Here is a 56,958-nt window from a genome sequence, read left to right on the forward strand (position 1 = left end):
CCCTCATCGAGTGGCAGGCCGACTGGCTGCGCCGCGGGCTGCCACTGTCCGGCAAGCCCACCAAGTTCCAGGTCCGCGACGGAAGGTTCTGATCCACTCCATGTCCACTCCCTCCCTCGCGCCGACCCCCGCCCTGGACGCGCTCGCCCACGGTGCGGTGATCCCCGCGCACCCGCTCGCCCTGCACGACGACGGATCCTTCGACGAGCGCCGCCAGCGTGCGCTGACCCGCTACTACCTCGCCTCGGGGGCGGGCGGCGTCGCCGTCGCCGTCCACACCACCCAGTTCGAGATCCGCGAACCGGAGGTCGGTCTGTTCCGGCCGGTCCTGGAGCTCGCCGCCGAGACGATCGACGCCGAGGCCGGCCGGCCGTTCATCAAGGTCGCCGGTGCCTGCGGCTACACGGCGCAGGCCGTCGCCGAGGCCGAGACCGCCGCCGAGCTCGGTTACGACGCGGTGCTGCTCAGCCCGGCCGTGCCCGGCGCGGACGAGAAGGGCCTGCTGGACCGGGCGCGGGCGGTCGGTGAGGTGCTGCCGGTGATCGGCTTCTACCTCCAGGAGGCCGTCGGCGGGCGGTACCTGTCGCCGGGCTTCTGGTCCGCCTTCACCGACCTGCCAAACACGGTCGCGGTGAAGATCGCCCCGTTCGACCGCTACCGCACGGCCGACGTCATACGGGCGGTGGCCGCCGCGGACCGGGCCGGCGAGGTGGCGCTGTACACCGGCAACGACGACGACATCATCGGTGATCTGCTCACCCCGTACGAGACGGCGGGCGGCAGTCCGCGCTGGTTCGCGGGCGGTCTGCTCGGCCAGTGGGCCGTGTGGACGAGCTCCGCGGTCGCACTCCTCGACGACGTCCGCAGGGCGCGCGGCGGTGACCACGAGGCGATGGTGCGCTGCCTGGCCCGGCGCCCCGAACTGACCGACGCCAACAGCGCGGTCTTCGATGTGCGCGGCGCGTTCCGCGGCTGCATCGCCGGGGTCCACGAAGTGCTGCACCGCCAGGGCCTGCTGGCGAACATCCGGTGCCTGGATCCGGCCGAGACGCTCTCCCCCGGGCAGGCGGAGGAGATCAGCCGGGTGGCCGCGGCCTACCCTTGGCTGACCGATGACGCCTTCGTTGCGGAGCACCTCGATGCCTGGCTCTCCTGATCCTGCCGACCGTACCCGGGTGGTCGTCGCCGTTCCGCCGGGTCTGCGGGCCCAGTTCTTCACCCCCGAGGTGTGGCGGGAGCTGGAGCGGGCGGCGGAGCTGACGGTCCTGGACGACCACGCGGACCGGGCGGCGGTGGCCGCGGCGCTGCCCGGTGCCCGCGCGCTCATCACCTCGTGGCGGGCGCCCAGGGTGGACGCCGGACTCCTTGCCTCGGCCGACCGGCTGGAGCTGGTGGCGCACACCGGTTCGGCGGTCGCGCCCTATGTCACGGAGGAGGTGTTCCGGCGGGGCATCCTGGTCACCCAGGCGGGAGACGAGATGGCCCGCCCGGTCGCCGAGGTGGCTCTCGCGTTCACGCTCTCGCTGCTCCACCGCATCCCGCGTTTCGACCACGCCCTGCGCGGCGGGCTGGACTGGGCGGCGGCGAGCGAGGCCCCGCCGCGCCACGAGATCCACGGCAGCGACATCGGCGTGATCGGCGCCTCCCGCACCGGGCGCGCCTACATCGCCCTGGTCCGGGCGATGGGGGCACGAGTGAGCGTCACCGACCCGTACCTCTCCGACACGGACGCCGAGGAGCTCGGTGTGCGGTCCGTACCACTGGAGACGCTGCTGTCGCACAGCAGGATCGTTGCCGTGCACGCACCGGTCACCGAGGAGACCCGCAGGATGATCGGCGCCGAACAGCTGGCGCTCATGCCGGACGGCGCGGGCCTGGTGAACACCGCCAGATCATGGCTGGTCGACGAGGACGCGCTCCTCGCCGAGGTGTCATCGGGCCGTCTGGACGCGGCGGTCGACGTCTTCGACGCCGAACCGCTGCCCGTCGGCCACCCCTTCCGCTCCCTGCCGAACATGCTGCTCACCCCGCATCAGGCGGCGGGCAGCGTCGAATGCCGGCAGCGGCTCGGCACGAGCGCCGTCGACGAAGTACTCCGGCTGATCGCCGGACGCCCCCCGGTCCACGCCGTCACCGCCGACGCCCTCAGCCGTCTGCACTAGGGCCTTTCGTTTGCGTGATCCAAACGAGAGGCCCCAGGGCCTCGTGGCCGGAACGTCCGCGACCGGCCGCGGCCCCTCCCCAACCCCCGTACCCATCAGGAGATTTCACCGTCATGCGATTCATGCGCATCGGCGAGCCGGGCCATGAGCGCCCGGTTGCCGTCTGCCCCGAGGGCCGTCACCACGACCTGTCCGGCATCACCGACGACATCGACGGCGCGTTCCTCGCCGCGCTCGCCGACAACCCGAATCTGATCCCCGCCCAGTCGGCGCTCCCCGGGATCGACATCACGGGTCAGCGGACCGGCGCCCCGGTGGCCCGTCCCTCCGCGCTGCTCTGCATCGGCCAGAACTACGCGGCCCACGCCGCGGAGTCGGGCAGCGAGCCGCCCGAGCAGCCGATCCTCTTCTACAAGTCGCCCAACACCGTCGTCGGCCCGTACGACGACGTGCTGATCCCGCGCGGCTCGAAGAAGACCGACTGGGAGGTGGAACTGGCCGTCGTCATCGGTCGCCGCGCCTCCTACCTGGACTCCCCCGCCGACGCCGCCGCGCACATCGCGGGCTATGCCGTCAGCAACGACGTCTCGGAGCGCGCCTTCCAGCTGGAGGAGTCGGGCGGCCAGTGGTCCAAGGGCAAGAGCTGCGCCACGTTCAACCCGCTGGGTCCGGTACTGGTGACGGCCGACGAGGTCGGTGACCCGCAGCGGCTGCGGCTGCGCAGCTACGTCAACGGGGAGCCGCGGCAGGACTCCAGCACCGCGGACATGATCTTCAGCGTGGCGCACCTGGTGCACCATCTGTCGCAGTACCTGGTGCTGGAGCCCGGCGACATCATCAACACCGGCACCCCGCAGGGCGTGGCACTGTCCGGCCGCTTCCCCTACCTGGGGCCGGACGACGTGATGGAGGTCGAGATCTCGGGCCTGGGTCGGCAGCGCAGCGTCTGCCGACCCGCGTAACCCGGAACGGGTCCCGGGCCGGCCGGTCTCAGTCCTCCGGGAGTTCGACCGGGGCGATGTCGTCGAAGACATCGCCCGGGCCGGGGTTCGCCGCATCGGTCGCGCCGCCGAACTGGGTCATCACGCCCCAGACGGCGTTGAGCGCGGTCTGTACGGCGCCCTCGGCCCATCCTGCCGTCCAGGAGATGTCGTCGCCCGCGAGGAACAGGCCCCGCCGGTCGGCGGGCAGCCGGTCCTGCATGAAGTGGGTGAACAGCCGCCGCTGGTATCGGTAGTGGCCCGGCAGATTGGCCTTGAAGGCACCCATGAAATAGGGCTCGTTCTCCCACGACACCGTCACCGGGTTGCCGATGATGTGCTTCCTGATGTCGACGTTCGGGTAGATCTCCCCGAGCGACTTGAGCATGACGTCCATGCGCTCGTTCGGGGAGAGCGGCAGCCACTTCAGACTGTCGTCGCACCAGGTGTACGAGAGGCAGATGACGGCGGGCCGGTCGGGGCCGTCGTCCAGGAGGTAGGTCCCCCGGGTCATCCGGTCGGTGAGCGTCATCGACATGGTGTCCCGCCCGGTCGGCACCCCCCTGCTGTCGACGGCCTGGTCCAGCCAGAACGGACGGTCGACGGGGACGAACAGCTTGGACGACTCCATGTAGTGGGTGCGCTCCATCGCCGTCCAGTGGTCGATCGGGAAGAGCGCGTCGTCGCAGTCGATCTTCGAGAGCAGCAGCCAGGACTGTCCGGTGAAGATCGCGGCGGGGTAGGTGCGGATGTCGCCGCCGGCGTCGGTGACGGTGATCCGGTTTCCGGCGGTGCGGTGCAGCCGGGTCACGGCGGGGCGCGGTTCGCCCCCGTGCAGCGAGGACAGCGACGTGCCGAGCGGCCAGTGGACGATCTTCCGCGGTTCGCGGTCCCAGAGCCGCAGCGGGAGCTGCTGGCTGCCGCCGACGATTCCCCGGTGGTGGTCGTCCGCCTCGGTGTAGACGACGCGCAGGATCTCCAGGATGGAGTTGGGGAAGTCGGTGTCCCAGCCTCCGGTACCGAAGCCGACCTGGCCGAAGATCTCACGGTGCCGGAACGACGTGAACGCGTCGGAGTCGCAGAGGAATCCGTAGAAGGTCTGGTTGTCGAGCTTCCGGACGAGCTCCGCCCAGATCTCCCGGATGCGCGGCACGTCGCGTTCCCGCATCGCGCGGTTCATGTCGGAGAAGTCCGCGCCCTCCTCCAGACAACGGTTCCAGGCGTCCATCACCTCGCGGTAGACCTGCGGCAGATCGTCGATGGTGCGGGCGTAGTGCGAGGTGCCCTTGAGGTCGACGACGGTCGACGGGGTGGCCGGGGAGAGCGGGTTGGGGAACGGCTTCGTCTCCAGGCCGACCAGATCGATGTAGTGCTGGAGCGCGGTGGAGGACGGCGGGAAGCGCATCGCGCCCATCTCGGCGGTGAGTTCCCCCGCCTCGCCCGCGGAACAGCCCTCGAAGCCGACGGTGCGCAACCGGCCGCCGATCCGGTCCGCCTCGTAGACGACGGGCTTGAGCCCCATCTTCATCAGCTCGTACGCGGCGACGATGCCGGAGAGCCCGCCCCCGATGACGGCGACCTCGGTGCCGTGCTCCGTCGCCGGTATCTGCCCGATCCCCGCGGGGTGCGCCAGGAAGTCGTCGTACGCGTAGGGGAAGTCCGGCCCGAACATGGTGATCGGCTCGGCGGCGTCGGTGTGCTGGACGGCGTTGGGCACCGTGGACGTCATGGGGTACGGACTCCTTGCGCGGAAAAGAGAGGGAACGTGGGCGGCGGGCTCAGAGCCTGTCGAGTGACCTTCGATCGGGTAGCGGACGCGGTCCGGTGCTCAGGCGAGGGAGCCGTACAGACCGGGGCGGCGGTCGCGCAGATACGGATTGGTGGCGCGCGACGTGTTCAGGAACTCCGGGTCGACCTCGCCGACGACCAGTTCCTCGCCGCGTCCGGCGCGGGTACGGACGGTGCCGTCGGGGCCTGCCAGGCAGCTCAGCCCGACGAACTCGAACTCGCCCTCCGGGCCGGTCCTGTTGACGTACGCCACGTACATCTGGCTCTCGAAGGCGCGGACCGGCACGACGGACTCGGCGACGAACTGGAAGGGGTGCATCTGCGCGGTGGGCACCAGCAGCAGGTCAGTTCCCGCGAGGGCGTGCGCCCGGACGTTCTCCGGGAACTCGACGTCGTAGCAGATCATGATCCCGATACGGACGCCGTCGAGTTCGGCCTGGACGACGGGCTGCTCGCCCGGGGTGAACCACTCCTGCTCGAAGGGGCCGAAGAGGTGGGTCTTGCGGTAGTTCGCGAGCGCCGCGCCGTCCGGCCCGATGAGCCGCGCGGCGTTGAAGATCTGCTCGCCCGCGCGCTCCGGGTAGCCGTAGAGGACCGCGAGCCCGTGCCGGGCGGCGATCTCGGCGACGGCTCGGGCGGAAGGACCGTCGGCCGGCTCGGCCAGCCGGGACACCTGGGCCCCGATCGCATACCCGGTCAGGAACAGCTCGGGACAGACCAGCAGCCGGGCCCCGGCCTCCGCCGCCCGCCGCGCCGCTGCGTCGAGCACCTTGATGTTCTCGTCCACGTGCCCGGGTCGTCCGGAACTCTGGAGCAGGGCGGTGCGCAACGGCGGCATGGCTGACCTCGGACGGTGCGGGCGGGGCGGGGACGTATCGACGGTACGGTCCACCGCGCGGGCCCGACAAGACGCGACCGTTGCGTGTGCACCGTCGATCCATTGCGCCCGGACAGTTCGTCCCGGCGATTCATTGCGCGCCCTGTCTTCGCAGGTCAGGCAGGTGACCCAGGTCTCACCCCCGGCGTGCCCCGCCCGGCACGGACAAGCCCGCCCGACACCCGCCGGGCCCGTCCGGCACCCCTATTCCGGCGACCCCGACGAGTACCGCCGCAACAGCGGCGACAGCACCAGCACGGACTTCGTCCGCTCCACGTACGGCTCGCCCGCGATCCGCTCCAGCACCTGCTCGAAGTGCCGCATGTCCGCGGCGAAGACCTGCACGATGGCGTCGGCCTCTCCCGTCACCGTGGAGGCCGACGCGATCTCCGGATACCGGGCGAGTCCCTGCTTGATCGCCTCCGGCGACGTGTTGCGGCTGCAGTAGATCTCGATGAACCCCTCGGTCTCCCACCCCAGCGCCGCCGGGTCCACCCGCACGGTGAAGCCGGTGATCGCGCCCTCGGCGCGCAGCCGGTCCACCCGGCGTTTCACGGCGGGCGCGGACAGGCCGATGATCGCGCCGATGTCCGCGTAGGAGCGCCGGGCGTCTTCGGCGAGGGCGTGGACGATGCGTTCGTCGAGGTCGTTCAGGCGCACTTCGGGCGGTTCACTTCTCTGCGATGGCCGGTCTCGGGGGCGGCAGGGCCGCCCCCGAAGTAGACCACGGCGCCGCCCCGCCGGGCGCGCTCAGCGCAGCGGGTGACCGGTCAGAACGGGAACCGCGAGCGGCCGTACTGCACCGAGATCCACTTCTGGGTGGTGAATGCCTCGACCATCGAGTCGCCGTTCAGCCGGCCGAGGCCGGAGCTCTTCTCGCCGCCGAACGGGACGATCGGCTCGTCGTGGACCGTGCCGTCGTTGATGTGGATCATGCCGGTGTGGACGCGCTGCCCTAGCCGTACGCCGCGCTCGATGTCCCCAGTGTGCACCGCGCCGCTCAGGCCGTACGGGGTGTCGTTGGCGATCCGTACCGCCTCGTCGTCGCCGTCGAACGGCACCAGGAGCGCGACCGGCCCGAAGATCTCCTGGGAGAGGACGGGGGAATCGGCGGCCAGCCCGGTCAGCACGGACGGGCTCACCACGTTGCCGTCGGCCCGGCCGTGCAGCAGGGCGGTGGCACCGGCCTCGACGGTCTGGTCGACGAGCGACGAAATGGCCTCGGCCTGGGAGGAGTTGATCAGCGGGCCGATCACCGTCTCCGGGTCCGCCGGGTCACCGACCGGCAGCGACGCGACCTTGGCGACGAACTTCTCGGTGAACTCTTTCTCCACCGCCCAGTCGACCAGGATGCGGTTCGCGGCCATGCAGACCTGGCCCTGGTGCACGTACCGGCTGAAGACGGCCGCGTCGACGGCGTAGTCCAGATCGGCGTCGTCGAGCACGATGAGGGCGCTGTTGCCGCCGAGTTCGAGCACGGCGCGCTTGAGGTTCGCCGCACACACCGTGGCAACGTGCCGCCCCACCTTGTCCGAACCGGTGAAGGAGATGACCTGCGGAATGGGGTGCTCCAGCAGTGCGTCACCGATCTCGGCGATGTCCGTGACCACGACGTTCAGGAGCCCGGCCGGCAGCCCCGCCTCCTCGAACACCTTCGCCACCAGCGTGCCGCCGCAGACCGGGGTGTTCTGGTGCGGCTTGAGCACGACGGCATTGCCGAGCGCCAGTGCGGGGGCGACCGACTTCAGCGACAGCAGGAACGGGAAGTTGAAGGGGCTGATGACACCCACGACACCGACGGGCACCCGGTAGACGCGGTTCTCCTTGCCCTCGGTCGGCGAGGGCAGTATCTGTCCGGAGGGCCGCAGCGCGAGCTGGACCGACTCCCGCAGGAACTCCTTGGCGAGATGCAGCTCGAAGGCCGCCTTCAGCCGGGTGCCGCCCAGCTCCGCGACGATCGCGTCGCTGATCTCGGGCTCGCGTTCCTCGACGATGCGCAGCGCCCGCTCCAGCACCAGCCGCCGGGCGTACGGGTTGGTGTCGCCCCACGCCCGCTGGGCGGCCTCGGCGGACTGGTACGCCTGGTCCACCTCGTCGGCCGTGGCGACCGTGATCGAGGCGAGCTGCTCCCCGTCGTACGGATTGAAGTCGACGATGTCCCAGGACCCCTTGCCCTGCCTCCACTCTCCGTCGATGTACTGATGGGCCAGGTCGGTGAAGAAGGACATGAGATCCCTTACCACAGAGGAACGGGCGACTGACTGGGGTTCATGTTACTTACGTGTCAACGTGGTTGAGGCGCATAGCCACCGTATCGGAGGGCCCGGAATCGGACATCCGTGCCGCCCGGCGAGGACCTGCGAGGACGCCGGTGCCCCTCCGGGCACGAACAGCCCGGAGGGGCACCGGCGTCGGGTGGCCGCGGGATCAACTCCAGCTGGCGTGCAGCGGCTTGCCCTCGGCGTAGCCTGCGGCGCTCTGCACCCCGACGACCGCCTTCTCCACGAACTCCTCCAGGGAGGCCGCACCGGCGTAGGTGCAGGAGGAGCGGACGCCCGCGATGATCGAGTCGATCAGGTCCTCGACGCCGGGACGGGTCGGGTCGAGGTACATCCGGGAGGTGGAGATGCCCTCCTCGAAGAGCGCCTTGCGGGCCCGGTCGTACGCCGACTCGTCCGACGTACGGTTCTTCACGGCGCGCGCGGACGCCATGCCGAAGGACTCCTTGTAGAAGCGGCCGTCGGCGGACTGCTGGAGGTCGCCGGGCGACTCGTACGTACCGGCGAACCAGGAACCGATCATCACGTTGGACGCGCCCGCGGCGAGCGCCATCGCGACATCGCGCGGGTGCCGGACACCGCCGTCGGCCCAGACGTGCTTGCCGTACTTCTTCGCCTCGGCAGCACATTCCAGGACGGCGGAGAACTGCGGCCGGCCCACGCCCGTCATCATCCGGGTGGTGCACATGGCGCCGGGGCCGACGCCGACCTTGATGATGTCCGCGCCGGCCTCGACGAGATCGCGCACGCCCTCGGCGGCGACGATGTTGCCCGCGACGATCGGCGCCTGCGGGTCGAGCGCCCGGACGGCCCGGACCGCGTTGATCATGGACTCCTGGTGGCCGTGGGCGGTGTCCACGACCAGCGTGTCGATGCCCGCGTCGAGCAGCTGCCCGGCCTTGCCCGCGACATCGCCGTTGATCCCGACCGCGGCGGCGATCCGCAGCCTGCCGCCGGTGTCGGTGGCGGGGGTGTACAGAGTGGCGCGCAGTGCGGCCTTGCGGGTGAGGATGCCGACGAGCCGGCCGTCCGGGTCGACCGCGGGGGCGAGCTTGCGGTGGGCGCCGTCGAGCTTGTTGAAGGCGTCGCGCGGGTCGATGTCCGCGTCGAGCAGCACCAGGTCCCTGGACATCACCTCGGACAGCTGGGTGAACCGGTCGACCCCGGTCAGGTCGTGGTCGGTCACGACACCGACGGGCCGCTGCTCCTCGTCGACGACGACGCCCGCGCCGTGCGCGCGCTTGGGCAGCAGGGACAGGGCGTCGGCGACCGTCTGGCCGGGGGCCAGCACGATCGGTGTGTCGAGCACCAGGTGGCGCGTTTTCACCCAGGAGACGACATCGGTGACGACCTCGATCGGGATGTCCTGGGGGATGACGACGAGCCCGCCCCGGCGGGCGACCGTTTCGGCCATCCGGCGGCCCGCGATGGCCGTCATGTTCGCGACGACGAGCGGGATGGTGGTGCCGGTGCCGTCGGGCGAGGAAAGATCGACACCCTGGCGGGATCCGACCGCCGAACGGCCTGGAACCATGAAGACATCGTCGTATGTGAGGTCGTACGGGACCGAGGGGGAGTCTGTGTAGCGACCGGTACCGGGCTCAAGAAAACGCATAACGCTCATTTTTTCATATGAAATCGAGCGGGTCGCTTCCACGAAGGCACAGCAAGCAACCCCCGCGTTCATGTGTTCCTCCAAGGGGAACGGGCGGGAGTCCCGGGCAAGTGGAACCCGTCTTGCCGACGGATCCTGCCCCGGCCGCATCCGAATCATTCGCGATCATCTTCCCTGGACCTGGTGACAAGGGGTCAGGTAGCTTCAAAACCCGCAGGTCCCGTGGGTCGCCGCGACGCCCCGAAGGAACAGGCGGAAGAGTCATAACTTCCGTCACACGTACGACCGGAGAGGATCAGGACCCACCCGTGGAGAGCGAACTGCCGGACATTTACTGCCCGTTCCCCCAGCGGACGAATCCGCACGTCGGGCACACCAGAGTCCACCTCGACGCCTGGATCCGCGACACCGGTCTGGTATACCGCGATTCAGCCAGGGAGCGCTTCGAGCAGGCGGACTTCGGGGCGTTCGTCGGCATGGTGTACCCGACCGCCGACGAGAGGAATCTCGACCTCGTCGCCGACTGGTTCGTATGGCTGTTTCTCGTCGACGACCAGCTCGACGACGGTCACCTCGGCCGCAGCCCGGAGCGGGTGCGGGACGTGGTCGCCGTGATGCGGTCCGTGATCGAGGGCCGCGGCACGGGTGATCTGCCGGACGAGGAGCTGCCCGCCGCCGTGGTCGCCCTGGTCGATCTGTGGGAGCGGACGACGCCGACCGCTGCGGCGCACTGGAGCACCCGGTTCGGCTGGCACCTGACCAGATATCTCACCACGACCACCACCTGGGAGGCCGGGAACCGGGCCACGGCCGTGGTGCCGTCCGAGGAGACGTACATCGTCAATCGCCGCCACACCGGGGCGATACATGTCTGCATGGACCTGATAGAGATCGTGGCCGGGATCGAGGCACCCGAGTCGATTCACAACGACTCCCGGTTCATCACCGCGCTGGAGGCCTCATGCAACATCGTGTGCTGGGCCAACGACGTGTACTCCTACGAGAAGGAACAGGTGCTCGGCGAGATCCACAACCTCGTCCACCTGGTCAGGCACCACCGCGGATACGGCAAGCGGCAGGCTCTCGAACATGTCTGCGCGGAGATCGCCAGGGAGACGGAACGGTTCCTCGCCGCCGAGGCCGAGCTGCTGGCGGCGTACCCGCAGCTGTCCTGGATGCTCGCGCCGTACCTGGACGGGATGCGGAGCTGGATGCGCGGCAACCTGGACTGGTCGCGGCAGACCCCCCGCTACAACCCGGCCGATGTGAGCCAGTACGAGGAGCCGGAGGAATACCTGGAGGCGACGGTCCTGGGCGTGGCCCGGAACTGAGCCTCCGAGCCGGACACCGCCCGGGCAGCGCATCCGCTGTCCGGGCCCGGCTCCGCGACGGCCCCGGGACGGCCCCGGGACCGATCACCGCCCGTGTCAGACCCCGTCCGGATCCGCCCGCTCCAGCGCCGGCCGCCGCGGCGCCGCCGACTCGGTCAGCAGATAGTCGGCCGCCGCGGTGTCCGTCACCAGGCTGGTGACCAGTCCGGACCGCAGCACCGCACCGATCGCCGCGGCCTTGCGCTGGCCGCCCGCGATCGCCACCACCTCGGGGATCCGGCGCAGCCGGTCGGCCTCGACCGTGATGCACCGCTCCCCCAGGTCCCGGCCGACCCGCCGCCCCTCCGTGTCGAAGAGGTGCGCGGACATCTCCGCGGCGACGCCGAGCGACGCGTAGTGCGCCCGCTCCTCGTCCGTGAGCATGTCGTGGACGGTCGAGATGCCCGGCTCCCAGGAGCCGATGGACACCGCGGCGACCGTCACCTTGTCGAAGTACTCGAAGGCGCGCGCGATACCGGTCTGGTGGCGCAGCGCGGCGGCCGTGGCCGGGTCGGGGAGCAGCATCGGCGCATAGATCGGGTGGGCCTCACCGCCGGCCACCTGGGCGGCCCGGCGGACCGCCTCGACCGAGCCGCGCTCGGCCGTCCCCGCGTCGTACACCCCGGTGAGCTGCACGACCGTGCACGGCGGCAGCCGGTCGAGAGCCGCGGCCATGTGAATCGTGGAGCGGCCCCAGGCCAGGCCGAGCACATCCCCCTCGTTCACCAGTTCGCCGAGGAGATCGGCCGCGACCTCCCCCAGGTTCTCCGGGTCGGGTGCGTCGTCCTGCTCCTCCGCGGGGGATTCGACGACGACCGCGTGACGCAGCCCGTAGCGGGCCCGGAGCGCGTCGGAGCGCTCGGCGTCCAGCTCCGCGGGGACGCGGATCTCGATTCTCACGAGGTCGCGCTCGAGCGCCGTCTCCAGGACCCGGGCCACCTTGAAGCGGCTGACGCCGAACTCCTCGGCGATCTGGATCTTCGACTTTCCTTCGAGGTAGAAGCGGCGGGCCATGGCCGCCGCCTGCACCAGCTCCGCGGGCCCCATCCGCAGGGCGGACCGGCCCGCCGACATTGCAGACACCGCGATCTCCTCACTGCTGTTCACACTCTCGATACGCCGTTCATCCTGTCAGATCCGGCGCCCCTTGATCGGTCCCGTCGGACCACGTTCATCTGCCCTTGACCGGGCCGCCCCGCAATCGGGGGCCGGAGTGGGTTCCGGCTCCCGTTCCGGTTTCAGTGACGGCACGCCCAGGCCGCCGAGGCGGTGGCCGCGTCGGCGCTGGCCCGCAGCGCGCGCACCGCTTCGGCCGGGTCCTCGGCCCCGTACACCGCCGAACCCGCGACGAACACATCCGCGCCGGCCTCGGCGCACCGCTCGATCGTCGACTCGGAGACTCCTCCGTCGACCTGGAGCCAGAGCTCGAGTCCGTGCTTCGAGATGAGCTCACGGGTGCGGCGGATCTTCGGCAGCATGATGTCCAGGAATGCCTGGCCGCCGAAGCCCGGTTCCACCGTCATGATCAGCAGCATGTCGAGTTCGGGGAGCAGGTCCTCGTACGGCTCGATGGGCGTCGCGGGCCGCAGCGCCATGGAGGCGCGGGCGCCCTTGGCCCGGATCTCCCGCGCCAGCCGTACGGGGGCTGCCGCCGCCTCCACGTGGAAGGTGACGGATCCGGCGCCCGCCTCGACGTACTGCGGCGCCCAGCGGTCCGCGTCCTCGATCATCAGATGGCAGTCCAGCGGCGTGTCCGTGGCCCGGCTGAGCGATTCCACGATGGGCACGCCGAGGGTCAGATTGGGCACGAAGTGGTTGTCCATCACATCGACGTGGAGCCAGTCGGCACCTTCGACCGCTTTCGCCTCCTCGGCGAGACGGGCGAAATCGGCGGACAGGATGCTGGGGTTGATCTGGGCCATGTGCCAAGCCTGCCATGTTCCGCGCCACTTCCCCGCCTCAGTGCGGGCCAAAGCCTCACGGGATCATTACAGTTCACGGAACCCGGGCCTCCCGCTCCGCGCGATCCGGGGCACAGGTGCCTGTCGGGTTACCCCACTCCACTCCGGTGACCTGGGGTTTTGCCGGTCGTCGCAGGCATGGGCCGGGCAATTCCGGCTCCGGCGGCTCGACCAGGAACGCCATCACCTCACCCGGTCCGGGCCCATCCAACCGACTGCTCTGCCCCGGCGGCCTCCGGCACACCGCGGCAGCAGGCCCACCGCGCGGAACGGTCGTCCCCTTTTCCGTGGCGGCAACTTTTCCGTGGCGGCAACGCTGTCGGCCCGCCGGGCCGCCGGGCCGCCGAAAACGCCCGGCGGACCACCTGAGGCCGGAGCGCCGCGTGGGCCGGCCAGTGGTCCAGCAGCGCGTGGTCGTCCGTCACCGTCACCCGGTCGTTCTCCGGCGGGCGGCCCGCGCTCGCACCGCAGCACCTCGGGCGTCCGGGTGCCACCTGCATCCAGCCGCATCAGCTCCCGCGGGTTCAACGACATCGGGGCTGGTCAGCAGCGGTTCCGGCAGCCACTCGCCCACGTATTCCTCACGGCTGCACGACAACGTCCGCAGGCGGTTGAGCGCTTGCCGCGTGACAATCCGGACGAGGTACGCCCGCAGATCACGCACCTGCGCGTGGTCGACGGCGGCCCACCGCAGCCAGGACTCCTGCAGCACGTCCTCCGCATCGGCCGCCGACCCGAGCATCTCGTGGGCGACCGTGAACAGCAGGCTGCGATGGGCGACGAACGGATCCTCGGTCATGCCGTCGACGCCACCGTGGGCTTCTCGGGACGCGCGGCCAGCGGAATCTCGCACGCGTCGGAGTACCCCTGGGACGTGATCCCGTGCGCCGTGTTGATCCTGGTCGAGAGGTTGGCAAAGCCGATGGACACGGTGAGCTCGACCATCGCAGCCGGGCCGAGCCGGCCGAGCAGACTCGCCGAGAGCTCGTCGGTGACGGTCGGCGGCGTGTTCGTCATCGCCTCGGCGTACTCCATCACCTCCCGCTCCAGCGGCGTGAACACCTCCGACTCCCGCCAGCGCGGCACCTGGCTCGCCTTCGCCACGTCCAGGCTCTGGTTCAGCGCCGCGAAGTAGTTGACGTCGAGGCACCAGCTGCAGCCGATCTGCGCCGCAACAGCCATGTGCGCGAACGTCTTGAGGCTCGCGTCGACCGTGTCCCACGCGCCCACCCTGGCCGAGAACTCCAGGTTGGACGTGGCGACGTCGGGGTTGTGGAACACCACCTCGACGGGCTCGGGCACGGCACCGAACTGCTTGATCAGGTTCTCCCTCATCCCGGTGGGAAGTTCCGCCTTCGGAATGCGCGGTGTCATGGTGTTCTCCTTGTCCGGTGGCCTGTTGACCTGTTGGCCTGTCCGACATGAAGACACCGCCGGGCCCGCGAATGTGACAACCACCGCCACCGCGCGTGGTTCGTCGGCGCGCACGGGCCCGTCAAGCCGCTCCGGGACGACGGCGGCCGGAAGGGCGTTCCTCGTCGCCGGACACATCCGGTCCGGTCTGCTCCCGAGAGCGGGGACGAACCGGCGCAACCGGCGGCGGCCCGGTCCGTCGATTCTGGTCGCGGGCGCCGATCGGCTGGACGCGGTCGGCAGCCGGCGGCGGCGCGTGCCGGCCGCCTTCCGTGACAGCGCGGGCCCGGGCGCCCCTGCACGAGGGACCGCTCGGGCCCGCGGGCCACCTGCCCGGCGTGATCTGTCAGGCGTAGTAGTGGATGGTTCCGTGGAGCGCTGCTGTCGTTCCTTCGCAACGCTGCAGGAAGGTGGCTGCGAGGGCCTTGACCTTGCCCTGCTCGTCGGTGGCGAGCCGAGTGATGGTGAGCTCCCCGGCACCGGGGCTGCAGCCACGGCTGCCGTGCGAGACGGAGAGGAACGCGGCGGTCTCATCGCCGATGTCGGCCGTCTGGTAGGTGCGCCCCGCTTGAAGCTGCTCGCCCTCCGGGGCCGCGAACCGCACACTCCACGATTCGCGCTTGCCCGACCCCGTGTAGTCGACGATGCCGTTCACGGAGCCGGTGAGCTGGAAGAGGCTGGTGGCTCCGGTGTAGCTGGTGCTGGTCCCACCCCCGATGTAGTCGCCGGCCTCGCTGGTATAGGCGTAGGAGAGAGGGAACGCCCGGTACTTGATGTTCCCGGTGAGCGCGGGCGCATCAGCGCTCTCGCACCGCTGTGTGAAGGTCAGGTCCACCAGGGTCGCCAGGCCCGATGCGTCGAACTCGATCTGGTTGACGGTGAATTGGCCGAATACCTCGTTGCACCCCCGGCTGAAGCCGGAGGCGTCCAAGCCCGGCGCCCGCCCGGAACGGGCGGAGACACGCTCCGCGTCCCGGTAGACCCCGGGCCGCAGCGGCTCCCCTCGGGGCGCGGCGAGTGCGATCGTCCAGAAGCTCGTGGAGAGCACGACCTTCTCAGGGCTGGGGTCGACGGCAATGTTGTTCACCGTCACGCCGTCGTACGTGCCCGACCCGCCGCCTCCGACCCAATCACCCTGTTCGCTGCTGTACGAGTACGACGAGACCGCCACCGGCTCCGCACCCGTCGCCCGATCCCGGGCCGGTGCCGCCCGGGCAGGTGTCGCCTGTGCCCCGACCCCCGTGAGGGCGAGCCCCACCGCCAGCGCCACACCGATCCGTCTCGCGCTCATCCAGAACCGCATGAGAATCCCCTCCCTGGAGCACCTGTTCGATACAGGTGATCGATCCCTACCCGCCCGCCCCGGGCGATGACACCTCGCGTCGGTGCCGTCGATCGATGCCCCGCGGCCGTAACGGGCTCAGCGGGCAGGTCCACCGCTCGCATCGGACTGCGCGAGGATGTGCCGAAGCCGGCGGAAACGGGCGTCGCGGGCGTCCTGGCTGATAGCTGATAGCGGCCCGTGGTGCGAAGGTGCCGAAGCCGTGGAAGGCCCCCGGCGATACACGCAGTTCGGCCTGGCCACCGGCCCGCCGGATCGCATGGACGCAGGCCACGTCCTCATCCCTCAAGGTCTCGGCCGCCCCTACCTCGATGCGGGCCGGGGGCGACTCGGACAGATCCGTGGCGCGGGCGCGAGCCGCGCAGGCTCGAAGCGGTCGGCGACTACGTGAAGTCCACCGAGCGACTCGCCCGCCCGGAGACCCGGAGCGTCGGCCTGGTCCGGGCCGCAGCATCCCGCTCCCGCCGGGCCGCAAGGTTCTCCAGCCGCCGACAGGGACGCGGCCGCGTCAGGCGGTCCGCCGCAGCAGCGCCAGGTACATCGCGTCCGTGCCATGCAGATGCGGCCACAGCTGGACGTCGGGACCGTCGCCGAGCGCGGGCACTCCCGGCATCAGCGGGCGGGCGTCGACCCACTCCGCCTCGACCGGTTCACCGCCTCGCCCCTTGAGCACGTCCTCGACGACGACCCGGGTCTCCGCGAGATGCGGCGAGCAGGTCGCGTAGCCGACGATGCCGCCGACCCGTACCGCCTTCAACGCCTCGCGCAGCAGCCCGCGTTGCAGTGGTGCGAAGCCCTCCAGGTCCTCCGGGCGTCGCCGCCAGCGCGCTTCCGGGCGGCGGCGCAGCGCGCCGAGGCCCGAGCACGGCACATCCATCAGGATCCGGTCGAAGGAGCCGGGCCGCCACGGCGGGCGGGTGCCGTCGGCGGTGATCACCTGGTACGGGCCGGGGTTGCCGGCGAGCGCGCGCTCGACGAGGCGGGCCCGGTGCGGCTGCTTCTCGGCGGCGAGCAGGGCGGCTCCGCGTTCGGCGGCGAGGGCTGCCAGCAGGGCGGCCTTGCCACCGGGCCCGGCACAGCCGTCGAGCCAGCGGGTGTCGCTGCCCTCCACCGGCGCGTCGGCGACGGCGACGGCCACCAGCTGACTGCCCTCGTCCTGGACTCCGGCGCGGCCCTCCTGCACGGCCGTGAGGGCGCCCGGCTCGCCGCCCTCGCCCATCCGTACGGCATGGGGCGACCAGCGGCCCGGCAGGCCGTTGTCGTCACCGAGGGCGGTGAGGAGCTCATCGGTGGTGGCGCGGCCGGGGCGGGCGACCAGGGTGACCTCCGGCCGTTCGTTGTCCGCTTCGAGGAGGTCCTCGATCCCGGCACGGCCACCGCCCAGCGCGTCCCAGAGGGCGGACACGACCCACCGCGGATGCGAGTGGACGACCGCGAGATGGTCCTCGGCGTCCTCGTCGTACGGCGGGGCGACACGCGCCACCCAGCCGTCGAGGTCGTCCGCGGAGACCTTCCGCAGGACGGCGTTGACGAACTTCGCACGCCCCTCGCCGAGGACCACCCGGGCCAGCTCCACGCTGGCGGAGACGGCGGCATGGGTGGGGATGCGGGTGCCGAGCAGCTGGTGCGCACCCATGGTGAGCACGTCGAGGACCGGCGGGTCGACCTCGCGCAGCGGCCGGTCGATGCAGGCCGCGACGATCGCGTCGTACGTCCCCTGGCGGCGCAGCGTCCCGTAGACCAGCTCGGTCGCCAGCGCCGCGTCCCGGCTGTCGAAGTCGCCCTTGGCCCGGGCCTTCTTCAGCAACGGGGGCAGAACGAGGTTGGCGTACGCATCGCGTTCGTCGACGGCTCTGAGCGCTTCGAAGGCGAGGAACCGGACGGGGTCCTTCTTGGGGCGGCGATGCGGCTTGGCGGGACGGCGACGCTGCTGGTCGTTCACGTGAAAGGTGCTCCGCTGATGGTGAGGGGGCGAACCCTCCCAGCGTACGTCGCCGCCCCGCTCCCCGATCCGGCCCGATCCAAACGAAAGACCCTAGCCGCCCAGCAGCTCGCCGTGGACGATCCGCACCCCGCGGGCCCAGTCCGCGGCCCGCATCGGCTTCTTGCCCTGCGGCTGCACCCAGAGCAGTTCGACGGCGTGCGATCCGGTGCCCACGTACACGTTGTTCTTGGCCGCCGACAGTTCGCCGGGGGCCAGGTCGGCGCGGTCCAGTACGGGCGCCGCCTGGATCAGCTTCAGCCGTTCCCCGCGGAACAACGTCCACGCCCCCGGAGCGGGTGTGCAGCCGCGCACCACCCGGTCGACCCGCAGGGCGGGGGCGGACCACTGCACCTGGGCGTCCTCGACGGTGATCTTCGGTGCGAGGGTGACGCCGTCGGCGGGCTGCGGCACGGCGTGCAGCGATCCGTCCTCGATGCCGTCCATGGTCGCGACCAGCAGCCCGGCACCGGCGAACGCCAGCCGGGTGAGCAGGTCGCCGCTGGTGTCGGTGGGCCGTACCTCTTCGGTGAGCACGCCGTACACCGGGCCGGAGTCGAGTCCCTCCTCGATCAGGAAGGTCGACGCACCGGTCACCTCGTCCCCCGCCATGATCGCGTGCTGCACGGGAGCCGCGCCGCGCCAGGCGGGCAGCAGCGAGAAGTGGAGGTTGACCCAGCCGCGGGCGGGTACGTCGAGCGTGGTCTTGGGCAGCAGTGCCCCGTAGGCGACGACCGGACAGCAGTCCGGGGCGATCTCCCGCAGCCGCGCCAGGAAGTCCTCGTCGCGCGGGCGGGCGGGCTTGAGCACCTCGATCCCGGCCTCCTCGGCACGCTCGGCGACGGGGCTGGCGACCAGGCGGCGGCCTCGCCCGGCGGGGGCGTCGGGCCGGGTGACGACGGCGGCCACCTCGTGCCGGCCGGAGGCGATCAGGGCGTCCAGGGCGGGTACGGCTACCTCGGGGGTGCCTGCGAAGACGAGCTTCATGGGTGGCTGACTGCCTCTCAGGCCGAAACGTACGGTGACGAGCAACGCACAAGTCTATGGGCCGGGCGCCCGGGGGGCGTACGCATCACTGCGCGCCCCTTGGATATGCGCACGCGCCCCTCCAGCGTGACCAGATCCACGGCTGACGCGTTGGTCAAGAGAGATTGACCGAAGCGAGCCGCCACGGTGCGGCCCGATCCCTTTCAACGCCGGTTCGAGAGGCTTCTTCATGGCCGACCACGCAACCCACGACGCCCAAGCGAGGGCCAGCCTGCATCTGTTGGTGCGGGACATCGAGCGGGTCCGGCGGCAGGTGGACGCGTTGCGCACGCTCACCGCCCAACTGGGCAACGTCTACCGTCCGCGCCGCTCCGGCCCGTCCACGGGCTTCGTCGTCTACGGCAGGGCCCCGGCCCCCACGGTCAGGCTGGCCCAGGAACTGCGCGACAGCGTCGAGACCCTGGTCACCGCAGCAGTGGACTTCGACCGCTCACTGGGCTTCTCCTGGGACGCGGTGGGCTCCGCGCTCGGGGTCACCAAACAGGCGGTGCACCGCCGCTACGGCGCCCGCCGCAACGCCCGGCAGCCAGGGCCGGCGGACACCACCGCGGAGACCTCGGTACCGCGTCCCCTGCCCATGGCGCCCGGCTCCACCGGCGCACCGGCGCTGCCCGCCGTACCCGCCGCGCGCTCCATGCCCCCGCAGCCGTCCGCGGACCGCCCGTTACTGCGCGAGGATCTGCGCCCCGGCGTCTTCCCCGGCCCACGCAACGGCTGACCACCTCACCCATCCTGCCCCGCCGCGCCCCGCCGCACGGCGGGGCAGCCGCATCGAGGGCGGTGCAATCACCGACCGCGCCGCGTCCGGCCCGCCCACTCGTCGTCACCCGATGTCCGGCGGGTCCACCCTGATCCGGACCTGCTCACCGCTCCCCCGGGACATCCGTGCCGCCTGCGCCGCCTTCAACGCGGCAGCGAGCGCCGCCCCGCTGCCCGGAGGCACCCTGAGCAGCACCCGCTCCCACGACTGCCCCGGCGGCGCGTCCCCGGGCCTGCGGGGTCTGCCGGGCTCGGCGCCCGGCACCGGGACCGGGCCGAGCACCTCGGCCCGGGGCGGCAGTTCGGCCGCCGCGAGAAACGCGGCGAGCGCCTCCGGCGTACCTGTCGCCGAGGCCATCCGGGAGACCGGCGGAAAGCCGAGTTCGGCCCGCTCCGCCAGCTCGCGACGGGCGTGTCCCACCGGGTCCCAGCGCACCAGGGCCTGCACCGGCCGCAGGGTCGGCTCGGCGACGATCACCACTGTGCCGCCTTCCGGCTGCCCCCGTACCAGCGAGGCCGCGGCCGTCCAGCGGCGCAGCGCTTCCTCACCGGCCCGCAGGTCGGGACGGCCGACCATCGCCCACCCGTCCAGCAGCAGCGCCGCCGCGTAGCCGCCCTCGGCGACGGGTTCGGCGCCCGGGGTACTGACGACCAGTGCCGGCACGTCCGGCACCGAGTCCAGGATGTGGTCGCGGCCCGACGTCCGTACCGGCACGGCGGGGAACGCCCGGCCCAGCTCCTCGGCGGTGCGGCGGGCGCCGACGATCTGGGCCCGCAGCCGGTTGGAACCACAGGCGACGCAGTGCCAGGCGGTCTCGGCCCGTCCGCACCAGGCGCAGTCGAGATCCCGTTGGTCCGGCGCCTGAAGCGGTCCGGCACAGTGCCGGCACCGAGCGGGTTCACGGCAGCGCTCGCAGGCCAGACGGGGCGCGTATCCGCGGCGCGGCACCTGGACGAGGACGGGGCCGCTGCGCAGCCCGTCCCGTACGGTCTGCCAGGCCAGACTGGGCAACCGGGCCGCCCGCGCGGCCCCGTCCCGCGCCAGCTCCCCGTCGCCGACGGTACGCACCAGGGGCGCCGCCGTCCGCAGCTGCTCCCGGTCCGCGCGCAGCGGCAGCGCCCAGCCGCTCTCCACCAGCTGAGCGGCCTCCACCGTGCAGTTCGTACCGCCGAGCAGGAACGCGCACCGGCCGTGCGCGGCCCGTAGTTCGAGCACCTCCCGCACGTGCGGGAAGGGGGCGTTGTCGTCGCTGTGGCTGGAGTCCCCGTCGTCCCAGACGGCGACCAGCCCGAGATCGGCGACGGGCGCGAACATCGCGGCCCTCGTTCCGACGACCGCCCGCACGGAGCCGCGCCGCACGGCGAGCCACTCCCGGTACCGCTTCTCCGGTCCGGAGTCGGCGGTCAGCAGCGCGTGGCGTCCCCGGCCGAGCAGTGCGGTGAGTGCGGCATCGACCCGCCCTGCGGCCCGGCCGTCGGGCACGACGACGAGTGCGCCGCGCCCGGAGGCGAGAGTCGCGGCCATGGCCCTGGCGATCTCCTCGGGCCAGTGCGGGCCGGGCAGCGCGGTCCAGACGGCACGGGGCTCACCGCCCTCGGCCAGTGCCCGCAGGAACGCGGGCCCCCGTGCGTATCTCTCCCAGCTGCCGGCCGACGGGGCGGGCGGCGGGGGCAGCGGCTCGGGCGAGGGCTTGGCCTCGGCCCGTCCGTTCCTGGGGGGTACGGCGAGTTGCAGCACATCGGCGAGGCTGCCCGCGTAGCGGTCCGCGACAGCCCGCGAGAGGGCGAGCAGCTCCGGTCCCAGCACCGGTTCCGGCGATACGACGTAGGCGAGCGCGGCGAGGGCACCCGTGTAGTCCGATTCGGCGCGCCGCTCGACGAGGAACCCGTCGATCAGCCCGCCGCCCTCGCGCCGGCCGCCGCGGACATTGCGGGCCCCGGCCCCGAATCGCACCCGCACCCGCACCCCGGGCTGCGCGTCGGCGTCGAGCTCCTCGGGGACGGCATAGTCGAAGTACTGGTCGAGATGGAGCACGCCCTTGTTGACCAGCACCCGGGCGACAGGCAGCTCCTTGGCGAGTGCCGCGCCACGCCACGTCCGCGGCTTCGCCCGCGGCACCTTCGCCTTCCGTACCGTCTCCCGAATCAGCGCAAGCTGCTCCGGGGTCCCGCTCCCGGGGTCCTCGGACCGCTCGTTTTCGCTGCTCACAGCCAAATTCCTACCAGACTCCACTGACAGCGGCCCGGGCGCGAGCGCACCGGTGACCGCATGCGCCGGGGCCCGGACACCGTGTGCGGCGTCCGGGCCCCGGCGTACAGACGGAGAGCGGCGGGCTTACGACACCCGGTCCGTCACAGTCCGGCCGCCGTACGCAGCGCGTCCACGCGGTCCGTGCGCTCCCAGGTGAAGTCGGGCAGCTCGCGGCCGAAGTGGCCGTACGCCGCGGTCTGGGCGTAGATCGGGCGCAGCAGGTCGAGGTCGCGGATGATCGCGGCCGGGCGGAGGTCGAAGACCTCACCGATGGCGTGCTCGATCTTGTCGGTCTCGATCGCGGCGGTGCCGAACGTCTCGACGAACAGACCGACGGGCTCGGCCTTGCCGATCGCGTACGCGACCTGCACCTCGCAACGGGCGGCGAGGCCCGCGGCGACGACGTTCTTGGCGACCCAGCGCATGGCGTACGCGGCGGAGCGATCGACCTTCGACGGGTCCTTGCCCGAGAATGCACCGCCGCCGTGACGGGCCATGCCGCCGTAGGTGTCGATGATGATCTTGCGACCGGTCAGACCGGCGTCGCCCATCGGGCCGCCGATCTCGAAGCGTCCGGTCGGGTTGACCAGCAGCCGGTAGCCGTCGGTGTCCAGCTTGATGCCGTCCTCGACCAGCTGCGCGAGCACGTGCTCGACGACGAACTCGCGGATGTCGGGTGCGAGCAGCGAGTCGAGGTCGATGTCACTGGCGTGCTGTGAGGAGACGACGACCGTGTCGAGACGGATGGCCTTGTCGCCGTCGTACTCGATGGTGACCTGCGTCTTGCCGTCCGGGCGCAGGTAAGGGATGGTTCCGTTCTTGCGGACCTCGGAGAGCCGGCGCGAGAGCCGGTGCGCGAGGTAGATCGGGAGCGGCATGAGCTCGGGCGTCTCGTCGCAGGCGTAGCCGAACATCAGGCCCTGGTCGCCGGCACCCTGCTTGTCGAGCTCGTCCTCATCGCCCTCGACCCGCTTCTCGTACGCGGTGTCGACGCCCTGCGCGATATCGGGCGACTGCGCACCGATGGACACCGAGACACCGCAGGAGGCGCCGTCGAAGCCCTTCTTGGAGGAGTCGTAGCCGATTTCGAGAACCTTGTTGCGTACGAGGGTCGGGATGTCGGCGTAGGCCTTGGTCGTGACCTCACCCGCAACATGCACCAGACCGGTGGTGATCAAGGTCTCGACGGCGACGCGGGACCGGGGGTCCTCACGGAGCAGTGCGTCGAGGATGGTGTCGCTGATCTGGTCAGCGATCTTGTCGGGGTGGCCCTCGGTGACGGATTCCGAGGTGAAGAGACGGCGGGACACATCGCTCCCTGGGGTTGCAGCGGCTGCTGGCTGATCATTTGGCGGACGGCCGGGAGCTGCGCCCGACACCGTCCGCGGGCCAGTTTATCGGGCGCTTTCGTTCAGCGGACAGCGTGTCTCGCCCTTTGGGAGTTATGTGACCTGTCGCACGGCTCCCGGCTGTACGGAAATCGCCTGTCGAGAAAGCCATTTACGCCCATATTTCAAGGGTTTCGGCCGCCGCGAAGACATGAAACGAGAATTTCACGCGAGTCGCGACGACACGAGATCCCAGACCGTGTCGGCGAGCGCCTCCTTGGGGCCGTGAGGCACCGGGGTCTCACCGCCGTCGGCCGCGAGCACCACCGCTTCGTTGTCCTCGGAGCCGAAGGTCCTGCGCTCCCCCACCTCGTTGACGACGAGGAGATCACAGCCCTTGCGGCGGAGCTTCTCACGGCCATGGGCAAGGACGTCGTCGGTCTCGGCGGCGAAACCGACGACGATCTGGCCCGGCCGGGCGCGTTCACCGGCGACCTCGGCGAGGATGTCGGGATTGCGGACGAGTGCGATGGGCGCGGGCTCCTGGCCATCCTTCTTCTTGATCTTCCCCGTCGCGTACTCGGCGGGCCGGAAGTCGGCGACCGCCGCCGCCATCACGATCACATCGGCGTCCGCAGCGGCCTTGACCACGGCCTCGCGCAGCTGTATGGCGGTCCCTGCGTGCAGGACGTCGGCGCCGGCCGGGTCGGGCAGGCCGGTGTTGGCCTCGATGAGGGTGACCCGGGCGCCGCGGGCGATCGCGGTGCGGGCCAGGGCGTAACCCTGCTTGCCCGAGGAACGGTTTCCGAGGAAACGCACCGGGTCGAGCGGCTCCCGCGTACCGCCCGCGCTGATCACGACGTGGCGGCCGGCCAGGTCTGCTTCGACCGGTCCGCGGGTCAGCACCCGGCGACAGACCTCGAAGATCTCCCCGGGGTCGGGCAGCCGGCCCTTGCCGGTGTCGACGCCGGTGAGCCGGCCGACGGCGGGCTCGATGACGACGGCGCCACGGCGGCGCAGCGTGGCGACGTTCTCCCGGGTGGCGGGGTGCTCCCACATCTCGGTGTGCATGGCGGGCGCGAAGACGACCGGACAGCGGGCGGTGAGGAGCGTGTTGGTGAGCAGGTCGTCGGCGAGGCCGTGGGCGGCCCTGGCGAGGATGTCGGCGGTGGCGGGAGCGACGACGACCAGGTCGGCGCCCTGTCCGATCCTGACGTGCGGCACCTCGTGGACGTCGTTGAAGACCTCCGCGGAGACCGGGTGGCCGGAGAGGGCCGACCAGGTGGCCGCCCCCACGAACTGCAGCGCCGACCCGGTCGGGACGACACGCACATCGTGACCGGACTCGGTCAGCCTGCGCAGCAGCTCGCACGCCTTGTACGCGGCGATGCCCCCGCTGACCCCCAGAACGACCTTCGGCTTGTCCACTGCGTCTCCCCGCACTCGGATACGAACACCCCCATGCTGCCTCACCGCGCCCGGTCCGATGCGCTCGCCCCGGACACACCACAGGCCCGGCTGCCGTGGCCGCCGGGCCTGTGGTGAAGGTACAACTCCTGCTTACTGCGCGGGGCCCTCGATGGCCTCGGAGGTGAGCAGGCCCGCGTTGATCTCGCGGAGCGCGATCGACAGCGGCTTCTCGTGCACGTGGGTGTCGACGAGCGGACCGACGTACTCCAGGAGACCCTCGCCGAGCTGCGAGTAGTACGCGTTGATCTGGCGCGCGCGCTTGGCGGCGTAGATCACGAGGCTGTACTTCGAGTCGGTGGCCTCGAGGAGCTCATCAATCGGCGGGTTGATGATGCCCTCGGGCGTGGTGATGGAAGAGGACACTCTCTGCCTTCCGAAGGGGGTAAAGATCAAAGAAATCTTTGACGGTGTGGAGTCCGGTACGGAGTCCGGTATGGATTTCCGTGGTGCGTGCGCGTCGGCCGCGTCACTCGCCGCCGGCGCGGTGGCCGGAAGACTCCAGCATCAAGGCTAGCAGCTCACGGGCCACGTCCTCGACGGAGGTGTTGACCAGAGTCGTGTCGAACTCGGACTCGGCGGCCAGCTCGATCCTGGCTGCGGCGAGCCGGCGCTCGATCACCTCGGCGGACTCGGTCCCGCGGCCGGTGAGCCGACGGACCAGTTCCTCCCAGCTCGGCGGGGCCAGGAAGACGAGCCGGGCGTCCGGCATCGACTGCCGGACCAGCCGGGCGCCCTGGAGGTCGATCTCCAGCAGCACCGGCTCGCCCGCCTCCAGGCGGTCGAGCACGGCGCGGCGCGGCGTGCCGTACCGGTTACCCGCGAACTCGGCCCACTCCAGCAGTTCGCCGTTGGCGATCAGCTTGTCGAACTCGTCGTTGTCCACGAAGAAGTAGTGGACACCGTTGCGCTCGCCGGGGCGCGGCCTGCGGGTCGTCGCCGACACCGAGAGCCATACCTCGGGGTGGACCTTGCGCATATGGGCGACGACCGTGCTCTTGCCGACCCCCGAGGGGCCGGAGAGCACGGTCAGCCGCGGACGTACGTCCGGGGGTACGGGGGACGTCCCCCGGGATGTTGCAGCCATGGAGCGATTATCCAGGTTCTCAGGAGTGCCTGAGAACGTCAGGCGGCCTTGTCGCCGAACTCGCGCTCCAGGGATGCGATCTGGTTGGAACCGAGGCCCCGGACCCGGCGGCTCTCGGAGATACCGAGCCGCTCCATGATCTGCTTGGCGCGGACCTTGCCCACGCCCGGCAGCGACTCCAGGAGGGCGGAGACCTTCATCTTCCCGATGACGTCGTTCTCCTGGCCCTGCTTGATGACCTCGTGGAGGGAGGCGCCGGAGTGCTTGAGTCGATTCTTGACCTCGGCCCGCTCCCGGCGAGCCGCGGCGGCCTTTTCGAGCGCGGCTGCGCGCTGTTCAGGGGTAAGGGGCGGAAGAGCCACGCCTACGTCACCTCGGATGTCGATCTGTCGGATACGGACCGGTGAGGAAGCTGGACGCTCCCCACCAGGTGAGCGACGGACAACTTGTGCACGTCGGCTCTCGACGGAGACTAGCGGCCAAGGCCGCCAGAGTCAGCGAGAACCAACGAAAAGTCCTGGTCAGCCTTAGCCGACCAGGACATTTCTGGCATATCAACCGAGATTTTTGGTCAGGATTCAGTCAACACCCTGTTACATGACATGGTCATGTAACTGCGACGGCCGCCCGGACCTCGTCCGTGAGCCGCTCGGCTGCCGCGCGCAGACCCGCCGCGTCCGGTCCCCGGCTGAGCACGCCGCGGCTCACACTGGGCAGCACATTGCCCACGGCCGGGCCGAAGACACCGGGCAGATCGGCGGGCGTCGCCCCCTGGGCCCCGATCCCGGGGGCGAGCAGCGGGCCGTTGATGGCGAGATTCACACCCGCGTCCCCGAGCGTGGCACCGACCACCGCGCCGACGGAGCCGAGCGGGGTCGCCCCCTCGTTCTCGGCGGCCATGTGGTCGAGCATCAGCTGGGCCAGCGAGCGGCCGTCGGCGGCGGTGGCCCGCTGCACCTGAGCCCCCTCCGGATTGGAGGTCAGGGCGAGCACGAAGACGCCCGCACCGGAGAGGACCGCCGCATCGAGCGCCGGGCGCAGCGAACCGAAGCCGAGGTACGGCGAGACGGTGACCGCGTCCGAGAACAGCGGCGAGCCCTTCTCCAGATAGGTCGCCGCGTAGGCGCCCATGGTGGAGCCGATGTCGCCGCGCTTGGCGTCCATCAGGACGAGTGCGCCGGCCGCCCGCGCCTCCTCGACGGCCTTCTCCAGCACGGCGATGCCGCGCGAGCCGAAGCGCTCGAAGAAGGCGGACTGCGGCTTGAGCACGGCGACCCGGTCCGCCAGGGCCTCGACGACGGTGCGCGTGAACCGCTCCAGACCCGCGACGTCGTCGTTCAGGCCCCAGGCGGCCAGGAGCGAGGCATGCGGGTCGATGCCGACACAGAGCGGCCCGCGGGTGTCCATGGCCCGGCGCAGACGTGCGCCGAACGGTTCCGGGATCATGCGGCTGCCTTCCTGGTCGCTGCGCCGACGGCTTCGGCGAGGGTGGTGTACGGGGATGCGGCCAGGCGTGCGGCCAGGCCCTTGTGGATCGCCCGGGCGTAGAACGGGCCCTCGTAGATGAAGGCGCTGTAGCCCTGGACGAGCGTGGCGCCGGCGAGAATGCGCTGCCAGGCGTCCTCGGCGTTCTCGATGCCCCCGACACCGACCAGGGTGATCCGGTCGCCCACCCGCGCGTACAGGCGGCCGAGGACCTCCAGGGAGCGTGCCTTGAGGGGCGCGCCGGACAGCCCGCCGGTCTCCTCGGCCAGGGACGGCGACGACTTCAGGCCGAGGCCGTCCCGGGCGATGGTGGTGTTGGTGGCGATGATGCCGTCCAGCCCCAGCTCGACCGCGAGGTCGGCGACCGCGTCGATGTCCTCGTCGGCGAGGTCCGGGGCGATCTTGACGAGCAGGGGGACCCGCCGGCCGGTGACGGTCCGGTCGGCCGCCTCGCGCACGGCGGCGAGCAGCGGGCGGAGCGCCTCGGTGGCCTGGAGGTTGCGCAGGCCGGGTGTATTGGGCGAGGAGACGTTCACCACGAGGTAGTCGGCGTGGCGGGCGAGCCGCTCGGTGGACTTCACGTAGTCGCCGGCCGCTTCGGCCTCCGGCACGGCCTTCGTCTTGCCGATGTTGACGCCGACCGTGGTCCTGAAGACCGGCCTGCGGGCGGCCAGCCGCGCGGCCACGGCGGCCGAGCCCTCGTTGTTGAAGCCCATGCGGTTGATCAGCGCGCGGTCCGGGACGAGACGGAAGAGGCGCTTCTTGGGGTTTCCGGGCTGCGGCTCGCCGGTGACCGTACCGATCTCGACATGGTCGAAGCCGAGCATCGACATGCCGTCGATCGCGACGGCGTTCTTGTCGAAGCCGGCGGCGAGGCCGAAGGGGCCGTGCATCCGCAGGCCGAGGGCCTCGGTGCGCAGCTCCTTGTGGCGGGGGGCGAGCACGGCGGCGACGAAGGTGCGCAGCACGGGGATGCGGGCCGCGCAGCGGATCCAGCCGAAGGCCAGGTGGTGTGCCTGCTCCGGGTCCATCCGCCGGAAGACCAGCTGGAAGAAGAATGCGTACATCGGGGGTGTCCTCACGGAGAGGGGGACACCGTTTCCGGTGTCCCCCTGCTGGTCTGCTAGTCGCGGGCCGCGGTCAGATGTTCCGCGTGTTCCTGGAGGGAGCTGACGCCGACGCCTCCGTGGGTGAGTGCGTCGATGCCCTGCACGGCGGCGGCGAGCGCCTGGACCGTCGTCAGGCACGGCACGGACCGGGCCACGGCGGCGGTGCGGATCTCGTAGCCGTCGAGGCGGCCGCCGGTGCCGTACGGCGTGTTGACGATCAGGTCGACCTCGCCGTCGTGGATCAGCTGGACGATGGTCTTCTCGCCCTGCGGCCCCACGCCCTCGGACTGCTTGCGCACGACCGTGGCGTTGATGCCGTTGCGCTTGAGGACCTCGGCGGTGCCGGAGGTGGCGAGCAGCTCGAAGCCGTGGGCGACGAGTTCGCGCGCCGGGAAGATCATCGAGCGCTTGTCGCGGTTGGCGACCGAGATGAAGGCGCGGCCCTTGGTGGGCAGCGGTCCGTAGGCGCCTGCCTGAGACTTGGCGTATGCCGTGCCGAAGACCGAGTCGATGCCCATGACCTCACCGGTGGAGCGCATCTCCGGGCCGAGAACGGTGTCGACGCCGCGGCCGTGGATGTCGCGGAAGCGCGACCACGGCATGACGGCCTCCTTGACGGAGATCGGCGCGTCGAGCGGCAGGGTGCCGCCGTCGCCGTTCGCCGGGAGCAGGCCCTCGGCGCGCAGCTCGGCGATGGTCGCGCCCAGCGAGATGCGGGCGGCGGCCTTGGCGAGCGGGACCGCGGTCGCCTTCGAGGTGAAGGGGACGGTCCGGGAGGCGCGCGGGTTGGCCTCCAGGACGTAGAGGATGTCGCCGGAGAGCGCGAACTGGATGTTGATCAGCCCACGGACGCCGACGCCCTTGGCGATGCCCTCGGTGGAGGCGCGCAGCCGCTTGATGTCGTAGCCGCCGAGCGTGATCGGGGGCAGTGCGCAGGCGGAGTCGCCGGAGTGGATGCCGGCCTCCTCGATGTGCTCCATGACACCGCCGAGGTAGAGCTCGCTGCCGTCGTAGAGCGCGTCGACGTCGATCTCGATCGCGTCGTCGAGGAAGCGGTCGACCAGGACCGGCCGGGTGGGGCTGATCTCGGTGGACTCGGCGATGTACGAGGAGAGCCGCACCTCGTCGTACACGATCTCCATGCCGCGGCCGCCGAGCACGTACGACGGGCGTACGAGGACGGGGTAGCCGATCTCGTCGGCGATGGCCTTGGCCTCGTCGAACGTGGTGGCGGTGCCGTGCTTCGGGGCCGGCAGACCGGCCTCGGCCAGGACGCGGCCGAAGGCGCCGCGGTCCTCGGCGGCGTGGATCGCCTCCGGGGACGTGCCGACGACCGGCACGCCGTTGTCCTTGAGCGCCTGCGACAGACCCAGCGGGGTCTGGCCGCCGAGCTGGACGATGACACCGGCGACCGGGCCCGCGAGGGTCTCCGCGTGCACGATCTCCAGCACGTCCTCCAGCGTCAGAGGCTCGAAGTACAGGCGGTCGGAGGTGTCGTAGTCGGTGGAGACGGTCTCCGGGTTGCAGTTGACCATCACGGTCTCGTAGCCCGCGTCGCTCAGTGCGAAGGAGGCGTGGACGCAGGAGTAGTCGAACTCGATGCCCTGGCCGATGCGGTTGGGGCCCGAGCCGAGGATGATCACCGCGGGCCTGGTGCGGGACGCGACCTCGCTCTCCTCGTCGTAACTGGAGTAGAAGTACGGCGTCTTCGCGGCGAACTCGGCGGCGCAGGTGTCGACGGTCTTGTAGACCGGGCGGATGCCCAGCGCGTGCCGCACCTCGCGTACGACGTCCTCGCGCAGGCCGCGGATGCCGGCGATCTGGGCGTCGGAGAAGCCGTGCCGCTTGGCGTCGGCGAGCAGCTCGGGGGTGAGCTTCTCGGCGGCGGCCAGCTCGTCGGCGATCTCCTTGATCAGGAAGAGCTGGTCGACGAACCAGGGGTCGATCTTCGTCGCGTCGAAGACCTCCTCCTGGGTGGCGCCGGCCCGGATCGCCTGCATGACGGTGTTGATCCGGCCGTCGGTCGGGCGGACCGCCTCGGCCAGCAGCTCGGCCTTGTCACCGGTCTCGCCGGTGAAGGAGAACTGCGAGCCCTTCTTCTCCAGGGAGCGCAGCGCCTTCTGGAGCGCCTCGGTGAAGTTCCGGCCGATCGCCATGGCCTCGCCCACCGACTTCATGGTGGTGGTGAGGGTGGAGTCGGCGGCGGGGAACTTCTCGAAGGCGAACCGGGGGGCCTTGACGACGACGTAGTCGAGGGTCGGCTCGAAGGAGGCCGGGGTCTTCTCGGTGATGTCGTTCGGGATCTCGTCGAGCGTGTAGCCGACGGCCAGCTTGGCGGCGATCTTGGCGATCGGGAAGCCGGTGGCCTTCGAGGCGAGCGCCGAGGAGCGGGAGACGCGCGGGTTCATCTCGATCACGATGACCCGGCCGTCGGCCGGATCGATGGCGAACTGGATGTTGCAGCCGCCGGTGTCGACGCCGACCTCGCGGATGATCGCGATGCCGATGTCGCGCAGCCGCTGGTATTCGCGGTCGGTGAGCGTCATCGCCGGGGCGACGGTGATCGAGTCACCCGTGTGGACGCCCATCGGGTCGAAGTTCTCGATGGAGCAGACGACCACGACGTTGTCGTGTCTGTCGCGCATCAGCTCCAGCTCGTACTCCTTCCAGCCGAGGATGGACTCCTCCAGGAGCACCTCGGTGGTCGGGGAGAGCGTCAGGCCCTGGCCGGCGATGCGGCGCAGCTCCGCCTCGTCGTGGGCGAAGCCGGAGCCGGCGCCGCCCATGGTGAAGGAGGGGCGGACGACCACGGGGTAGCCGCCGAGCGTCTCGACGCCCGCCAGGACGTCGTCCATGGAGTGGCAGATGACCGAGCGGGCGGACTCGCCGTGGCCGGTCTTGGCGTTGACGGCCTCGACGACGCCTTTGAAGAGGTCGCGGTCCTCGCCCTTGTTGATGGCTTCGACGTTGGCGCCGATGAGCTCGACACCGTACTTCTCCAGGACACCGTTCTCGTGCATGGAGATCGCGGTGTTGAGCGCGGTCTGGCCGCCCAGCGTGGGCAGGAGCGCGTCGGGGCGCTCCTTGGCGATGATCTTCTCGACGAACTCGGGGGTGATCGGCTCGACGTAGGTGGCGTCCGCGATCTCCGGGTCGGTCATGATCGTCGCGGGGTTGGAGTTGACCAGGATGACGCGCAGGCCCTCGGCCTTGAGGACGCGGCAGGCCTGGGTGCCGGAGTAGTCGAACTCGGCGGCCTGCCCGATGACGATCGGGCCGGAGCCGATGACCAGGACGGACTGGATATCGGAGCGCTTAGGCACGCTGGCCCTCCATCAGGGAAACGAAGCGGTCGAAGAGGTACGCGGCGTCGTGCGGGCCGGCGGCGGCTTCAGGGTGGTACTGGACGCTGAAGGCCGGCTGGTCGAGGAGCTGGAGCCCCTCGACGACCTGGTCGTTCAGGCAGACGTGGGAGACCTCGGCGCGGCCGAACTTCGTCTCGGACACCCTGTCGAGCGGGGCGTCGACGGCGAAGCCGTGGTTGTGCGCGGTGACCTCGACCTTGCCGGTCGTCCGGTCCTGCACGGGCTGGTTGATGCCGCGGTGGCCGTACTTCAGCTTGTACGTGCCGAAGCCGAGGGCGCGGCCCAGGATCTGGTTGCCGAAGCAGATACCGAAGAGCGGGGTCTTCCGCTCCAGGACGCCCTGCATGACGGAGACCGGGTGGTCGGCGGTGGCCGGGTCACCGGGGCCGTTGGAGAAGAACACGCCGTCGGGCCGGACCGCGTACACCTCCTCCAGGGTGGCGGTGGCGGGCAGCACGTGCACCTCGATGCCGCGTTCGGCCATCCGGTGCGGGGTCATGCCCTTGATGCCGAGGTCGATCGCGGCGACGGTGAACTTCTTCGTGCCGATCGCCGGGACGACGTACGTCTCCTTGGTGGCGACCTCGGCGGAGAGGTCGGCGCCCACCATCTCGGGAGCCTGCTGGACGCGGGCCAGCAGCGTGGCCTCGTCGGCGACGGTGTCACCGGAGAAGATGCCGACGCGCATGGCGCCGCGCTCGCGCAGGTGGCGGGTGAGCGCACGAGTGTCGATGCCGCTGATCCCGACGACGCCCTGGCGCTCCAGCTCCTCGTCGAGCGAGCGCTGCGAGCGCCAGTTGGACGGCACCCGGGCGGGGTCGCGGACGACGTAGCCGGAGACCCAGATCCGTCCGGACTCGGGGTCCTCGTCGTTCACACCGGTGTTGCCGACGTGCGGGGCGGTCATCACGACGACCTGACGGTGGTACGAGGGGTCGGTCAGCGTCTCCTGGTAGCCGGTCATACCGGTGGAGAACACCGCCTCGCCGAAGGTCTCCCCCACGGCCCCGTAGGCACGGCCGCGGAAGGCGCGGCCGTCCTCCAGGACGAGTACGGCGGGAGCTTTGGCGGCTCCCCGGGTGGAGATCGTCATCGTGCGGTGCCTTCCGTAGTGCTGGTGAGATGGTTGACGGCCTCGACCCAGGCCGGGTGCTCGGCCGAGCGGTCGGAGCGGAATCCGGAGTCGATCAGCTTGTCGCCGTGCGCCCAGGTGATGATCAGCAGGCCGCCCTCGGGGAGGACCTTTCCGGCGATGCCCTTGTCGAGCCTGGCCTCGCGCAGTGCGGCGGCCGGGACGAAGAAGTCGGCCGCCCCGGGTCGTACGACGTCGAGGCCCTGACCGGTCAGGGTGAGCTCGACGCGGCTGCGGGTGCCGAGGCCGTGGGCGACGATCCGGTCGAGCCACTGCCCGGCGGTCGTCGAGGCGTGGTACCGGCCGGTCAGCGTCAGCAGCTTCTCGCCGTCCTCGAACCCTTCGGGGGTCGTCGCGAGTTCCGGCAGATCGGACTGGAGACTCCCCCGCCACTTCCATCCCTGGCGCATCAGCCAGTAGACGAAGGCGATGAGGACGATCAGTCCGATGACCCAGCTGATGCGAGCGGACCAGTCGGTCACTTCGGCCGACTTCTGCTCGGCGGCGAGCTGGAGGTACAGGGGGGTGAGTGTTGTCACGCGAGCTTCCCGTCGACGACCGTGGCACGGCCCCGCAGGAAGGTGTGGGTGACTCGGCCCGGCAGCTCGCGACCCTCGTACGGAGTGTTGCGGCTGCGGGAGGCGAAGCCCGCGGGGTCCACGACACCACGGTAAGCCGGATCGACCAGGGTGAGGTTGGCGGGCTCACCGGCCGAGACGGGCCGGCCGTGTCCGTCGAGACGGCCGATGGCGGCCGGACGGAACGACATCCGGTCGGCGACGCCCGCCCAGTCGATCAGGCCGGTGTCGACCATCGTCTGCTGGACGACGGAGAGCGCGGTCTCCAGGCCCACCATGCCCATGGCGGCGGCGGCCCACTCGCAGTCCTTGTCCTCGTGCGGGTGCGGGGCGTGGTCGGTGGCGACGCAGTCGATGGTGCCGTCGGCGAGCGCCTCGCGCAGGGCCATGACGTCGGCTTCGGTGCGCAGCGGCGGGTTCACCTTGTAGACGGGGTTGTAGGACCGTACGAGCTCGTCGGTGAGGAGCAGGTGGTGCGGGGTGACCTCGGCGGTGACGTTCCAGCCCTTGGACTTGGCCCAGCGGACGATCTCGACGGAGCCGGCGGTCGACAGGTGGCAGATGTGCACCCGGGAGCCGACGTGGGCGGCGAGGAGGACGTCGCGGGCGATGATCGACTCCTCGGCGACGGCGGGCCAGCCGCCGAGGCCGAGTTCCGCGGAGACGACGCCCTCGTTCATCTGGGCGCCCTCGGTGAGGCGGGGCTCCTGGGCGTGCTGGGCGACGACACCGTCGAAGGCCTTCACGTACTCCAGTGCGCGGCGCATGATCACCGCGTCGTCGACGCACTTGCCGTCGTCGGAGAAGACCTTCACTCCGGCGGCCGAGTCGTGCATGGCACCGAGCTCGGCGAGCTTCTTGCCCTCCAGGCCGACGGTGACGGCTCCGATCGGCTGCACGTCGCAGTAGCCGGACTCCTTGCCGAGCCGCCAGACCTGCTCGACGACACCCGCGGTGTCGGCGACGGGGAAGGTGTTGGCCATGGCGTGCACGGCCGTGAAGCCTCCGACGGCCGCCGCCTTCGTCCCGGTGAGGACGGTCTCGGAGTCCTCGCGGCCGGGCTCGCGCAGGTGGGTGTGGAGGTCGACCAGGCCGGGCAGCAGGATCCGGCCCCCGGCCTCGACGACGCTCGCGTCCCCGGCCTCGATGCCGGTGCCGACCGCCGCGATGGTCTCGCCGTCGATCAGGACGTTCTGGGGTTCGCCGCCGAGGATCTTCGCGCCGCGGATAAGGATCTTGCTCATGGTTACTTGTTCTCCTCGGTACGGGAGGGGGTGGCGGGCGACGGGTGGGCCGGGGCGGCGGGTTCGGCGCCGCCCAGCAGCAGGTACAGGACGGCCATGCGGATCGACACGCCGTTGGCGACCTGCTCGACGGCCGTGCACCGGTCGGAGTCGGCGACCTCGGCGGTGATCTCCATGCCGCGGACCATCGGGCCGGGGTGCATGACGACGGCGTGCTCGGGCATCTTCGCCATGCGGTCGCCGTCCAGGCCGTAGCGGCGGGAGTACTCGCGCTCGGTCGGGAAGTACGCGGCGTTCATCCGTTCGCGCTGCACCCGGAGCATCATCACCGCGTCGGACTTCGGCAGCACCTCGTCGAGGCCGTAGCTGACGTCGCACGGCCACTGCTCGACACCGACCGGGACGAGGGTCGGCGGGGCCACCAGAGTGACGTGGGCGCCGAGCGTGTTCAGCAGGTGGACGTTGGAGCGGGCCACACGGCTGTGCAGGATGTCGCCGACGATGGTGATCCGGCGGCCTTCGAGATCGCGGCCGAGGCCGCTGTCGGCCCCGACGAGGCGGCGGCGCATGGTGAAGGCGTCCAGGAGGGCCTGCGTGGGGTGCTCGTGGGTGCCGTCACCGGCGTTGACGACGGCGCCGTCGATCCAGCCGGAGGTCGCGAGACGGTACGGGGCACCGGAGGCGCCGTGCCGGATGACGACGGCGTCGGCGCCCATCGCCTCCAGGGTCAGCGCGGTGTCCTTGAGCGACTCGCCCTTGGAGACGGACGAGCCCTTCGCGGAGAAGTTGATGACATCGGCGGAGAGGCGCTTGGCGGCGGCCTCGAAGGAGATGCGGGTACGCGTCGAGTCCTCGAAGAAGAGGTTGACGACGGTACGGCCGCGCAGGGTGGGGAGCTTCTTGATCGGCCGGTCCGCGACCCGTGCCATCTCCTCGGCGGTGTCGAGGATCAGGACGGCGTCGTCGCGGGTGAGATCGGCGGCCGAGATGAGGTGACGCTTCATCTGGGTGTTCTCCGGGGGCTGGAGGATTCAGGCATGCGGGCGCGCGGAGGCAGCCGTACGGGCTCGGGGTACGCCGTGGCAGGCTCGGGGTACGCCGTACGGGTGAAGTGCGGTTACTGTGCGCCCGCCGGGGCGGCCTGCTGGACACCGAGCAGCACGGCGTCGCGGCCGTCCTCCTCGGCGAGCTGGACCTTGACCGTCTCCCGCAACGACGTGGGGAGGTTCTTGCCGACGTAGTCGGCACGGATCGGGAGTTCACGGTGACCGCGGTCGACGAGGACGGCGAGCTGCACCGCGCGGGGCCTGCCGATGTCGCCCAGCGCGTCGAGCGCGGCGCGGATCGTACGGCCCGAGAAGAGGACATCGTCCACAAGGACGACCAGACGGCCCTCGATGCCCTCGCCGGGGATCTCGGTACGGGCCAGGGCGCGCGCCGGGCGCAGCCGCAGGTCGTCGCGGTACATGGTGATGTCGAGGGAGCCGACCGGCATCTTCCGGCCGGTGATCTCCTGGAGTTTTTCGGCGAGCCGACGGGCGAGGAAGACGCCTCGCGTCGGGATGCCGAGGAGCACCACGTCGTCGGCGCCCTTGGCGCGTTCGACGATCTCGTGGGCGATTCGGGTCACTACTCGGGCGATGTCGGGAGCCTCGAGAACGGGGCGTGCCGCGTTGCCGCTTGCTTCGTGCTGTGCGTCCATAAGAAACGGACCTCCTTCTCCGCCTCACTGGACGGACCTTAAAGGACGTCGAAATTGCGTCATCCACGTTACCAGGGCTTGTGCCGGGCCCCGGTCGCACCCCTGGGAGGTGCCGGTGCGAACCGTTCGGCTTGACGCATCCAAGTAACGCTGCGTAACCTCACAGTGAGTTACCAGCCACGCGGCGGAGCCGCAGAATGTTCCAGCGTCCGGGGAGCCTTATGTCCAGCGAATACGCAAAACAGCTCGGGGCCAAGCTCCGTGCCATCCGCACCCAGCAGGGCCTCTCCCTCCACGGCGTGGAGGAGAAGTCGCAGGGCCGCTGGAAGGCCGTCGTGGTCGGTTCGTACGAGCGCGGCGACCGTGCCGTGACCGTGCAGCGCCTCGCCGAACTCGCGGACTTCTACGGGGTCCCGGTGCAGGAGCTCCTGCCCGGTACGACGCCCGGCGGGGCCGCCGAGCCGCCGCCGAAGCTCGTCCTGGACCTGGAGCGCCTCGCCCACGTCCCGCCGGAGAAGGCCGGACCCCTGCAGCGCTACGCCGCGACGATCCAGAGCCAGCGCGGTGACTACAACGGCAAGGTGCTCTCGATCCGCCAGGACGACCTGCGCACACTGGCCGTGATCTACGACCAGTCGCCGTCCGTGCTCACGGAACAGCTGATCAGCTGGGGTGTGCTGGACGCGGACGCGCGCCGCGCCGTCGCCCACGACGAGGGCTGAGGTCCCTTCGCAGAAACGTGCCGCCGTGTCGACACGGGCCCCGCTCCGGGCGCCCGGTCGGCACGGCGTTCTCGTTGTGCGGCGGACAGGCGCCCGGCAACGGGGCACGGACAGGACGAAGGGCCCACGGTCGGGTGACCGTGGGCCCTTCGTCGGCCGAACGCCGCCGGAGGCTACTGCTCCCGGCGAAGGTTCGGCTTGAGGTCCTTGAAGCGGGCCAGCAGCCCGTTCACGAAGGACGGGGAGTCGTCGGTGGAGAACTCCTTGGCGAGCTGGACCGCCTCGTCGATCACCACCGCGTCCGGGGTGCCGTCCACCCAGATCAGCTCGTACGCACCGAGCCGCAGGATGTTCCGGTCGACGACCGGCATGCGGTCGATCTCCCAGTCCACGGCGTAGGTCACGATGAGGTCGTCGATCCGGTCCGCGTACTGCGCGTACCCCTCGACGAGCTCCATCGTGTACTCGGTGACCGGCGGCTGACGGTTGTCGGCCCGCGAGTGCCGCACCCAGTCCGCGAGGACCGTCTGCACGGACTCACCGCGCTGGTCGGCCTCGAAGAGGATCTGGAAGGCACGCTTGCGGGCCTTGTTCCGGGCAGCCACGGTTAGCTGTTCACCCGGCCGAGGTAGTCGCCCGTGCGGGTGTCGACCTTGATCTTCTCACCCGTGGTGATGAAGAGCGGGACACCGATCTCGTAGTCGGTCTCCAGCGTGGCGGGCTTGGTGCCGCCGGTGGAGCGGTCGCCCTGGACGCCCGGGTCGGTGTGCTTGACGGTCAGCTCGACGGCGGCGGGCAGCTCGACGTAGAGCACCTCGCCCTCGTGCTGGGCGACGGAGGCGGTGAAGCCCTCGATCAGGAAGTTGGCGGCGCTGCCGACAGCCTTGCGGTCGACCATGAGCTGGTCGTAGGTGTCCATGTCCATGAAGACGAAGTACTCGCCGTCCATGTACGAGAACTGCATGTCGCGACGGTCGATGGTGGCCGTTTCGACCTTCACGCCGGCGTTGAACGTCTTGTCGACGACCTTGCCGGACAGCACGTTCTTGAGCTTGGTGCGCACGAAGGCCGGGCCCTTGCCGGGCTTGACGTGCTGGAACTCGACGACGGACCAGAGCTGGCCCCCGTCGAGCTTGAGCACCAGGCCGTTCTTGAGGTCGTTCGTGGAAGCCACGGTTGCGGAATCTCCTGGACTGAAGCTGGTGGAACGACCGAGGATGCGCGCTAGAGCGCGAGCAGCTCCTTGGTCGTAATGGTGAGTAGCTCGGGTCCGCCGTCCGCCTCGGGGCGCACGACGAGCGTGTCATCGATCCGGACCCCGCCCCGGCCCGGGAGGTGGACCCCCGGTTCGACGGTGACCGGTACACAAGCGTCCAGTTTACCCATGGCCGCAGGTGCCAGCTGCGGGTCCTCGTCGATTTCGAGCCCCACCCCGTGCCCGGTCCACGGTGCGAGGCTCCCGCCGTGGCCCGCGGAGTCCAGGATGTGGCGGGCCGCACGGTCCACATCGCGGTAGGCGGCGCCCGGCACGAGGGCTTCGCGTCCGGCCCGCTGAGCGGCGAAAACCAGGTCGTAGAGCTCGATCTGCCAGTCGGCCGGCGTCGTCCCGATGACGAACGTGCGGCCGATCTCGCAGCGGTAGCCGCGATAGTTGGCGCCGAGGCAGACGGAGAGGAAATCCCCCTCCTCCACCCGGCGGTCCGACGGCCGGTGGCGGCCCTGGCCGGAGTTCGGCCCGGTGGCCACGGAGGTGGCGAAGGCGGGGCCGTCGGCACCGTGGTCCACCAGCCGGCGCTCCAGCTCCAGGGCGAGATGCCGTTCCGTGCGGCCCACCAGGATCGATTCGAGGAGTTCGCCCAGGGCCTGGTCGGTGATCTCGGCGGCGATCCGCAGACAGGCGATCTCCTCCTCGTCCTTGACGACCCGGAGCTGCTCGACGGTGGCACCGAGGTCGGCGAGCCGGAGCCGCGGGGCGACCGAGCCCATGGCCCGGTGGCGGGAGACCGTCAGATGGTGTTCCTCGACGGCCAGGGACTCCGCCCCCGAGGAGCCGGCCAGATCCGCGGCCGCGACCGCCGGATCGCCGTCGCCGGCCGGCAGCGGGGAAACCCGCAGCTGATCGTCCGTACGCCCGTCGAAGGGGTCGTCGGCCGGGTCGCGGGGGCAGAGCAGCACGTCCTCACCGGGGCCGAGCAGCAGCACGGCACCCGGAGGCGCTCCGCCCGCGAGATAGCGGACGTTGGCGGGGCGGGAGACCAGAGCGGCCGCGGATCCGACGGCGGCGCACCGGTCGCGGAGCAGCCCGCGGCGGACGGCGTACACGTCTGACATGTCACGAGCCTACGAGCGGTGGCGCGGGCCTGCTCGGTCAGCGCATCCGACCGGGGGCCGCGGCGCGCCGGCCGCCAAACCGGGAAGCACCGCTCGGGGGCGGTTCACCAGGCCGGTGGACTGGCTATGGAGCGGGCGAGTATGTCGTCCAGGACGCGGGCGGTGGTCGCCACGTCGTAGGCCGAGTTGTCGATGATCGGCAGTCCGGAGCCGTACCACCCGGCCATCCGGCCGTGGATCCGGGCGACCTCCTCGTCCGAGAGGCGGCGGTTCCCGCTGCGGGCGGCATTGCGCTCCAGCACGATCTCCAGGCCGGGCAGCAGGACGACGGGCAGCAGTCCGGGGCCGACATGGCGCTTCCAGCCGCCGAGGCCGACGACCGGCCGGTCCGGGAAGACGGCGTCGTCCAGGATGCAGGAGATGCCGTTGGCGAGGAAGTTGCGGGCGGCGAAGCCACAGGTGCGGCGGGCGAGGCGGTACTGGGCCTCGGAGTGGTCGTTCCATCCGGTCTGGGGGTCGGCGAAGCCGGAGCGGACCCATTCACGGACGTCGTCGAGGCTGACGTGGGCCGTGGGGACCCGGCGGCGGCCGGCCCAGAACTTGGCCACGGTGGTCTTGCCGGCGCCCGCGGGTCCGATCAGCAGAACGGCGAGGGTCGCGCTGCCGGTGCCGGACTCGGCGGGCGGCGACGGCAGCGGAACGGGTCCGCCGGGCGGCAGCTGGATGTGCCCGGTGGTCTCCCTGGCAGGCGGTGCCGGGGCGTGCTGCGGGGCGGGCGCGCTCCAGCCCGGGGGCGAGGGGGGCGTGGGAGGGGTGCTGGGCGGTGGCCCCGGCGGTCCGGGGTGCTGGGCCTGGTGCGTCCAGCCGGCAGGTCCGCTTCCGGGGCCTTGGGGCGGCGGCAGCGGGGCCCCCACTGCGTGCTGCATCCGGTGCCACTCCGTCTCGTACAGGCAACTGGGGCTGGTGGAACGGCAACCGTACCGTCCCCGGCCGCCACTGAGGGAACGGCCGGGGACGGACCACAGTGCCCGGTCCGCCGGGCCGGCCGTCCGGTGTGCCGGTCCGTCAGCCGGTCGGCTCGTCCGCGAGGGCACGCAGAGCGAGGCGGTAGGAACCGATACCGAACCCGGCGACGGTCCCGGTGGCGACCGGCGCGACCACGGAGTTGTGGCGGAATTCCTCCCGTGCGTACGGGTTCGAGATATGCACCTCGATCAGCGGGGCGGTGCGCTGGGCCGCCGCGTCCCGCATTCCGTACGAATAATGGGTGAAAGCACCCGGGTTGAGAACGACCGGAATTGAACCGTCAGCGGCCTCGTGGAGCCAGCGGATCAGCTCGCCCTCGTCGTTGGTCTCCCGGACCTCGACATCGAAGCCGAGCTCCTTGCCGAGGGCCTGACAGGTCTCGACGAGTCCGGCGTAGGACGTGGCACCGTACACATCCGGCTCGCGGGAGCCGAGCCGGCCGAGGTTCGGCCCGTTGAGGACGAGGACCCGACGGGTCACGCCGACACCTCCCCGTAGGCGGCGAGCAGCACGGCCGGGTCGGGGCCCTCCAGCACGGTGGGTTTGCCGAGACCGTCGAGGACGATGAAGCGCAGCAGGTCGCCGCGGGACTTCTTGTCGACCTTCATGTTCTCCAGCAGCTTGGGCCACTGGTCGCCGCGGTAGGTGAGCGGGAGTCCGACGGACTCGAGGACGGCGCGGTGCCGGTCGGCGGTGGCGTCGTCGAGGCGTCCGGCCAGCCGGCCCAGCTCGGCGGCGAAGACCATGCCGACCGAGACGGCCGCGCCGTGACGCCACTTGTAGCGCTCGTTCTTCTCGATCGCGTGGGCCAGGGTGTGGCCGTAGTTGAGGATCTCGCGCAGCCCGGATTCCTTGAGGTCGCTGGAGACGACCTCGGCCTTGACCCGGATGGCGCGCTCGATCAGTTCGGCCGTGTGCGCTCCGGTGGGCGTACGGGCACCTTCCGGGTCCGCCTCGATGAGGTCGAGGATCACCGGGTCCGCGATGAAGCCGGCCTTGATGATCTCGGCCATGCCGCTGACGTAGTCGTGCACGGGCAGCGAGTCGAGCGCGGCGAGGTCGCACAGGACACCGGCGGGCGGGTGGAAGGCGCCGACGAGGTTCTTCCCCTCGGCGGTGTTGATGCCGGTCTTGCCGCCGACGGCCGCGTCGACCATGGCGAGCACGGTCGTGGGTACGGCGATCCAGCGCACCCCGCGCAGCCAGGTCGCCGCGACGAATCCGGCCACATCGGTGGTGGCTCCGCCGCCGACGCCGACGACGACGTCGGTGCGGGTGAAGCCGGTCTGCCCGAGCGCCTTCCAGCAGTAGGCGGCGACCTCGGCAGTCTTGGCCTCCTCGGCGTTGGGCAGCTGGATCGCGATGGCCTCGTAGCCCTGCTCGGCGAGGTCCTGGCGGACCGCCTCACCGGTCTCGGCGAGCGCCTCGGGGTGCAGGACGGCGACCCGCTTGGCGCGGTCGCCGACGAGCCTGGGCAGCTCACCCAGGAGCTGCCGGCCGATCAGCACCTCGTACGGGTCGGTGCCCGCGCTGCCGGCGATCTGGATACGGGTGGGGCCCTGCTCGGTCATGTGTTCTCCCGGCCGGGGGTGACGGGTGCGTCCGTGCGTTCCGGCAGTTCCAGTGCGTCGAGGACCGCCTGGGCGACCTCGTCGGGGGTGCGCTCGTCGGTGGCGACGGTCACCCGGGCCACCTCGGTGTACAAGTGGCGGCGCGCGTCCATCAGCTCGCGCCACTGCCGGCGCGGGTTGACGGCGAGCAGGGGGCGGGCGGTGTTCAGGCCGACCCGCTTGACGGCCTCCTCGACGTCCATCGAGAGATAGACGACGGGGCGGTCGGCGAGCAGCGCGCGGGTCGTCGCGTCGAGCACGGCACCGCCGCCGAGGGAGAGCACACCCGTGTGCTCCGCCACGGCGGTGTGCACGGCCTGTCGCTCCAGCTCGCGGAAGTGCTCCTCGCCCTCGTCGTAGAAGATCTCCGGGATCGGCTTGCCGGCCGCGCCGACGACGTCCGCGTCGGTGTCCCGGTAGGTGGTGCCGAGCCGGTCGGCGAGCAGCTCACCGACCGTGGACTTGCCGACGCCCATCGGCCCGACGAGGACGATCAGCGGGCCGCTCATCGGATCTGCAGGTGGTCGAGGTACGACTGCACGTTGCGGCGGGTCTCCGTGACGCTGTCCCCGCCGAACTTCTCCGCGACGGCGTCGGCCAGGACCAGCGCGACCATCGCCTCGGCGACGATGCCCGCGGCCGGAACGGCACAGACATCGGAGCGCTGGTGGTGGGCCTTGGCGGACTCACCGGTGACGACATCGACGGTGGCGAGCGCGCGCGGGACGGTCGCGATGGGCTTCATCGCGGCACGGACCCGCAGCAGCTCGCCGGTGGTCAGACCGCCCTCCGTGCCGCCGGAGCGGCCGGACGCGCGCTTGATGCCGTCCTCGGTGACCAGGATCTCGTCGTGCGCCTTCGAGCCGGGCACCCGGGCCAGGTCGAAGCCGTCGCCGACCTCGACCCCCTTGATGGCCTGGATGCCCATCAGCGCCGCGGCGAGCCGGGCGTCGAGGCGGCGGTCCCAGTGGACGTGCGAACCGAGGCCGACGGGCACCCCGTAGGCCAGCACCTCGACGACGCCGCCGAGGGTGTCGCCGTCCTTGTGGGCCCGGTCGATCTCGGCGACCATCTCCTTGCTCGCGGCGGCGTCCAGGCAGCGCACCGGGTCGGCGTCCAGCCGCTCGACATCGGCGGGCGTCGGGTAGACGCCGTACGGCGCCTTGGCCGCGGCCAGCTCGACGACATGGCTGACGATCTCGATGCCCGCGGTCTCCTTGAGGTACGACCGGGCGACGGCACCGAGCGCGACCCGGGCCGCGGTCTCCCGGGCGCTGGCGCGTTCCAGGATCGGCCGTGCCTCGTCGAAGCCGTACTTCTGCATCCCGGCGAGGTCGGCATGACCGGGACGGGGGCGGGTCAGCGGGGCGTTGCGGGCCAGCGCGGCCAGTTCGTCGGGGTCGACCGGGTCGGCCGACATGACCTGCTCCCACTTGGGCCACTCGGTGTTGCCCACCATCACGGCGACCGGCGATCCCATGGTGAGACCGTGCCGCACCCCGCCGAGGAAGGTGACCTCGTCCTTCTCGAACTTCATCCGCGCACCGCGGCCGTAACCGAGCCGCCGCCGGGCGAGTGCGTCCGCCACCATCTCCGTGGTGATCGGGACACCGGCGGGAAGACCCTCCAGCGTCGCCACGAGTGCGGGGCCGTGCGATTCCCCCGCGGTCAGCCAGCGCAACCTGCTCAACGGTGCTCCTCATGCTCGCGCCTGGAACTGCGACGGCGCGACCGGGTGCGCGGCCCTGGCCCGCCGCTTTCGATCCTCCCACGACCGGGGGCGTGAACCGGCCGCCGGTCCAGCAGACGGACGCCTCCCGTTCACCGGGCGGGAGGGGTCAGCGGGCGGCGAGTGCCGCTCCCCCGGCCCGCCGCATGGCCGCGAGCGGCGCCGGCGAGCGGCCCGTCATCTGCTCGACCTGAAGAACGGCTTGATGCACCAGAAGGTCGAGACCTCCGATGACTGTGCCGTTGCGAGCCGTCCAGGCGGCGGCCAGTCCGGTCGGCCAGGGCTCGTACAGCACATCGAAGAGCGTGCCCGGCCGGTCGGGTACGGCGCCGGCCAGCGCGTCCGTGGCACCGGCCGGTGTGGTGGCGACGACCAGCGGGGCGCGCAGCGCCTGCTCGGCCTCCGCCCAGTCGGAGATCCGTACGTCGACGTCGAGGCGTTCGCCCCAGCCGCGCATCTCCTGGCCCCGTTCCCGGCTGCGGACGTACGCCGTGACCGGTCCCGTACAGATCTCGGACAGCGCGGCAAGCGCCGAGGAGGCGGTCGCTCCGGCACCGAGCACGGCGGCGGACTCGGTCTTCTCCACACCCCGTTCGCGCAGCGCGGCGATCATGCCGGGGATATCGGTGTTGTCGCCGATGCGTCGTCCGCCCTCCGTGAGGACGACCGTGTTGACGGCCTCCACGGAAGCCGCGGTCTCGCTGACGGAATCGAGCAGCGGGATGACCGCGCGCTTGAGCGGCATGGTCAGCGAGAGCCCGGCCCAGGTGGCGTCGAGCCCCGCCATGAAGGCGGCCAGGCCCGCCTCGTCGACCTCGAACCGGTCGTACGTCCAGTGGGTGAGGCCCAGTTCGGCGTACGCGGCCCGGTGCAAAACCGGGGAGAGCGAATGGGCGATGGGCGAGCCGAGGACGGCTGCCCGGTGGCGCCGGTCAGCCGAGGCCATGTTGTTCCTTGAATTTCTTGTTGAGCTTTTCGTGGTCGGCGGCCGTCTTGGTGAACTCGGTCTTCTTGCCGTCGAGCGAGATGAAGAACATCCACCCGTCACTGGTGGGATTGAGCGTCGCACGCAGGGCCTCGTCACCCGGATTACCGATCGGACCCGGCGGAAGGCCCGCATGATAATAGGTGTTGTAGGGATCCGGATTGGTCACGATCTCTTGGGAACCGATCTTGATCTTGCTCTGATTCTTGAGGTAATTGAACGCGGAGTCGAATTGAAGCTTACGGTTCGTGACCGTGTTGTCCTGCTTCAAGCGGTTGTACGCGACTTCAGCCATCTTGCGGAAGTCGTCGTGCGTGAGGCCCTCCGCCTGGACCAGGCTCGCGACAGTGACCACCTGCCATGGGCCGTCCAGATGGTACTTCTTGGCCGTTCCTTCGAGGTCGACCTTGCCGTACTCGTCGTTGGCCCGCGAGACCATCTTCTTGAGGACGGCCTCCGGCTCCATGCCCTTGGCCACCGGATACGCCGCCGGGTAGAGGAAGCCTTCCAGCGGGTCCTTGATGTCCTTGTTCTTGCTCGCCCAGTCGGGCAGACCGAGGTCGGAGGCATCGGACTTGGCGATGCCCTTGGTCGTTCCCTTCTTGAGGCCCAGTTTCTTGTCGACCATCTCGTAGATGTCGACATTGCGGTAACCCTCGGGAATCACCAGAAGATTCTGGCTGTTCGGGTCGACCATCATCTTCACGGCCTCGGCCGCGGACATCTTCTCGTGGAGCAGATAGACGCCTGCCTGGATCGCCTTGCCCTTGGGGTTCTCGTTCTGCGCGGCCACGAACGCGTCGACGCTCTTGACGACACCCTTCTGCTTCAGGATGTTGCCGATGTCGTAGCCGAGGGCGCCCTTCTGGATCTCGACCTCGACCTGACCCGTGCCCGTTCCGGTGTAGTCGGGCGCCGCGCCGAACTTGTCCTGCCAGTACGAGTATCCGAGGTAGCCCACTCCCCCGAGGCCCCCGACCAGGACCACCGCTACGACCAGGCAGGCAACGCCGCTGCGGCCCTTCTTCTTGCCCTTGCCCCGGCGCTCGTTGCCACCGCGACCACCACTGCGCGATTCACCCGGGTCGTCGTCGTACTCGTCGCCCTTGTCGCCCCCGTCGTCCGTGCCCGTGAAAAAGGGGTGGGTCTCCTCCGGCTGGACCTCCGGGTCCCAGTCGGGGCTCTGCGCGGGGGCCGGCTCGGGAGCGGCCTCCCGGCGGCCCGGGGGCTGCGGCGGCGGGTAGGCCTCCGGCGTGCCGTAGTAGTCGTGCGTCTCGCCGTAGCCGACCTGCCGGCCGCCGTACGGGTCGGCCTGCTGGGCGTCGTAGGGCATCGCGGCGGACTGCTGCCCGGTGTCCCAGCCGCCGTTGTTGTACTGGGGCTGCTGGGGCTGCTGGGGCTGCTGGGGCTGCTGGGGCTGCTGCTGCGCATACGGGTCCAGCGGGGGTCCGTACGGGGGCTGCTGCTGGTAGGAGTGCTGCTGCGCGTACGGATCCGGCGACTGCGGCTGCTGTGCGTACTGGGGCTGCGGCTGCTGCACGTACGGGGCCTGGGGCTGCGGCTGCTGAGCGTAGGGATCCTGGGCGTGGGGCTGCTGGCCGCCGCCGTACTGGTTCTGACCGTGGTTGGGCTGCTGCCCTTCCCATCCCTGGTCCCCGTACAGGGGGTCCCCGGGATGCCACGGTTCGGAGCCGGGGCCCCGGCCATACTCAGTCATCGATCCCCTAGAGCCGCGAGACGACATTCCGTCTCTTTGCTGTGCGGTGTTTGTTCGAACCCCGCCGCATCGCGCGGAACGTTACCGTATCGCGATCAGAGAGCCACTTCGACGCCTTCGCCCGGAGCTTTGCCCGACGCCCGTTCAGACTCCAGAGCGTTCTGAAGGATCACCACAGCGGCAGCCTGATCGATGACGGAACGGCCTTTCTTGGACTTCACGCCCGAAGCGCGCAGCCCTTGGCCGGCCGTTACTGTGGTCATCCTCTCGTCCACGAGCCGTACCGGGATGGGCGACACCGAACGGGCGAACTCCTGGGCGAAGCCCCGGACCTTGGCGGCCGCGGGGCCCTCGCCTCCGCCGAGGGAGCGCGGCAGACCGATGATGATCTCGATCGGCTCGTACTCCTCGACGATCTGTCCCAGCCGCCGGTGGGCTGCCGGGACATCGCGTCCCGGAACGGTCTCCACCGGCGTGGCGAGGATCCCGTCGGGGTCGCACGAGGCGACCCCGATCCGGGCGTCCCCGACGTCGATCGCGAGTCGACGGCCGCGGCGCATCCGCGTCATCCCCGCCGTCACGCCGTCTCGGTGACGAGACGTTCGACAGCGGCCACCGCGGCGCCGATGGCCTCGGGGTTCTGGCCGCCTCCCTGGGCGACGTCCGGCTTGCCGCCGCCACCGCCGCCGAGGGTCTTGGCGGCCGTACGGACCAGGTCGCCGGCCTTGAGTCCGCGCTCACGGGCGGACTCGTTGGTGGCGATCACGGTCAGCGGCCGGCCGTTGGCGGTGGTGAACAGGGCCACGACGGCCGGACGGCCGCCCTGGATGCGTCCGCGGACATCGAGGACGAGCTTGCGCAGGTCGTCGGCCGACGTGCCGTCGGGGACCTGGCCGGTGACCAGGGCGACGCCCCGTACGTCCTTGGCGGACTCGGCCAGTCCGGCGGCGGCCTGGAGGACCTTCTCCGCGCGGAACTTCTCGATCTCCTTCTCGGCGTCCTTCAGCTTGCCGAGCATTCCGGCGATCTTCTCCGGGAGCTCCTCGGGACGGCCCTTGACCAGTTCCTGGAGCTGGGCGACGACCGTGTGCTCCCGCGCGAGGAAGTTGTACGCGTCGACGCCGACGAGGGCCTCGATACGGCGCACGCCGGAACCGATGGACGATTCGCCGAGCAGCTTCACCAGGCCCAGCTGGGCGGTGTTGTGGACGTGCGTACCGCCGCAGAGCTCCTTGGAGAAGTCACCGATGGTGACGACCCGGACCCGCTCCCCGTACTTCTCGCCGAACTCGGCGATGGCACCCTGCTTCTTGGCCTCGGCGATCGGCATGACCTCCGCCTGCACGTCGAGTTCGCGGGCGAGAACCTCGTTGATCTTCTGCTCGACGTCGGTGAGGACCGTGCCGGGCACGGCCGCGGGCGAGCCGAAGTCGAAGCGGAAACGGCCCGGCGAGTTCTCCGAACCGGCCTGGGCGGCCGTCGGGCCCAGTGCGTCGCGCAGCGCCTGGTGCGTGAGGTGCGTGGCGCTGTGGGCACGGGCGATGGCGCGGCGGCGGGTGGTGTCGATGGCGGCGTAGCCGGAGGCGCCGACGGTCACCTCGCCGACCTGCACCGAACCCTTGTGGACGGAGACGCCGGGGACGGGCTGCTGGACGTCGCGGACCTGGATGACGGCTCCGCTGTCGAGCCGGATGCGGCCCTGGTCGGCGAGCTGGCCGCCGCCCTCGGCGTAGAACGGGGTGCGGTCCAGGACGACTTCGACCTCGTCGCCCTCGGTGGCGGCGGGCGAGGGGACGCCGTCGACGAGCAGGCCGACGATGGTCGACTCGCCCTCGGTGGCGGAGTAACCGGTGAACTCGGTGATGCCGGAGTGGTCGGCGACCTCGCGGTAGGCGGACAGGTCGGCGTGGCCGGTCTTCTTGGCCTTGGCGTCGGCCTTGGCCCGCTCCCGCTGCTCCTTCATCAGACGGCGGAAGCCGTCCTCGTCCACCGAGAGGCCCTGTTCGGCGGCCATCTCCAGGGTGAGGTCGATCGGGAAGCCCCAGGTGTCGTGGAGCAGGAATGCCTTGTCGCCGGCGAGGACCCTGCCGCCGGCGGCCTTGGTCTCGGTGACGGCGGTGTCGAGGATGTTGGTGCCGCCCTTGAGCGCCTTGAGGAAGGCGGCCTCTTCGGCGAGGGCGACGGTCTCGATGCGCTTGCGGTCGGTGATCAGCTCCGGGTACTGCTGTCCCATCGTGTCGATCACGACGTCGGCCAGGTCCTTGACGACCGGGCCCGTGGCGCCCAGCAGCCGCATGTTGCGGATGGCGCGGCGCATGATGCGGCGCAGCACGTAGCCGCGGCCCTCGTTGCCGGGGGTGACGCCGTCGCCGATGAGCATCACGGAGGTACGGATGTGGTCGGCGACCACGCGGAGCGAGACGTCCGAACCGTGCTCGGCGCCGTACCGGACGCCGGTCAGCTCGGTGGCCCTGTCCATGACGACGCGCAGGGTGTCCGTCTCGTACATGTTCTGTACGCCCTGAAGGATCATGGCGAGGCGTTCCAGGCCGAGACCCGTGTCGATGTTCTTCGACGGCAGGTCACCGAGGATCGGGAAGTCCTCCTTGCCGTCACCGGCGCCCCGCTCGTACTGCATGAAGACGAGGTTCCAGATCTCCACGTAGCGCTCGTCGTTGACGGCCGGGCCGCCCTCGACACCGAACTCGGGGCCGCGGTCGTAGTTGATCTCGGAGCAAGGACCGCAGGGGCCGGGGACGCCCATGGACCAGAAGTTGTCCTTCTTGCCCAGACGCTGGATGCGCTCGGCCGGTACGCCGATCTTGTCCCGCCAGATCTGCTCGGCCTCGTCGTCGTCCAGATAGACCGTGATCCAGAGCCGCTCGGGGTCGAGACCGAAGCCGCCGTCCGCCACGGAGCTCGTCAGAGCCTCCCAGGCGTAGCTGATGGCGCCTTCCTTGAAGTAGTCACCGAAGGAGAAGTTGCCGCACATCTGGAAGAACGTGCCGTGCCGGGTGGTCTTGCCGACCTCCTCGATGTCCGGCGTCCGGACGCACTTCTGCACGCTGGTGACGCGCGGGGCGGGCGGCTTGACCTCGCCGAGGAAGTACGGCTTGAAGGGAACCATGCCCGCCGGGACGAGCAGCAGAGTCGGGTCGTCCGCGATGAGCGACGCCGAAGGGACGACGGTGTGACCGCGCTCCTCGAAGAAGCTCAGCCAGCGGCGACGAATTTCAGCCGACTCCATCAGTGGTCCTCATTCCGGTTGTACGAGTTGTAGGGAAGCTTGCGGTAGCGGGGGGCTTCGAGGGACCGGTCGGGCCCGACGGGCTCGGCCGCCTCGACGGCGAAGTGGCGGCGCACGGGGAGCTCGGTGCCGACCGGCGCCTCCAGGCCCAGCGCCTCGCCCAGTTCGGCCTCGCGCCGGGCCATGGACTCACGGACGTCCAGAGCGAAGTCCTTGAGTTTGTGGCCGGTCTCGATCGCCTTGTCCGCGGCCTGCGCCGCGAGGCTTTCGGGGGTCAGCTCCTTGAGCTTGCGGTTGACCTTCGTGGTGGCCCAGACACCGGCGGCGGCGCCGGCGGTGAACCAGAACGTACGGCGGAACATCGCTGCGTCAGTCCTTCGATCCGCGGGAGTTTCTGCCGTTGCGCTTCCTGCCGCGCGCGGACGGCACGGTACGGCCGACGATCACCGTACGACCGGCTCGAGCAGGTTCCGGTTCCGGGCCGGCCTTGCGGCCGATGGCCTGGCGCACCCCGTAACCGAACGCGGCCACCTTGACGAGCGGCCCGCCGAAGGTCGAGGCGACGGTGGTGGAGAGCGCGGAGGCGTTGGAAGTGACTTCCTGGACGTCCGTGGCGATCGCGTCGACCTTGTCGAGCTGGGTCTGCGCGGAGCGCACGGTGGCGGAGGCGTCGGCAAGCAGCGGGACCGCCTGCTCGGTCACATCCGCCACGAGCTTGGTGGTCGCCCTGAGCGTCTGGGCCAGCCTCACCAGTACGACGGCGAGGAACGAAACCAGGATCGCCCAGAAGACGGCCACCAGGATCCCGGCCACCTCTCCACCGGACACAGTGCACCGCTCTCTAGCTTGTTGCTGTCTCTGTACTGTCTGTCTCTGCTCGGTCCGGCGACCGCTGCCACAACAGCCAGTCGTCGTCTCCCGAGCCTATCGCGCCGGTGGTCGCACCCCGTACCGCATTACCGGCGGGAAGGACCGGAGTTGCCATAAGGCGATTGTACGGAGAGCATCCATACCAGTACTCTGCGTGTTTCATGCGACGCCCCCAGCGCTTCTTCCCTTCCCCCCACGGTCCGGGAACCCCCACAGCCGCCCCCGGCAATCTCCCGGCGGAACTCAACAGATTCATCGGCCGGGAGAACGAACTGGCCGACCTCGGACGACAGCTGAGCGAGTCGAGACTCGTCACCGTGCTCGGGGTGGGCGGGGTGGGCAAAACCCGCTGCGTCACCAGGATCGCGGCGCTCCTGGAGAAACGGTACTGCGACGGTGTCCGCATGGTGGAGCTGTCCGCCGTGCACGATCCCGAGCTGCTGGAACACGCACTGGTCGACGCTCTCGGGCTGACCGATCACACCAGCAGACCGCCCCGCGCGACGCTCGTCGAACACCTTGCCGGGCGCCAACTCCTCCTGGTGATAGACGGCTTCGAGCATCTCGTGGACGCCTGCGCCGCGCTCGTGCGCGAACTGCTGTGCCGGGCCCCGCGGCTGCGGGTGCTGGCCGCCGGGCGGCTGCCCCTGGAGCTGGACGGCGAGCTCACCTTCCCGCTCGCGCCGATGACGGAGGAGGACGCGGTGCTGCTCTTCGCGGAGCGGGCCGCCGCGGTACGGCCGGGGTTCCGGCTGACCGACCGCAATCGCGTGACCGCGCGGGAGCTGTGCCGTCGGCTGGACGGGATCCCGCTCGCGCTCGAACTGGCCGCCGGACGGCTGCGCGCCCTCTCCACCGAGCAGGTGCTGCAACGCCTGGACGACCGCTTCCGGCTGCTGACCGGCTCCAGCCGCAGCGCCCTGGCACGCCACCAGACCCTCCGCACCGCCATCGGCTGGAGCCACGAACTCTGCGCTCCGGAGCAGCGGCTGCTCTGGGCGCGGCTGTCGGTGTTCGCCGGGCAGTTCGATCTGGAAGCCGTCGAGTACGTCTGCAGCAGCACCGATCTGCCGGCCGAGTCGCTCCTCGATGTGCTCTGCGGACTGCTGACGCAGTCCGTCGTCGTGCGCGAGGACTCGGCGGACGGCACCCGCTACCGGATGCTGGACACGGTGCGGGAGTACGGAGCCGAGTGGCTGGCTGCCACCGGCGACACGGACCGGCTGCGACGCCGCCACCGGGACTGGTTCCTGGGTCTGGCCACCTGGTGCGAGCTCGACTGGTTCAGCCCGCGGCAGGGCGAGGTGGCCGCCCGGGCCGGGAGCGAGCTGCCGAATCTGCGGCGGGCGATGGAATATTCGCTGGAGAGCCCGGACGAGGCCCATCTCGCGCAGTATCTCGCGGGCACCCTCTGGTTCCTCTGGGTGGGCTGCGGACGTCTCTCGGAGGGCCGGCACTGGTTGGACCACGTGCTGGAGGAGGAGACACCGTACGACTCCTCACGGCTCAAGGCGCTGTGGGTGCTGGGCCATGTCGCCGTACTGCAGGGCGACCCGGTCGGCGCGATCTCCGCGCTGCAGGAGTGCCGCGACGAGGCCGACCGGACCGACGACTCCACGGCGCTCGCATACGCGGTGCACCGGATGGGGTGTCTGGCGCTCGTCACGGACGACATGGTCAGGGCGCAGGAGTTGCTCGCCGACGCGCTCGGCCGCTACCGGGAGCTCGGCGAGCTGAACAGCAATGTGCTGATGGCCCAGATCGAGCTGGCGATGGCGGTCGGGTTCCACGGGGACCTGGAGAGCGCCGCCGCGATCTGCGAGGAGGTCAGGGAGATCTGCGAGGACCACGGGGAGCGGTGGGCCCTCTCGTACGCGCTGTACGTACTGGCCTTCGCGGCGCTGCAACAGGACCGGCCTGACCACGCCCGGGAGCTGCTCGTGGAGTCCCTGGCGATCGGCCACGCCTTCCACGACCTGCTCGGCTCGGTCCTCGCCCTGGAGCTGATGGCACTGGTCACGATGGTCGAGGGGGACGCGGTGGAGGCGGCGGTGCTGCAGGGGGCCGCCGACCGGATCTGGCCGTCGGTGGGGCTGCCGCTGTTCGGTTCGGCGTACTACGGGCAGCCCCGGGCCCGGTGCGAGCAGCTGGCCCGCCGGGAGCTGGGCGACGACCCCTACGAATCCGGGCTGCGTGCGGGCGGACAGCTGGATCTGGACGCGGCGGTGGCCAGGGCGCTGACGGGCGGACCCACGGGCCGACTGCAAGCGCCGGAACGTTTCTCCGGATCACTGCCGGACTCCGGGAAAACGCAGAGGCCCGCCACCTCCCGTACGACGGGGAGGGGCGGGCCGGAGCGCTGGTGAGAGCGGCTACGCCTGGATCAGCGGGCGTAGTACTCGACGACGAGCTGCTCGTCACAGATCACGGGGATTTCCTTGCGGTTCGGGTCCCGGTCAAGGCGGAAGGCCAGGGCCTTCAGGTTCACCTGCAGGTAGCGCGGGGTCTCGCCGTCGGGGGCGTAACCACCCTCGCGGGCCACCTGGAAGGGGTGCTTGTCGCGGCTGCGCTCGCGGACCATCACGACGTTGTCGGGACGGACGCGGAACGACGGCTTGTCGACCTTGCGGCCGTCGACCTCGATGTGACCGTGCACGACCATCTGGCGGGCCTGGTAGATGGTGCGGGCGATGCCCGAACGCAGAACCAGAGCGTCGAGACGGCGCTCGAGCTCGACGACCAGCGCCTCGCCCGTCTTGCCCTCGGCCTTCTTGGCGCGGTCGTAGGCACGCGCCATCTGACGCTCGCTGATGTCGTACTGGGCACGCAGACGCTGCTTCTCCAGCAGACGGACCTTGTAGTCCGAGTTCTGCTTGCGGCCACGGCCGTGCTCGCCCGGCGGGTAGGGGCGGGCCTCGAAGTACTTGACGGCCTTCGGCGTCAGCGCGATGCCGAGCGCGCGGCTCTTCTTGACCTTGGGACGCGACTGGTTAGGCACGTTCTCCAGACCTCCATCGTAGGTTAGGTTAGGCTTACCTTACTTGAGGAGATCGCATGTCTCGCCCGGGGAACACCACACACGTCACGGACAGCACTGACAGCGTCGACACCCCTCGGGGTGCCGATACGACGGAGGACCGATCAGATCGTGGTCAGCCGCGTCCCGGCGGGCTTGAAACCACTCGGATGCCGTCAGCAGCCGAGCGCACACGAACTCTCGTACAGAGTACCTGTTCGGCGGTACTGCTCGTGCCCGGGCTGAACGCGGCCGAACCGCATCAGCTGATGCCGTCGGCGAGGAACGTCGGGCCCGACGGGGATCTGTTCCTCGAACTCCCCGCGGATTCCCCGGCTGTACGGGCCGCGACGCACGCCGTGGGCGACGAGCTGACCGCTGTGCTGGAGATCACGGACGTCGCTCCGGTCTCCGTGCCGCACCGGGTACGCGGCCGCGCCCGGATCTCCGGCCGGCTCACCACCGTACCCGGCGTGTCGGGGCCCGGCCGGATGACGCTCCGGCTGGAGACGGGCGAGGCGTACGTGGACGATCTGTGGGGCGCCGAGGAGATCGAACCGGACGAGTTCCGGGACGCGCTGCCCGACCCGCTCGTCGGACACGAGGCGGAACTGCTCCAGCATCTGCACGCGGCGCACGGCGACCGGCTGGGCACGCTGTGCGGACTGCTGGGCGAGCTCTCGGCCCGCCGCTGCGCGGCCCACCGGCCCTCCGTCGTACCGCTCGCGCTGGACCGGTACGGGCTGCGCGTGCGCCTCTGCGAGGACCGGGGGCGCTGCTTCGACGCGCGCTTCGAGTTTCCCGAGCCGGTGCGCGACATCGGCGGACTCCGCCACGCCCTGCACACGCTCTTCGAGGCAGCGGCGGGCTGAGAGCCTGCCGGGTGACCTCTGGGACGGCGGGACCACCCCGGCGCGCTCCCTCAGGCCCTGCGCCCTGGGGCGCCGTACGTGATCCTCACTCCGCGGACGGGCTCGCGGCGCCATCGGAGCCCGCGCGGCCGAGGCGCTCGCGGACCCGCTCCACCACATCCGCGTAACGCGCCTCCGCGCCGTAGCGCGTGGGCTGGTAGTAGTGCTTGTCGCGGACCGCGTCCGGGGCGTACTGCTGGGCGGCGATGCCACCGGGGACGTCGTGCGGATACACATAGCCCTGTGCGTGGCCCAACTTGGCGGCGCCCTTGTAGTGGCCGTCCCGCAGATGGGCCGGGACGGGGCCCGCGAGCCCCTTCCGGACGTCCTCCTGGGCGGCGAAGATCGCCAGCGTCGCCGCGTTGGACTTGGGAGCGAGGGCCAGGGCGATCGTGGCGTGGCTCAGGGTGAGCGCCGCCTCCGGAAAACCGATCATGGCGACCGCCTGGGCGGCCGCGACGGCGGTGGGCAGCGCCGTGGGATCGGCGAGACCGATGTCCTCGCTGGCCGAGATCATCAGCCGCCGGGCGATGAACCGGGGGTCCTCCCCCGCCTCGATCATCCGGGCGAGGTAGTGCAGCGCGGCATCGACATCGGAGCCGCGGATCGACTTGATGAGTGCGCTCGCCACGTCGTAGTGCTGGTCGCCGTCGCGGTCGTACTTGACGGCCGCGCGGTCGACGGTTTCCTCCAGGGTCTGGAGGCTGATCTCCGTCTCCTGCTTGGACAGCGCCGCACCGGCCGCGGCCTCCAGTGCGGTCAGCGCCCGGCGGGCGTCCCCGCCCGCGATGCGCAGCAGATGCGCCTCGGCGTCCTCCGGCAGCGCCACCGCGCCGCCGAGCCCCCGCGCGTCGGCCAGCGCCCGACGGAGCAGACCGCGCAGATCGTCGTCGGTGAGCGACTCCAGCGTGAGCAGCAGCGAGCGCGACAGCAGCGGCGAGATGATCGAGAAGTACGGATTCTCGGTGGTCGCCGCGATCAGGGTCACCCATCGGTTCTCCACGGCCGGAAGCAGGGAGTCCTGCTGCGCCTTGGAGAAGCGGTGGATCTCGTCGAGGAAGAGGACGGTCTCCTTGCCGTACCCGCCGGTGGCGCGGCGGGCGCCCTCGATGACGGCCCGCACTTCCTTGACGCCCGCGGTGATCGCGGAGAGCTCGACGAAGCGCTTGTTGGTGGCCTTGCTGACCACGTACGCCAGAGTCGTCTTCCCGATACCGGGCGGGCCCCAGAGGATCACGGACGAGGGCCCCGCGGGCCCGCCGTTCCCCTCGCCGACGAGGCGACGCAGCGGCGAGCCCGGCTTGAGCAGATGCTGCTGGCCGACGACCTCGTCGAGAGTGCGAGGCCGCATCCGGACAGCCAGTGGGCTGCTGGACGGGTCCTTCTCCTGGCGGTCTTCGGCGGCTGCGGTAAAGAGGTCGGGCTCCACGTTTCGAAGCCTATGCCACGGCACCGACAGCCCTGCCGGGCCGGTCTCCCGGCAGCAGCGGCGCTCCGGTCAGCTGGTCCAGAAGTCCCACCAGCGGGTCAGGATCAGCATGCCGATGATGCCGACCCACAGGACCGGCGGCACCCAGTGGAACTCCGTCAGCCCGTTGCGCAGCCAGTTCGGCGCGGGCAGGATCCGGTGCTTGATGTTGTGTGTGGTGACGTAGCAGAACATGAAGATGGTGGCGACCCAGGCCAGACAGCACCACAGGCAGAGCGAGTTGATCTGGTAGAGCGACTGGTACTGGAGCCAGGTGCAGAACCCGACGCCGAACAACGTGCCGGCGTTCATGCCGAGCCAGTACCAGCTGCGGAAGCGGGCACCCGCGAGCAGCGCCAGGCCGATGCCGATGATCACCGAGTAGGTGGCGAGACCGAGCATCGGGTTCGGGAAACCGAAGGCGGCCGCCTGCTGGCTCGTCATGATGTTGCCGCACGCGACGACCGGGTTGAGGCTGCATCCCGGTGTGAAGTCGGGGTCTTCCAGCAGCTTGAACTTGTCGATCGTGATGGCCCAGGCGGCGAGGAGTCCGGCAGCGCCCGTGATCACCAGCAGCAGCGCCAACGCACGGCTGCCGCCGATGGTCCTCTTCCCGCCCTCCTCGTCCTGGTCGGAGGAGGGGTGGTCAACCGCTGCAGTCGTCATATCGCCGTTCCATCAGTGAGTGGCCTGCTGGGCACGGTCATTGTGCCGCACAGCATCACTGGTCTTCTGTTCGATGGACATAAAGACGTGCGTGACATTTCGCGAAGGGACGGCTGGGACGGCGGGGAACACGCGGGTCCGTGGGACCGTCCGGGCCAGGACCGAATGCGCGGTGGCGGTGGGCGGACCGCGCGGGCGCCGGGGCGAAGCAGCCGCGGTCGACGGCCCGGACCTGCGGGGATCCGGCGGGGCGAGGCGTTCGGGATGCTTGGGCCGAACGGGGCGGGGAAGAGCACGACCGCAAAATTCCCCGCAGGACCACCGGGGCCGCGACCAGG

The 56,958-nt window shown here is 70.7% G+C and carries 51 protein-coding genes and 1 pseudogene; 8 read left to right on the forward strand and 44 right to left on the reverse strand.

From position 1 onward, the window contains the following. Window positions 1-100: 100 nt before the first annotated feature. From ACF08M_RS25170 to ACF08M_RS25180, 3 genes are all read left to right on the forward strand, one after another. Complete coding sequence (locus tag ACF08M_RS25170) at window positions 101-1,156, forward strand: dihydrodipicolinate synthase family protein (RefSeq protein ID WP_392187543.1); 1,056 nt, start codon at window positions 101-103, stop codon at window positions 1,154-1,156. Continuing rightward, window positions 1,140-2,162: a hydroxyacid dehydrogenase gene (locus ACF08M_RS25175; RefSeq protein ID WP_392187544.1), complete on the forward strand. Its 1,023-nt coding sequence runs from the start codon at window positions 1,140-1,142 to the stop codon at window positions 2,160-2,162. The genes ACF08M_RS25170 and ACF08M_RS25175 overlap by 17 nt, the downstream gene beginning before the upstream one ends. A 113-nt stretch (window positions 2,163-2,275) precedes the next feature. Beyond that, window positions 2,276-3,124, forward strand: coding sequence for a fumarylacetoacetate hydrolase family protein (locus ACF08M_RS25180; RefSeq protein WP_392187545.1), 849 nt, complete (start codon window positions 2,276-2,278; stop codon window positions 3,122-3,124). A gap of 28 nt (window positions 3,125-3,152) precedes the next feature. Here the strand turns inward: ACF08M_RS25180 and ACF08M_RS25185 are convergent, their stop codons facing one another. The 5 genes from ACF08M_RS25185 to ACF08M_RS25205 all read right to left on the reverse strand — a co-directional run bounded on the left by ACF08M_RS25185 (window position 3,153) and on the right by ACF08M_RS25205 (window position 9,701). Next, window positions 3,153-4,871, reverse strand: coding sequence for a flavin monoamine oxidase family protein (locus ACF08M_RS25185; protein ID WP_392187546.1), 1,719 nt, complete (start codon window positions 4,869-4,871; stop codon window positions 3,153-3,155). Between the two features lie 99 nt (window positions 4,872-4,970). Further along, window positions 4,971-5,768 carry a carbon-nitrogen hydrolase family protein gene (locus ACF08M_RS25190; protein ID WP_392187547.1) on the reverse strand — a complete coding sequence of 266 codons (798 nt, stop codon included), beginning with the start codon at window positions 5,766-5,768 and terminating at the stop codon, window positions 4,971-4,973. Window positions 5,769-6,011: 243 nt separating this feature from the next. Continuing rightward, the gene (locus ACF08M_RS25195; RefSeq protein ID WP_351202323.1) at window positions 6,012-6,467 is read right to left on the reverse strand and encodes an Lrp/AsnC family transcriptional regulator; all 456 of its coding nucleotides are present in this window, start codon (window positions 6,465-6,467) and stop codon (window positions 6,012-6,014) included. Window positions 6,468-6,577: 110 nt separating this feature from the next. Then, window positions 6,578-8,035 (reverse strand): aldehyde dehydrogenase family protein, encoded by a 1,458-nt coding sequence (locus tag ACF08M_RS25200; protein ID WP_392187548.1) that lies wholly within the window; start codon window positions 8,033-8,035, stop codon window positions 6,578-6,580. 199 nt (window positions 8,036-8,234) lie between these two features. Beyond that, a complete protein-coding gene (locus tag ACF08M_RS25205) occupies window positions 8,235-9,701 on the reverse strand; it encodes a GuaB1 family IMP dehydrogenase-related protein (RefSeq protein ID WP_392187549.1) in 1,467 nt (488 codons plus the stop codon). A gap of 308 nt (window positions 9,702-10,009) precedes the next feature. On the opposite strand from ACF08M_RS25205, the gene ACF08M_RS25210 reads away from it, so the two are divergent. Further along, window positions 10,010-11,032, forward strand: coding sequence for a terpene cyclase (locus ACF08M_RS25210; protein WP_392187550.1), 1,023 nt, complete (start codon window positions 10,010-10,012; stop codon window positions 11,030-11,032). Window positions 11,033-11,128: 96 nt separating this feature from the next. Here ACF08M_RS25210 and ACF08M_RS25215 read toward each other — a convergent pair whose 3' ends face one another. The 8 genes and pseudogenes from ACF08M_RS25215 to fmt all read right to left on the reverse strand — a co-directional run bounded on the left by ACF08M_RS25215 (window position 11,129) and on the right by fmt (window position 18,755). Then, window positions 11,129-12,145, reverse strand: coding sequence for a sugar-binding transcriptional regulator (locus ACF08M_RS25215; RefSeq protein WP_383975331.1), 1,017 nt, complete (start codon window positions 12,143-12,145; stop codon window positions 11,129-11,131). A gap of 164 nt (window positions 12,146-12,309) precedes the next feature. Beyond that, the gene (gene rpe, locus ACF08M_RS25220) at window positions 12,310-12,993 is read right to left on the reverse strand and encodes a ribulose-phosphate 3-epimerase (protein ID WP_392187551.1); all 684 of its coding nucleotides are present in this window, start codon (window positions 12,991-12,993) and stop codon (window positions 12,310-12,312) included. Window positions 12,994-13,555: 562 nt separating this feature from the next. Then, window positions 13,556-13,831: pseudogene (locus ACF08M_RS25225) on the reverse strand (sigma factor); the annotation flags it as partial. Then, the gene (locus tag ACF08M_RS25230) at window positions 13,828-14,406 is read right to left on the reverse strand and encodes a carboxymuconolactone decarboxylase family protein (protein WP_392187552.1); all 579 of its coding nucleotides are present in this window, start codon (window positions 14,404-14,406) and stop codon (window positions 13,828-13,830) included. The pseudogene ACF08M_RS25225 and the gene ACF08M_RS25230, both read right to left, overlap by 4 nt. A 385-nt stretch (window positions 14,407-14,791) precedes the next feature. Continuing rightward, window positions 14,792-15,748, reverse strand: coding sequence for a hypothetical protein (locus ACF08M_RS25235; protein ID WP_392187553.1), 957 nt, complete (start codon window positions 15,746-15,748; stop codon window positions 14,792-14,794). Between the two features lie 46 nt (window positions 15,749-15,794). After that, window positions 15,795-16,241: an alpha/beta hydrolase gene (locus ACF08M_RS25240; protein ID WP_392187554.1), complete on the reverse strand. Its 447-nt coding sequence runs from the start codon at window positions 16,239-16,241 to the stop codon at window positions 15,795-15,797. A 54-nt stretch (window positions 16,242-16,295) separates the two neighbouring features. Then, window positions 16,296-17,729, reverse strand: a complete 1,434-nt coding sequence (locus tag ACF08M_RS25245; RefSeq protein ID WP_392187555.1) for an RsmB/NOP family class I SAM-dependent RNA methyltransferase — start codon at window positions 17,727-17,729, stop codon at window positions 16,296-16,298. A gap of 93 nt (window positions 17,730-17,822) precedes the next feature. Then, window positions 17,823-18,755, reverse strand: a complete 933-nt coding sequence (gene fmt / locus ACF08M_RS25250) for a methionyl-tRNA formyltransferase (RefSeq protein WP_392187556.1) — start codon at window positions 18,753-18,755, stop codon at window positions 17,823-17,825. Window positions 18,756-18,984: 229 nt separating this feature from the next. Between fmt and ACF08M_RS25255 the strand changes: the two genes are divergently transcribed. Further along, window positions 18,985-19,533 (forward strand): hypothetical protein, encoded by a 549-nt coding sequence (locus ACF08M_RS25255; RefSeq protein ID WP_392187557.1) that lies wholly within the window; start codon window positions 18,985-18,987, stop codon window positions 19,531-19,533. 105 nt (window positions 19,534-19,638) lie between these two features. Here the strand turns inward: ACF08M_RS25255 and ACF08M_RS25260 are convergent, their stop codons facing one another. The 14 genes from ACF08M_RS25260 to pyrR form a co-directional block, all read right to left on the reverse strand. Next, complete coding sequence (locus ACF08M_RS25260) at window positions 19,639-21,783, reverse strand: primosomal protein N' (protein ID WP_392187558.1); 2,145 nt, start codon at window positions 21,781-21,783, stop codon at window positions 19,639-19,641. 143 nt (window positions 21,784-21,926) lie between these two features. After that, the gene (metK, locus tag ACF08M_RS25265; protein WP_392187559.1) at window positions 21,927-23,135 is read right to left on the reverse strand and encodes a methionine adenosyltransferase; all 1,209 of its coding nucleotides are present in this window, start codon (window positions 23,133-23,135) and stop codon (window positions 21,927-21,929) included. 243 nt (window positions 23,136-23,378) lie between these two features. Next, window positions 23,379-24,581 (reverse strand): bifunctional phosphopantothenoylcysteine decarboxylase/phosphopantothenate--cysteine ligase CoaBC, encoded by a 1,203-nt coding sequence (gene coaBC / locus ACF08M_RS25270; RefSeq protein ID WP_392187560.1) that lies wholly within the window; start codon window positions 24,579-24,581, stop codon window positions 23,379-23,381. A 132-nt stretch (window positions 24,582-24,713) separates the two neighbouring features. Further along, window positions 24,714-24,986, reverse strand: a complete 273-nt coding sequence (gene rpoZ, locus ACF08M_RS25275) for a DNA-directed RNA polymerase subunit omega (RefSeq protein ID WP_003970369.1) — start codon at window positions 24,984-24,986, stop codon at window positions 24,714-24,716. Window positions 24,987-25,089: 103 nt separating this feature from the next. After that, window positions 25,090-25,707 (reverse strand): guanylate kinase, encoded by a 618-nt coding sequence (gene gmk, locus ACF08M_RS25280; protein ID WP_392187561.1) that lies wholly within the window; start codon window positions 25,705-25,707, stop codon window positions 25,090-25,092. A gap of 38 nt (window positions 25,708-25,745) precedes the next feature. Continuing rightward, a complete protein-coding gene (locus tag ACF08M_RS25285) occupies window positions 25,746-26,069 on the reverse strand; it encodes an integration host factor (protein WP_362205715.1) in 324 nt (107 codons plus the stop codon). Between the two features lie 244 nt (window positions 26,070-26,313). Then, window positions 26,314-27,153 carry an orotidine-5'-phosphate decarboxylase gene (gene pyrF, locus ACF08M_RS25290; protein ID WP_392187562.1) on the reverse strand — a complete coding sequence of 280 codons (840 nt, stop codon included), beginning with the start codon at window positions 27,151-27,153 and terminating at the stop codon, window positions 26,314-26,316. Beyond that, entirely contained in the window at window positions 27,150-28,259 is a 1,110-nt protein-coding gene (locus tag ACF08M_RS25295; RefSeq protein ID WP_392187563.1) for a quinone-dependent dihydroorotate dehydrogenase, read from the reverse strand. Before ACF08M_RS25295 ends, pyrF begins: the two co-directional genes overlap by 4 nt. Window positions 28,260-28,315: 56 nt before the next feature. Next, entirely contained in the window at window positions 28,316-31,624 is a 3,309-nt protein-coding gene (carB, locus tag ACF08M_RS25300; protein WP_392187564.1) for a carbamoyl-phosphate synthase large subunit, read from the reverse strand. Further along, window positions 31,617-32,759 carry a glutamine-hydrolyzing carbamoyl-phosphate synthase small subunit gene (carA, locus tag ACF08M_RS25305; RefSeq protein ID WP_392187565.1) on the reverse strand — a complete coding sequence of 381 codons (1,143 nt, stop codon included), beginning with the start codon at window positions 32,757-32,759 and terminating at the stop codon, window positions 31,617-31,619. Before carA ends, carB begins: the two co-directional genes overlap by 8 nt. After that, a complete protein-coding gene (locus tag ACF08M_RS25310; RefSeq protein ID WP_392187566.1) occupies window positions 32,756-33,337 on the reverse strand; it encodes a hypothetical protein in 582 nt (193 codons plus the stop codon). The genes carA and ACF08M_RS25310 overlap by 4 nt, the downstream gene beginning before the upstream one ends. Further along, window positions 33,334-34,620, reverse strand: a complete 1,287-nt coding sequence (locus tag ACF08M_RS25315; protein ID WP_392187567.1) for a dihydroorotase — start codon at window positions 34,618-34,620, stop codon at window positions 33,334-33,336. Before ACF08M_RS25315 ends, ACF08M_RS25310 begins: the two co-directional genes overlap by 4 nt. A 2-nt stretch (window positions 34,621-34,622) precedes the next feature. Beyond that, a complete protein-coding gene (locus ACF08M_RS25320; protein WP_392187568.1) occupies window positions 34,623-35,624 on the reverse strand; it encodes an aspartate carbamoyltransferase catalytic subunit in 1,002 nt (333 codons plus the stop codon). A 113-nt stretch (window positions 35,625-35,737) separates the two neighbouring features. Then, window positions 35,738-36,322 carry a bifunctional pyr operon transcriptional regulator/uracil phosphoribosyltransferase PyrR gene (pyrR, locus tag ACF08M_RS25325; RefSeq protein ID WP_392187569.1) on the reverse strand — a complete coding sequence of 195 codons (585 nt, stop codon included), beginning with the start codon at window positions 36,320-36,322 and terminating at the stop codon, window positions 35,738-35,740. A gap of 221 nt (window positions 36,323-36,543) precedes the next feature. On the opposite strand from pyrR, the gene bldD reads away from it, so the two are divergent. Then, on the forward strand, window positions 36,544-37,044 hold the full coding sequence (gene bldD, locus ACF08M_RS25330; protein WP_014157378.1) for a transcriptional regulator BldD: 501 nt from the start codon (window positions 36,544-36,546) through the stop codon (window positions 37,042-37,044). 173 nt (window positions 37,045-37,217) lie between these two features. On the opposite strand, the gene nusB is transcribed toward bldD, so the two are convergent. The 14 genes from nusB to ACF08M_RS25400 form a co-directional block, all read right to left on the reverse strand. Beyond that, window positions 37,218-37,649, reverse strand: a complete 432-nt coding sequence (nusB, locus tag ACF08M_RS25335; RefSeq protein ID WP_072484538.1) for a transcription antitermination factor NusB — start codon at window positions 37,647-37,649, stop codon at window positions 37,218-37,220. Window positions 37,650-37,651: 2 nt separating this feature from the next. Continuing rightward, entirely contained in the window at window positions 37,652-38,218 is a 567-nt protein-coding gene (gene efp, locus ACF08M_RS25340; protein ID WP_266917247.1) for an elongation factor P, read from the reverse strand. Window positions 38,219-38,268: 50 nt separating this feature from the next. Beyond that, on the reverse strand, window positions 38,269-39,375 hold the full coding sequence (locus ACF08M_RS25345) for an aminopeptidase P family protein (protein WP_392187570.1): 1,107 nt from the start codon (window positions 39,373-39,375) through the stop codon (window positions 38,269-38,271). Window positions 39,376-39,479: 104 nt separating this feature from the next. Further along, window positions 39,480-40,301 carry a Pro-rich N-terminal domain-containing protein gene (locus ACF08M_RS25350; RefSeq protein ID WP_392187571.1) on the reverse strand — a complete coding sequence of 274 codons (822 nt, stop codon included), beginning with the start codon at window positions 40,299-40,301 and terminating at the stop codon, window positions 39,480-39,482. A gap of 139 nt (window positions 40,302-40,440) precedes the next feature. Next, entirely contained in the window at window positions 40,441-40,881 is a 441-nt protein-coding gene (aroQ, locus tag ACF08M_RS25355) for a type II 3-dehydroquinate dehydratase (protein ID WP_389800340.1), read from the reverse strand. Further along, the gene (gene aroB / locus ACF08M_RS25360; protein ID WP_392187572.1) at window positions 40,878-41,972 is read right to left on the reverse strand and encodes a 3-dehydroquinate synthase; all 1,095 of its coding nucleotides are present in this window, start codon (window positions 41,970-41,972) and stop codon (window positions 40,878-40,880) included. The genes aroQ and aroB overlap by 4 nt, the downstream gene beginning before the upstream one ends. After that, window positions 41,969-42,520, reverse strand: coding sequence for a shikimate kinase (locus ACF08M_RS25365; RefSeq protein ID WP_392187573.1), 552 nt, complete (start codon window positions 42,518-42,520; stop codon window positions 41,969-41,971). Before ACF08M_RS25365 ends, aroB begins: the two co-directional genes overlap by 4 nt. Then, window positions 42,517-43,701 (reverse strand): chorismate synthase, encoded by a 1,185-nt coding sequence (gene aroC / locus ACF08M_RS25370; RefSeq protein ID WP_392187574.1) that lies wholly within the window; start codon window positions 43,699-43,701, stop codon window positions 42,517-42,519. Before aroC ends, ACF08M_RS25365 begins: the two co-directional genes overlap by 4 nt. A 148-nt stretch (window positions 43,702-43,849) precedes the next feature. Then, the gene (locus ACF08M_RS25375) at window positions 43,850-44,686 is read right to left on the reverse strand and encodes a shikimate dehydrogenase (protein ID WP_392187575.1); all 837 of its coding nucleotides are present in this window, start codon (window positions 44,684-44,686) and stop codon (window positions 43,850-43,852) included. Continuing rightward, window positions 44,673-46,442, reverse strand: a complete 1,770-nt coding sequence (mltG, locus tag ACF08M_RS25380; RefSeq protein WP_392187576.1) for an endolytic transglycosylase MltG — start codon at window positions 46,440-46,442, stop codon at window positions 44,673-44,675. The genes ACF08M_RS25375 and mltG overlap by 14 nt, the downstream gene beginning before the upstream one ends. 95 nt (window positions 46,443-46,537) lie before the next feature. After that, window positions 46,538-47,011, reverse strand: coding sequence for a Holliday junction resolvase RuvX (ruvX, locus tag ACF08M_RS25385; protein ID WP_392187647.1), 474 nt, complete (start codon window positions 47,009-47,011; stop codon window positions 46,538-46,540). An 8-nt stretch (window positions 47,012-47,019) separates the two neighbouring features. Continuing rightward, complete coding sequence (gene alaS / locus ACF08M_RS25390; protein WP_392187577.1) at window positions 47,020-49,689, reverse strand: alanine--tRNA ligase; 2,670 nt, start codon at window positions 49,687-49,689, stop codon at window positions 47,020-47,022. Then, entirely contained in the window at window positions 49,689-50,051 is a 363-nt protein-coding gene (locus ACF08M_RS25395; protein ID WP_392187578.1) for a DUF6167 family protein, read from the reverse strand. The genes alaS and ACF08M_RS25395 overlap by 1 nt, the downstream gene beginning before the upstream one ends. A gap of 7 nt (window positions 50,052-50,058) precedes the next feature. After that, complete coding sequence (locus ACF08M_RS25400) at window positions 50,059-50,502, reverse strand: DUF948 domain-containing protein (protein WP_392187648.1); 444 nt, start codon at window positions 50,500-50,502, stop codon at window positions 50,059-50,061. 218 nt (window positions 50,503-50,720) lie between these two features. On the opposite strand from ACF08M_RS25400, the gene ACF08M_RS25405 reads away from it, so the two are divergent. Continuing rightward, the gene (locus ACF08M_RS25405) at window positions 50,721-52,925 is read left to right on the forward strand and encodes an ATP-binding protein (protein WP_392187579.1); all 2,205 of its coding nucleotides are present in this window, start codon (window positions 50,721-50,723) and stop codon (window positions 52,923-52,925) included. A gap of 17 nt (window positions 52,926-52,942) precedes the next feature. On the opposite strand, the gene rpsD is transcribed toward ACF08M_RS25405, so the two are convergent. Then, window positions 52,943-53,557, reverse strand: a complete 615-nt coding sequence (rpsD, locus tag ACF08M_RS25410) for a 30S ribosomal protein S4 (RefSeq protein WP_356480410.1) — start codon at window positions 53,555-53,557, stop codon at window positions 52,943-52,945. A gap of 188 nt (window positions 53,558-53,745) precedes the next feature. Here rpsD and ACF08M_RS25415 point away from each other — a divergent pair, with 188 nt between their 5' ends. Further along, window positions 53,746-54,447, forward strand: coding sequence for a DUF2470 domain-containing protein (locus ACF08M_RS25415; RefSeq protein WP_392187580.1), 702 nt, complete (start codon window positions 53,746-53,748; stop codon window positions 54,445-54,447). Between the two features lie 85 nt (window positions 54,448-54,532). Here ACF08M_RS25415 and ACF08M_RS25420 read toward each other — a convergent pair whose 3' ends face one another. Together ACF08M_RS25420 and ACF08M_RS25425 are read right to left on the reverse strand one after the other, a co-directional pair. Further along, complete coding sequence (locus ACF08M_RS25420; protein WP_392187581.1) at window positions 54,533-55,915, reverse strand: replication-associated recombination protein A; 1,383 nt, start codon at window positions 55,913-55,915, stop codon at window positions 54,533-54,535. A gap of 69 nt (window positions 55,916-55,984) precedes the next feature. After that, window positions 55,985-56,620 carry a vitamin K epoxide reductase family protein gene (locus tag ACF08M_RS25425; protein ID WP_392187582.1) on the reverse strand — a complete coding sequence of 212 codons (636 nt, stop codon included), beginning with the start codon at window positions 56,618-56,620 and terminating at the stop codon, window positions 55,985-55,987. Window positions 56,621-56,958 lie beyond the last annotated feature (338 nt).

It is taken from the genome of Streptomyces sp. NPDC015032 (genome assembly GCF_043080425.1).
Classification (GTDB): Bacteria; Actinomycetota; Actinomycetes; order Streptomycetales; family Streptomycetaceae; genus Streptomyces.

Excerpts from the sequence above, each read along its gene's own strand:
- ACF08M_RS25170 (WP_392187543.1), top strand. The coding sequence starts at position 101 with ATGTCCACTCCCTCCCTCGCGCCGACCCCCGCCCTGGACGCGCTCGCC.
- ACF08M_RS25175 (WP_392187544.1), top strand. The coding sequence starts at position 1,140 with ATGCCTGGCTCTCCTGATCCTGCCGACCGTACCCGGGTGGTCGTCGCC.
- ACF08M_RS25365 (WP_392187573.1), bottom strand. The coding sequence starts at position 42,520 with ATGAGCGGCCCGCTGATCGTCCTCGTCGGGCCGATGGGCGTCGGCAAG.
- alaS (WP_392187577.1), bottom strand. The coding sequence starts at position 49,689 with ATGGAGTCGGCTGAAATTCGTCGCCGCTGGCTGAGCTTCTTCGAGGAG.
- carA (WP_392187565.1), bottom strand. The coding sequence starts at position 32,759 with ATGACGATCTCCACCCGGGGAGCCGCCAAAGCTCCCGCCGTACTCGTC.
- pyrF (WP_392187562.1), bottom strand. The coding sequence starts at position 27,153 with ATGATCCCGGAACCGTTCGGCGCACGTCTGCGCCGGGCCATGGACACC.
- ACF08M_RS25375 (WP_392187575.1), bottom strand. The coding sequence starts at position 44,686 with ATGGCCTCGGCTGACCGGCGCCACCGGGCAGCCGTCCTCGGCTCGCCC.
- ACF08M_RS25180 (WP_392187545.1), top strand. The coding sequence starts at position 2,276 with ATGCGATTCATGCGCATCGGCGAGCCGGGCCATGAGCGCCCGGTTGCC.
- ACF08M_RS25345 (WP_392187570.1), bottom strand. The coding sequence starts at position 39,375 with ATGTCAGACGTGTACGCCGTCCGCCGCGGGCTGCTCCGCGACCGGTGC.
- ACF08M_RS25295 (WP_392187563.1), bottom strand. The coding sequence starts at position 28,259 with ATGTACGCATTCTTCTTCCAGCTGGTCTTCCGGCGGATGGACCCGGAG.
- ACF08M_RS25185 (WP_392187546.1), bottom strand. The coding sequence starts at position 4,871 with ATGACGTCCACGGTGCCCAACGCCGTCCAGCACACCGACGCCGCCGAG.
- ACF08M_RS25405 (WP_392187579.1), top strand. The coding sequence starts at position 50,721 with ATGCGACGCCCCCAGCGCTTCTTCCCTTCCCCCCACGGTCCGGGAACC.
- rpe (WP_392187551.1), bottom strand. The coding sequence starts at position 12,993 with ATGGCCCAGATCAACCCCAGCATCCTGTCCGCCGATTTCGCCCGTCTC.
- ACF08M_RS25395 (WP_392187578.1), bottom strand. The coding sequence starts at position 50,051 with ATGTTCCGCCGTACGTTCTGGTTCACCGCCGGCGCCGCCGCCGGTGTC.
- fmt (WP_392187556.1), bottom strand. The coding sequence starts at position 18,755 with ATGAAGCTCGTCTTCGCAGGCACCCCCGAGGTAGCCGTACCCGCCCTG.
- ACF08M_RS25350 (WP_392187571.1), bottom strand. The coding sequence starts at position 40,301 with ATGCAGCACGCAGTGGGGGCCCCGCTGCCGCCGCCCCAAGGCCCCGGA.
- ruvX (WP_392187647.1), bottom strand. The coding sequence starts at position 47,011 with ATGACGCGGATGCGCCGCGGCCGTCGACTCGCGATCGACGTCGGGGAC.
- ACF08M_RS25230 (WP_392187552.1), bottom strand. The coding sequence starts at position 14,406 with ATGACACCGCGCATTCCGAAGGCGGAACTTCCCACCGGGATGAGGGAG.
- gmk (WP_392187561.1), bottom strand. The coding sequence starts at position 25,707 with ATGGCTGCAACATCCCGGGGGACGTCCCCCGTACCCCCGGACGTACGT.
- ACF08M_RS25425 (WP_392187582.1), bottom strand. The coding sequence starts at position 56,620 with ATGACGACTGCAGCGGTTGACCACCCCTCCTCCGACCAGGACGAGGAG.
- ACF08M_RS25200 (WP_392187548.1), bottom strand. The coding sequence starts at position 8,035 with ATGTCCTTCTTCACCGACCTGGCCCATCAGTACATCGACGGAGAGTGG.
- ACF08M_RS25315 (WP_392187567.1), bottom strand. The coding sequence starts at position 34,620 with ATGAGCAAGATCCTTATCCGCGGCGCGAAGATCCTCGGCGGCGAACCC.
- ACF08M_RS25415 (WP_392187580.1), top strand. The coding sequence starts at position 53,746 with ATGCCGTCAGCAGCCGAGCGCACACGAACTCTCGTACAGAGTACCTGT.
- bldD (WP_014157378.1), top strand. The coding sequence starts at position 36,544 with ATGTCCAGCGAATACGCAAAACAGCTCGGGGCCAAGCTCCGTGCCATC.
- ACF08M_RS25255 (WP_392187557.1), top strand. The coding sequence starts at position 18,985 with ATGGCCGACCACGCAACCCACGACGCCCAAGCGAGGGCCAGCCTGCAT.
- ACF08M_RS25215 (WP_383975331.1), bottom strand. The coding sequence starts at position 12,145 with ATGTCGGCGGGCCGGTCCGCCCTGCGGATGGGGCCCGCGGAGCTGGTG.
- mltG (WP_392187576.1), bottom strand. The coding sequence starts at position 46,442 with ATGACTGAGTATGGCCGGGGCCCCGGCTCCGAACCGTGGCATCCCGGG.
- ACF08M_RS25235 (WP_392187553.1), bottom strand. The coding sequence starts at position 15,748 with ATGCGGTTCTGGATGAGCGCGAGACGGATCGGTGTGGCGCTGGCGGTG.
- pyrR (WP_392187569.1), bottom strand. The coding sequence starts at position 36,322 with ATGGACGCACAGCACGAAGCAAGCGGCAACGCGGCACGCCCCGTTCTC.
- ACF08M_RS25320 (WP_392187568.1), bottom strand. The coding sequence starts at position 35,624 with ATGAAGCGTCACCTCATCTCGGCCGCCGATCTCACCCGCGACGACGCC.
- ACF08M_RS25205 (WP_392187549.1), bottom strand. The coding sequence starts at position 9,701 with ATGCGTTTTCTTGAGCCCGGTACCGGTCGCTACACAGACTCCCCCTCG.
- ACF08M_RS25190 (WP_392187547.1), bottom strand. The coding sequence starts at position 5,768 with ATGCCGCCGTTGCGCACCGCCCTGCTCCAGAGTTCCGGACGACCCGGG.
- ACF08M_RS25240 (WP_392187554.1), bottom strand. The coding sequence starts at position 16,241 with ATGCTGCGGCCCGGACCAGGCCGACGCTCCGGGTCTCCGGGCGGGCGA.
- aroB (WP_392187572.1), bottom strand. The coding sequence starts at position 41,972 with ATGACCGAGCAGGGCCCCACCCGTATCCAGATCGCCGGCAGCGCGGGC.